Origin of the sequence: Pedobacter sp. MR2016-24 (assembly GCF_026239655.1) — a bacterium.
GTDB lineage: Bacteria > Bacteroidota > Bacteroidia > Sphingobacteriales > Sphingobacteriaceae > Pedobacter.
Genome location: NZ_JAPIVO010000005.1, coordinates 230,685 through 288,355, shown reverse-complemented (window position 1 = coordinate 288,355; position 57,671 = coordinate 230,685). Strand labels below are relative to the sequence as shown.

Genomic DNA, 57,671 nt, shown 5'->3' with positions numbered 1-57,671 from the left:
CTATACGAGGACCAAAAGGTCCATTGATTGTCCTTGATAATTTTCCCTATGAGGGAAGTCTTGACAACCTTAATCCAAATGATGTTGAAAGTGTCACCATATTGAAAGATGCCGCTGCAAGTTCAATATGGGGAGCAAGGGCTGGGAATGGGGTTATTGTAATAACAACTAAAAAAAGCAATTTTAATGAAGCTGTAAAGATAGATTTTAATATAAATGCTACCATTATAGCAAAACCAGACCTTTTTTATATAAAACAAATGTCATCCCCTGATTTTATAGAAGTCGAGGAGTTTTTGTTCAGTAAAGGTAAATATACTGCTGAATTCAATGCCGCAAACAAACCTGGACAAACACCTATCGTTGAATTGCTACTTCAAAAACAAAATAATCAGCTTTCGCAAGCTTCTTATGACGCTGCTAAGTTACAATTCAGCGCAATTGATATCAGAAATGAATATAATAAATATATGTACGCAGCTGGGCTCAATCAGCAATATGCATTAAATATTAAAGGAGGAGAGAAAAAACATAAATGGAATATCTCTACAGGTTATGATCGTAATTATTCTACGCTTAATGATAGATATAACCGATTTACTGCCCATTTAAAGCATAGTTATCAACCGGTGAAAGATCTCGACCTGTCGGTGGGACTACTCTATACCCAAAGCAGAAATACAAGTGGCAGGCCTGGTTATGGATCCATACTCTCCCGTAGTGTACTTTATCCTTATGCAAGATTTGCTGATGATTTCGGCAACCCGCTTTCTATAATGAAACTTTACCGCACAGGATACATCGAAACAGCCGGGAATGGTAAACTACTCGACTGGAAATATTATCCCTTAGAAGATTATAAACACATGAGCAATATTCAATCTCTCAGTGATATTTTGATTAATGCGGGTGCCAGCTACCAAATTTTTAAGGGCATTAGTGCAGATCTGAAATATCAATACGAAAGGCAATACACAGATATTAAAAATTTGCGGGATGAGCAGAGTTTTTTTGCCAGGGATTTAATCAATCAATATACACAGCTTCCGGTTGGACAGCCGATTAAATACATTATACCCAAAGGTGGAATTCTGGACGTGTCTAACGCCTTCATGGAATCAAATAATCTGAGAGGCCAGTTAAATTACAATAATAGCTGGAACGGCCATGAAATAAATTTCATTGCCGGGGCTGAAAGACGTGAAGCAAAAAGTAATGTAGAACAAAACAGGACTTATGGCTATAATGGAGAAATATTGACGTATGGTAATGTAGATTATCTGACTACTTATCCGTCATTTATAACTGGCGCATCTGGTTATATTGAAGATGGGAGGTCATTTCAAAAAAATGCAAACCGTTTTGTATCGGCTTTCGCTAATGGCTCTTACACTTATGATGGTAAGTATACCGTCTCTGCCAGTGCCAGGAGAGATGCTTCTAACCTATTTGGCTTAGATACGAATGATCAATGGAATCCTTTCTGGTCTGCCGGCCTGTCGTGGGATCTAAGCAAGGAGAGTTTTTTAGAAAACAATGTCTTTTCCTATTTAAGGCTGCGTGCTACTTATGGCTTTAGCGGTAACATTGATCAGTCAATGACTGCGGTGACTACAATAAGGTATGCTGGTACGTCAATACATACGCCTGCTCCATACGCAGTATTTAATAACTATTATAATCCTGCGCTTAAATGGGAGCGCCTGGGTATGCTCAATATTGGTGTGGACTTTACTACTAAAAATAGCAGACTTACAGGAAGTATTGAATACTTCCATAAAAAGGGGACTGATCTATTCGGTTACGCTGAAATAGACTATACGGGAGGGATTGGTTCTACTATTTTAAAGAACGCGGCAAGTACAAAAGGAAATGGAATAGACCTTGAACTGAACAGTAGTAATCTGACTATACAAGAATTTAGGTGGTCAACTAATCTTAACTTAAGTTATTTCAGGGATATAGTTGTAAGTTATTTAAATAATTCTCAATCAGTTTCAGCAGTCTTAACTAATAATGCTGCAATTACAGGTGTGGTGGGTAATCCTGCATATGGCATTTATTCATACAAATGGGGTGGACTGGATCATTTAACCGGCAATCCTCAGGGATATCTGAATGGAGAACTAAGTACCAACTATAGTAAGCTGACAGGTAGCAATATAACTTATAACGATTTGAATTATCATGGCTCTGCCGTACCAACATTTTATGGTTCTTTAGGGAACACACTAATTTATAAAGATTTCAGCTTATCTGCACGCTTTATGTTCAAGATGGGCTACTATTTCAGAAAACGAACAATATTATATAATGATCTCTTTTCGTCTGGAAGAGGACACGCAGATTATCGAAATCGTTGGCAGCATCCGGGGGATGAATTGAATACAGACATTCCTTCAATGATCTACCCGGGAACAAATGCAAGGGATAATTTCTATAAAGGTTCTGAGGTGTTGGTAAGGAAAGGCGATCATATCAGACTACAGTATATAAATTTCGCCTATCAAATGAATAAAAATAAGTATAAATTTTTGCCGGTAAAAAGCATCTCGCTATATGCTAACATAGCTAATGTAGGGCTAATATGGACGGCAAATAAAGAAAAAACTGATCCCGATTATTTAGGAGAGAATGCATTGAAGCCATCACGGACTTTCTCATTAGGGATCAGAGCAGATATGAATTGAGTAAAAAATAATAATTATGATCAATCTAAATAAAAAACTGGCAGTGATTTGTTTCATCTGTTGTATCGGCCTGCTTGGCTGTAAAAAATATCTTGAAGAAAAAACAAATGGTAAGCTTGCAGTACCTACTGAATTAGAAGATTTTCAAGCGTTGATGGATAATGTTGGAACTATAAATTCATCAGGCATATCAGCTGCTGAAATTAGTGCAGATGATTATGTACTAACGGATGAAGAATTTGATGCCTTAACAGATGACTATGAAAGAAGAATGAATATTTGGGAAAAGGATTATATTTTTTCCACGGATACTTATAATAGCTGGAGGTACGTTTACAATTCTATCTATACAGCTAATACAGTATTAATTGGACTGGGAAAAATTCCCCGGAGTCACAACAATTCATTGACATGGGATAATGTAAAAGGTCAGGCTTTATTTATCAGAGGCAATAACCTCCTTGATGCAGCTATTATATGGTGCCCTTTATTTGATCAGGCTTCCGCATCAACAGACTTAGGATTGCCGTTGAGGATGAGTACTGATTTTAATGAAATAAGCAAGCGTTCAAGTGTGCAGCAAACGTATGATCAGATTATTTCTGATTTGATAGCAGCAGCTGCGAAATTACCAGTTGTATCTCTTTCTAAACATCGTCCTTCCAAGGCAGCTGCTTACGGTTTATTGGCCAGAGCATATCTGGCAATGCGTAATTATCCGCAAGCATATTTATATGCTGACTCCTGTTCGTTATTAAGCGATGGATTAATGGATTTTAATGACCTGGATCTTAAGCTAAAATATCCAATTACTATCAATCAAAATAAAGAGACCATCTATGTTAGATATTTAAAATCTAGTAGTATTTTAAATCCCACAAAAATCAACATTCCAACCGTACTTTATAATTCATTTGAAACAGGTGATTTACGTAAAGATCTATTCTTTACGCCAAACGCAAATGGATACTATAATTTCAAGGGAAGTTATACAGGTAGTGACGGGCACTTTTCCGGTGTTGCTTTAAATGAAATTTATCTGATTAAGGCCGAATGTCTTGCACGTGCAAATCAGATTTCGCAGAGTATGAATGTATTAAATGAACTCTTGTTAAAGCGTTGGGATAAGACTAAGACTTACGTGTCACAAAATGCTGATAGTGAACAAGCAGCTTTGTCTTTGATATTAAAACAAAGACGAATGGAGCTAATTATGAGGGGACTGCGATGGTTGGATATCAGACGACTGAATAAAGAGGGTGCTGGTATCAGCTTGAAAAGAATCTATCATCACAAAGAATATATTCTTCCTGCAAATGATCTGCGATTTGTTCTTCCAATACCGGAGGATGTTATTGCAATATCAGGTATGGAGCAGAATAAAAGATAAATTATCCCTCGGCCCTGCGAAGGGCTGGGGGATAATCAACGATTAGTCTCTTCTTGAAGATGCATCATCTAATACGTCCTTAGCTGACCTTGGACTGAGGTAATCTTCTAAAGTCTGACCTGACGGAACGGTAATTGTACATGGGATCGAACCTGTTGTGCCGCATGAAGGAAGTCCGGGATCCACCAGCTTCCAATGCTCAGGATCATTAGCTTGGTTGGCATTATTACTATCAAAGTAATATACCTGATCAATCCTTTTCACTTCCTTCGCTTTAAAAGCGCTAAAAGCAATTATTAATCCGCCAACCATCAGGATAGTCAGCAACCCGTAGGTTTTTAAGTTTCTAATTAGATTTTTCATGGTATTTATATTTAATTAGTACTAATTTCCAGCTAATTCAGCCAAAAAAATCAGGATTAATCCTTATAACAATGTAGAATTATCCTGATTTTCTCCTCAGCTTATATATGGTATCAGCTGCCATTCCCAGGAAACTGGCAACGTCTTTTATTTTTACATGGTTGAAGATATCTGGGTGTCCCTGCAAAAAATCGTCATAAAGCTGTTGTTTGGTTTTCCGTTTAATATGTTCGTAATGTCTGGTAGATAACTTTTCATAATGCATTCTGATTTTGGCGAGTAGTTGAATTATCGCAGGATCATCTATTGCCTGAAGGGAGGTGATGTCGATGTATGCCAGATGACTATCCTCCAATAATTCAATAAAATAAGAGGAAGGTAAATTATCATAGAACTTAGGATTGATAATTATCTCATTTTTAAACCAAAACCAGAGGGTTTGCTCATTTGATCTGGAATGATCATATTTTTTAAAAGCCCGTGCTGATCCGTTAATCAGAAACCAAATCTTTAGCTGGTGTTCTTTTTGATTCAGCAAGTACCATCCTTGTTGTTTGAATTCAAAATGTAGCATTTCACCGAATAATCTTTTGAAACTGGTAGATAACGGTAAAAAGTGTTCTATAATGTTGATGATTTGAGTGATATCTGCACTACTATTAGGCATATACTACAATATTTAGTTTTGATTTACTTTAAACTGGTCAGGATGAAGCGCTGAATCTTTTATATGTATGGTGCGATAAGTATTATTCAAGTTTGCTAAAACTCGAAAATGAATCTTATATTAAAGATATAGCGTTTGTCGTAATTTTATTATAGAGGTTGGTTCCTATTTTATTATAAAGCTATGTTTGAGTGGTTAATAATTTATAAATTACGTCAAACAGAATAAATTTTTCAACTACCTACATTGAATTATACAATACTAACCGATAAGGAAATCTATTTAGATCTTAGAGCTGATAGTCATAAACTTGAGCATCTTACACATCATTTCGTTAAAATTATCAGCTCGGGCGAATTGCCATATGGCTATAAATTAAAATCTGTAAAAGAGATGGCCCAGCTTACGGGACTTTCCATACCTTCAATTTATTTGGTGCTTGAAGCACTTGTTGCAAGAAAAATGGTGACCACTGCTAAAGGGGCAGTTGCAAAGGTAAGTTATATTGGGCCGATAGTAGGGCCGGATACAACGATCTATGTGCAAGCAGACTCGCAATTCAAAACCGTGAGGCGTTATACCTACAGTTTAAATAAATACTTTCATAAAGTACAAGAGAAACATCGTTCTGAACACCCGCCATCGTTACAAAATACGAGTTATGGACCGCTATCCCTGACCTGCTGTAATATATTGAATGAACAACAGGGAACTAATTTTCACTACAACAATTCATGCTATTACCATGATGCACGCCTGTTGCATTTTGCTGTCGTATCCATTCTTTCCAAAAAAAGTGGCGTGGTAATCATACCCAGCCAGTCACTTCATTTAAAGGCCATCTTATCTCTTAAAGGTATAAACTTTTTTGAAGTGGGATTTGATGATAAAGGGCTGCTGGTGGATGAAGTGAAACTCCTCTGTGAACAACATAAAATTAGTGCAATTTATTTGATGTCCAGAGCAAATTTTCCAAATATGCTTGATACGGTAGAGGAGCGAATAGCTTTATTGTTTCAACTTAAAGACAGATATGGATTTACAATTATTGAAAATTGCGGATTTGAACCCTGGCTCAAAGATAAAGAAAACTACATACTGAAATTGGCTGACAACATGATGGAAGATGTTATATTTATTTCACCAATTATTCATATCATTGAAGAAATAGGGAAACAGATATTTGTTATCGCGCATGCTGAAATGATTTGTGAAATCAATAAATACATTGCGCTGATAAGTTCATACAAATCTTATTCTATGGCTTACGCAATTAACGAGGTGCTTTTAAGCAAGGTGTATGCTGCAACTATTAAAGAACTTGAATATGCTGTTGGACAAGTTGCGGCACTTATAAGAAAAATCTTTCGTACTCCTGGCTTCTGGGAGCCTGCCGGAATAAGAAACGAAGATGGAACAGCTGTGTATCTCGTACCAAGGGAAGGCTATTTTAGAACAGATGTATATAAAAGGATATTGGAGTTAGACATTTTAGTTACTGATCCTTCCTCGTATTATGAGGAGGGCACGCCCGTTCTGGGAATTCGAATTGATGTGTCCTTCTTAATAGGCATGACACATGCAGAGGAAACGCTAAGTATATTGGATAATAATTTTAGGAAGCTGGTTTGCGTAAACTAAAAAAATGTTCAATACTATTTGTTTTACTAAATATATTAGTATAATTTTGTTGTACTATGGAAAAGGAATTCAACAGACAACTCGATGATCACCTGAATCAATGGGTTCAAAATAGCCAATCAAAAAACTGGTCCCGCACAAATTCTAAGTTCTTCACTGTAAATGACGACACAACGGTAAACGTTGATTTAAATAAATTATCTGACGGCTACAGGAAGAAGTTGGTAGTCAGCCAGCCTTCGAGTTATTGTGAAGCTTTTCTAGGTTTAATTGAGCCCTATCTCACACAGTTTTTAATACAGTTCGGAATAAAGGACTACAGGTTTACTTTTGTGTTCAATATTGCCGGTAATATGGAGAAAAATTTATATGTAAACACTTTGGGTAGAAATTAATGCAGGTTTATCATTTCAAACTGCCATCGTCAAAGCAGGAATTAATTATTGTCGCACCAATTCAGGAGGAAGAGGAATATCTGGTTACCTGGCAAGGACAGGAATTGGGGTATATTTATCCGACTTTCATTCTTGAATCCTGCAGATTACTGTGGGAAGGAAATAACGATATGCTGAAGTTGATTGCTCCCAAACTGGGTGAGTTTATAGAAACCGCTCAGCATTCCGGGTAATGAATAAAAATGTTATGCTATAAAGTTTTTTCCTGCAGCAGTAAGTGTAACTTCGGAGGTAACGCAGGAGAGGTATATCTTGATCAATCCTTCCTTATACAACTGGTAAAAGATAGTCTCCTTTTTTAAGAATCTGGTAGGAATTTCCAAATTAAATTCACTATCATCAATTATTTCGAGCGTATATTTCATCATATTTATATTCATGCCTAGCTCACTGTCAATTGTCTATCCAGTTATTATAAGGCCTTTCTTTGATTAAAATAGTGATATCCCGATACAGCGACTGAGGTTATAATACGCAAAATGTAGCGATGATCATCACAAATAAGGTGAGTCATAGCATGTTTATTTTTTTAAGGTGGTTTTGGTAATCCGGGTCGTAGATATGTCTTCGTAGACTTCAGACCCCTTATATACGATTAACTTAATCTGTCGAGTTGAGAAAAGTAATTTCTACTGGTCCCTTTGCAGCGTCATCTCCTTCATAAGAAAGCGTAAGAATATTACCTCCGGTTACCTCGTAAGTGAAGTTATCTGTCGCCGACTTCGGAATAAGTGCCTTTACCATCTTTTAAATTCAAGGTAATCTTCATTTTCAAAGTTAGTGTTTGTCGTTTCAGTCTTTTGACCAATGCGGGTGACTACTTCATAATTTTTCTTGAAAAACCATTTTCCTACAATAAGTTTTGTAGCATCCTGAGTATTGTCTTCTTTCTTGCGGGAAGAAAGAGTCAATACAATAAGGAAGAGCGCAATAATAGTAAAGTTTTTCATAAGCCAATTTCTTTTACAAAACAGCACCATTAAAAACGGTATGGCAGTACTTACAAATGGAAATTTTTTTATTATTATGGTATGGGATATTTACAGAGTTTATAATAATAGATGTATGATTGCGATATTAAAGGTTTTTAGCCTCTCTGATGAACGATCGGGTGGTAATGGATGCATTGGTATGGTGTTAGGCATGTTGATGGCTGTGTACATTCCAAGTCATCTCTGTAAATTCAATGCAGTGCATAGTAGGATTTGGTGATTGGACCTGCTATTGAATCCTTGATTTTAGACACCTGTATCAGGAAGACGAGAATTAAAATAAATTGTTTTTATGCCAGTATTTCTGTCGTTTTCATTTTTGAATTTTTCGAGTTTCCGATATCTCTACATAGTAATAATTCTATTTCGTGTTATTATTTCCCCGCTATTTCACTTTCATCAAATTGTGTGCAATCGTTTTAGAATTTCAGCTAATGCATTAAAATTTTTTGAGAAAGTATGCTTAACTCAAATGTAGAAGAACTATTAACGAAAATATTCTTGCACCTTGTTTTGTTTCTAAAGGAACGCTTATGACCTCAAAAATCGCGAACGATAACTAGAAAATCATGGTAGCTCTATGACAGATAAAAAATATTTATTTGCTGATGGGAGTTAGCGTCAAATTTCCAAAAGCGAATTAAATGAATGAATTGCTAATCTGGTTGGAATTTTTTCGCAGATCGCAGATTTGACTAGAAGGAGCTAAAAGATGCATACTAAATTTCTCCATTTTCTATCAGCTGTTTTTATACGGGGGAGGAGCAGTGGAGATATAATTTGTCTCACTATATACGGTGTTTTTAAAATAAAGATGGCTATCACTTTTTATAAAAATAGGTTAATGAAAATATAAGATTGAGAGTGCAATCAATTATGTTCTGCATCGAATCTTGGCAGGTAAAAATAGGATAGTTAATTTTAATTAACGGCATAAGCTGAGTAAGCAATATTCTGTTTAGGAAGTTGTGAAAATTCTGATCCTGATATATGGGATTCTTATCTTTCTTATAAAGAAAAGATATCTGTATATCAATGTACTTGTATACTTTATATAAAGTTCACATATAGATTTTATTTTGATCAATTCTGTGGTTGAAAGTCACCGAATACATGGGCAAAATGAGGCTGTGAAAATCGCTTTTTATTCGCTCTTTTAGCCATTTACGACTAAAAATATGCGTTTTAGCATGCTTAAACGAGTTGAAAGCAGATAGATATAGATGAAGTAGTGATTTCGTTGCGGATGAGGGAAAAATAAAACGGATAAGTCTTGATATTTATATGTCTATTATCACTTTCGGTAGATTATTAAAAATATTGATTATCAATTAGTAATGTTTTATGTTTAATGCTTTTGTAGGTTTTATCCACGTTCTATTCTAAATTTTATACCATCTGCATTTGTGCCTTCGATATAGTAGATATCGTGTTTCGTCTCCGGATCTACATAATTGCAATGGGGGCATATGTACCCTGCAAATACAAAATCGTAGACTGTGATATGGTGCATGGCATATTGTTCCAGCAACCATTTTCTATACTCAAGTACGGGTTTGCTATTAAAAGATAACTCAGGTTTGAGGATGTCTGTAAGCCGGTGGCCTTTTGCGAAAAAGACCAAATTGTCATGATAATATTTTGCTGCCAGATGCTCTTCGAAAATGCCCGGGTGCTGATAACTTTGGTCACAACTTAAACATCTGATTACCCTTATTTGATTTTTATCATCAGTTTTTGTAAGCTGATCAACCTGATCCGGCATGGCATTATTGTCGAAAAGTATCCTGATGATATCGTATAATTGCCCATACCAGGCATCTGTTTTTGTCTCACTATAGGAGGGACCCCAATCGTTTAAAGAACCTGCTCCACCCCCGGGAAGTGAGCCACCGGTTCTTAGATTTATAAAGTATTGCAGCCATTCATGATCTGAATTTAACTCAACAAGTTTGATGAGTGTTTCTATATATCCGCGTCTAATTTCAGGGTTCAGCATCATGTTTAATTTATTTGTTCGATTCAATTATCTTGATATGGGTATCAAAATCATGCCATAGATTAAATTCTATTAAATACTAACTAAACCCTGGTGTGCTAGTTTTACTGGCTTTTATTTTCGTAGAACATTAACTTATCATTCAAATCAACGACTGCTCGTTTTTAAAACGCAAATGTTCGATATTGAACAGTATGGAATATATGTTGTCTGTAAATGTCATGATATCAGTATGTTACTTCATTTTGTTGCCTTGGCACAAGCTTAGCTATCTGAGGGTAGTTTAGTTAATTAGCCAACCATATGAATCTTCCTGGATGGGAAGATTCAGGAAGGCATTTATGCCTGCAGAGCTGAGAATCTCAAAGAAAAAAACCTTTTATTTCCCTGGAAGGTTAAGAATAGTACTTTGGTAAGTTAAATTCCGTTTAAGGGATGCACAGTTTCTGGAAGAAATATAGCTTGAACGGGAATGAAACTGAACACTGTGCCTGGAAAGCTGACGATACCTATCTAACTGCTGCCTGAATGATTTAGGTGAATTGATAGAATCAAATTAAGGCAGAGAGATGATTAATGGAGGTGTCCCGCATAGGCGCTTAATATTCGTCATAAACAAATTCTTCAACAGCATGCCTGTGCATATCGTAATCCGGGCACTTGAATAAAATCTTTTTTGCACTATAATCATAGATGCCGATAAGCTTATGGTCGTCTAATCTCAATCCGTTTTTTAATTTTTCAATAGGTTCAGTGATCTCAACCTCCAAAGTTTCATAACTTTCAGAAGGGTTTTGATAAAGTATTTTATACATGTCAATTGTGTTTGACGCAAAGGAAGTGATTTGTATTAAACTCAGTATTGTGGAAAATACGGGTTTTTAATATAATTAACTTTTATCGTAATCACTGTGAATGCCGTAGTGAATGCGATAAATGGAGTTACTTATTTTTTGAAGAAACAGCTGTAACACATCTCAGAATGTATAAGTCAATCAGGAGAATCATTCGATCTACCTTTTTTTTCGAGGCGATCTGATAAAGGTTGACGAATGTATTCGCATTTTCCATTCTAAAATCATCAATCAGCGCCCTGATCACATCTTTATCATTGTCTTTTGCTAAGAATAATCTTGTTTTAATATCTTCCGGGTAGCAGATCCATGTTAACCTATAACCTTTACCCGTATAACCAGTTGATTTGCCATCCTGAAAAATTTTATCATGCAGCCATACGTTTAATAAACTAAAGTTAGTATCTGTAATTTCCTGTGTTTTAATCTCTAACGTGTCCATTATCAGTGTAATAAGTATTCTTACCTTGACAATTTATGAAAAATATAGTTTTTTTTCAAAGTGATTTTACCACATATTTTTAACAGATATTGGATTCACATTCTTTTTATTTTAAGTCACAATCAGCTGTCCCATAATTTAAATAATTCATTTTATGAGGATAAATCCATTTTTTTGAGAATTGTCTTTATTTTTGCTGCTTAGGGAAATTTATGCAATATGCATTGGTAAATGGGATAAAGTCGGAGCCCAAAAAGGGATTAACAGGAGTATGTATTGGCTGTGGAAATCAGATGATTGCCAAATGCGGCCCGGTAAAACTCCATCACTGGGCGCATTGTGTTAATGTACAATGTGATTCCTGGTGGGAGACGGAGACGGAATGGCACCGCCAATGGAAAAGCCATTTTCAAGAAGAGGAGAGAGAACAGACTTTCTATGATGAGCAGTTGCAGGAATATCACCGTGCGGATGTATATACCACTGGGGGTATCACGATAGAGTTCCAGAATTCGCCCATTGCTTTAGAAGAATTGTTATCCAGGGAACGATTTTATACTCAACTGGTTTGGGTGGTAAACGGACTAAAATTTAAGGGATTTAACGTTACTGAAGCTATTCCAAACCCAAGGGAAACAGCATTGAAAGATTATGAATTTACTGGCACTTCACATCTTGCTTTCAGAAAGACAGACGGTAGGTCAGCGGACGCTGCTGCTCAAACAATAAGTATCAGGCATCCTTCGCTGCGACATATTAAAATTTCTTCCAAACACTTTACCTTTTCATGGCGACATCCGCACATGGGTGGTACAGCGCCGAAGCACCTGTTTTTATTGACACAGGTGGGCATTTCCTCTATTGGCTTAGGGTATTTAAGCAGCATTCGGAGGATTTTTATTATTTACAAATAGTAAGCAAAAAGGATTTTCTGGACAAATATTGTTAATCTACAGAAGTCAATTTTCCGGGTATAAATTTTCTGTAAAATGCTAAGAACTGTTCGATGGATGACAATTGCCGGCATGAGTGCAATTGTTACAAAACACTAATCGTTATGCTTTGTTAATTGAATATTAACAAACCTATAACATAATTATGAATGATCAGCACCAGTTTTTAATCGCGGAACTTGAAAAATTACTAAATGGGGGCAGTGCACATGTTGGACTGGAAGATGCCTTAGACGGACTTCCAGAAAACCTGCGCGGTGTTAGGCCAAATGATTTACCTTATAGTATCTGGCAACTGGTAGAGCATATCAGGATAGCTCAATGGGATATGTTGCGATTTTCGAAGGATATAGCGCATCAATCGCCAAAATGGCCAGAAGGTTATTGGCCTGAAGAGATTCAGCCAGCCGATGAAGATAGCTGGAACAAATCACTAAGCCAGATAAGAAACGATTTGAAGGAGTTCATCAGCCTGATTAAAAGTGATGATTTATTTCAGGCAATACCGGGGGCAGATGGACAAACGATTTTACGCGAAGCACTGCAAATAGCAGATCACAATGCTTACCATGTAGCAGAAATTATTGTTCTGAGACGGTTAATGGGGGCATGGAAATAAATAAATGATATGATGATAATACTAAATAATACAAAAAAAATACAGGCAAAACTCCTGTACGACCTACTGAAAAAGTCCTTTGATGAGTTTTATGGAAATGGTATAACTAAAACAGAGATCTTCAACTACGGGATTGGAATAAATACTATCTCTGTTGAAAATACAGAGGGGACAGAGATTTATAATCTCACCATCACGGATGAGGAAATCACTATCAATGAATCTGCTGCGAGCGACAAAAAAACGAGAGAAAAGTTAAGGCAATTTGTTGAGGCATGTCTGAAATAATTTAATCATTTCTTATAAACATAAAAATCCCTCTTATGAAGAGGGATTTTTATGTTTATAACCGGATATGGCAACTAATTTTTTATGCCATATTGTTCACTGTACATTTTAAGACTTGATTTTAATAATTGCCTGGCAACGTGAATTCTTGTTTTTACAGTGCCTAACGGAATATTAAGTTCTTCTGCAATTTCATGGTATTTGAATCCTTCAAAAAACTTTATAAATGGAATATAGTATTCAGGGCTTAATTGATTTAATGCTTTATCTAGGTCCTCACTTACCATTTGATTCTCTCCAAGGTTTCCGGAAGCCCCTTTTAACATATGGAAAGAATTTAAATCTTCATGAGTTTCTATCACATTTTGTCTAACAGAATTTCTCCTGTAACTGTTTATAAATGTATTCTTCATTATCGTATACAGCCAGCCTTTCAGATTAGTACCTTCCTTATACAAATAAGAGTAACGGATAGCTTTGATAATTGTATCCTGAACCAGGTCAGCCGCATCATCATAATTTTGTGTGAAACGTTGTGCGAACATTTCAAGCGATGATTTGTGATCGCAAATCTGATTGTTTAAGATAATGTTATTCATAGGTAGATGTTTTAATATTGATACATTTTCATTAGGTACTGTAGGTTTTACAATCAGCGTACCATAATGGAAAACTGTACATGAATATTTTTGTTACATTGAGCTATTACACTATGTTATATATATCAGTAAAGCTGGTAAGCTGCTGACTGAAGAGGAGTTAATCGATTTATTGGAAGAATCAAGGGCCTGGAACCTGAGCCATGGAATTACTGGGATGCTAATGTATCTGGAAGGGAATTTTTTACATTTATTTGAGGGCCGGTTTATTCAGGTACTGAAAGGGAGCAGTGATGAAGTAACTGCTATATTTTAACAGATTAAAAAAGATAAAAGACATCATGATATTCTGCTACTCAAAGAAGCAGAGAGCGAGAGCCGGGCTTTTGAGAAGTGGTTAAGGGACATTAAAGCCATGCATTTGGCCGAATATGAAGCTATGTCCGGATTTTTTTCATTGGAGGATCTGACATCAAAAAACACAGAATCAGCAGATTCTAATAGCCCTTATCATTTTCTATAATCTTTTTATCAGATGAGTCAGACTAAAATATAATCTAGTGTACATGATTTAAAACAGGGGACGAGGAATTCTGCAATAACTGCAATAGCCATCCATAAGTATTTTTATTGTCTTTGATAATTTGGTCAAGCAGGGTGGCAGACTGTTCTGATTTTAGTTCAATAGTGGTAACATACAGAAATTCATAGATAGCGATCTTATACTGCTGAATTAACATCGCGTTGAGGATGATGTCAAGATCTCGCTGATCTCCTTTGCTGAATTTAACTAATGACGGATTGCTGACGAAATCCGGGAACTGATCTTTTATCAAATCTTTAAATTGTGCAGGTTTGACAGATTCAATTTCCATAATGAGCTTTAATCTTTGCTGATGTGCTTCAATCTCGGTAGAAAATGGAGAAACTGCTTTTTGCAGCGGGGCCGCTGATGCAGCCTTACCCATTTTTTTATAAATTTTGCTGATTTCTTTTTCCAGCACATAAAGGGCTACCAGCTTCAAACTGAATAATTGTTTCAGTGGATTAATTTCTTTGTTATTCATCGTTAATTTGGATTGGTTGATTTAACAGTAAATCATCGTTTATGTTTTAATATTAGTAAGTTATAATCTCAATTCTTTTCATTCAAAGTACTTTTAAAGTGCATATTTATACCGGGAAAAGGCCGGTATAAAACATTATTTGTTAATTCACGTTTATAAAGTGCACCTAATCAGGAAGGAGAGACGATTATTTGAATCCATCTTCTATCCTGAAATAATAAGTAGTGATAAGTATGCAATGATTTATGGAAGCAATAGCTGAACAACTTTTCTTTACACTCTTTAATACGAAGGTTCCCCGTGTATTACTCAAGGCAGACAATCCTGATTTTACGATAGTTATCTACAATGAAGCTTATGAAAAGGTAACCTATCTGGACGGACGGGATATTACAGGCATTTCACTGTGGGAAGCATTTGACCCTGCAAATGCTGGTGGTGACGGAGCAAAGCTATTAATGGATGCATTAGTAACGGCTTCAAAAAACAATAAACCGGTGCACATGCCTTCCTTTAAATATGATATTCCTTCGGGCCACCCGGGTATAAATGTGCAAAGCTGGTGGCAGTTAGAGATTATACCGGTTTCAGGACCGGGAAGGGCAGCAAGCTACCTGCTTACAACGATCAATAATGTAACGGATCAGATTGAAAACTCTACGGCTATATTAGATAGTAAGTTAAGGGAAGAAACTCTGAATGAGCAATTGGAAGCAATAAATAAAGAGCTGGGAAATAAGAATGAAGTATTGCAGGCAACAAATGACGAATTGAATACATTAAACGAGAAGTTAACCCGCTCGGAAAATGATTTCAGAATGTTGAATGCCGAACTGGAAGAAAGGGTGATTGCACGTACCCAATCACTGAAAGAAAGTTATGCGCAGCAACAGGCACTTACGGAAGAACTGGTTACTTCCACAGAAGAGATAACAGCTTCTAATGAAGAACTGTTAAGAATAAATGAAGAATTGAGAATTTCTAAACAGCAAAAGGAAGAGTTTCTTTTTATTGCCAGCCATGAGCTCAGAACACCCTTGACCACGATAAAGGCTTATAATCAGTTGATGCAGTTAACGAAAGACGAAATTAAAAGGGATAGACTGGTCATCAAGACTGCCGAAAGTGTAGAACGGCTGGAAAAACTGATCAATAATCTGCTTGATCTAAGTAAGATCAGCGAGAGCAAAATGCTTTATGAGAAAGAACCTTTTGATTTTAAAAACTTAGTTACAGAATGCGTGGAGAATGCAAATGACAGATACCCGACACATGAAATTGTCTTAGAGCAGGTTGCTGAAATGACTTATACAGGAGACCGGTTCCGCTTAGAACAGGTAATACAAAATCTGCTTTCCAATGCCGTAAAATATTCGCCCGAGGCTAATAAAGTTTTGGTTAACAGCTGGGTGGAGCAATATAGTCTAATCGTTTCTGTACGGGACTTTGGTATAGGTATTGCTGCATCTGACAAAGATAAGCTGTTTGAAAGATACTTTCGGGTAGATCATCCAACTTTGCGGATTGAAGGCCTTGGTTTAGGTTTATTTATCTCATCTGAAATCCTAAAGGAACACAATGGCATTTGCTGGATTGAAAGTGAAATCGGGAAGGGCTCAGTTTTCTATTTTCGGCTGCCAGTTGGTAATTAGTCAGGGATTTATTTGCGCTTTAATACTAAAAATGCTTAGTTATTCACTAAGCATTTTTTATGGAAAAGTTAATTTTATTATTTGATGTAGACGAATGATACGCTGTCTTTAACGATCAGGCCACTCATGTTCTGACTGTTATAAGTAACAGTATATTTAGCAGGCTTGCTGATGGCATAACCTTTTAATAAATCAGCTTCGGCAGAAAGACTGTCTTTTGCGTTCAGTTTCGTATAACTTGATGCTGGTGGTGGCATTACTCTTTTAGCCATAGCACCTTTATAATCAACTTCTATACCGTTTTCGTCTTTAATATCAAGGTATTTGCTGATCAAAGGCTCAAATGGCGTATGCCATTTGCAAAACTGCTGGGTACTATCTGCATTGTTGTATACACTAAACTTAAGCAGAATTGGATCTCCGACTTTAATCGTGTCTTTAATAGTCATTTTTGCAAATAACCCTTTTTCAACTGTCTGATCTGCTGCTGCGGTCACTGTTGAATCGGTATTAACGCCGGCATTTTCTGAGGGACGCGTGTTCTGACTGCATGATGCTAATGCTAAAAGTGCGGCAGGTAAAATAAATTTTAAGTTTTTCATGTGACAAAAATACTATTTTCCTCCGAGTCTTTTTTGCTCATCATCCAATCCTGTAGATCTATTTCTTTCAGATTTTACGGTCATCTTTCCAAAGCGGTAAGTGAATGTTAGTCTTACAGTGGTGGATGTGCCCCATTGTTCCAGATTAAAACCGTTTCCAGGCAGGGTGCTGAATATTCTGGCGCGTTGTGTATGAAAAATATCACTGACGCCTAACTTTAAGTTCCCCAATTGATTAGGAAAGTTATAACGCATACCTGCATCTGCATTAAACATACTTTTAACCTTATATACACCATCAATTTGAGCAGTGCTGAAATTCAATCCTGCATCGGCAGTAAGCAGTTTGCTGATGATAAAATTATTTTGAGCATAAAAATTACCACTGAATTGTTTGGCATTCAGATTAGCTCCATTTACGTCTGGTGCCTTTACTTGCTTTAAGTAACCTAATATATTGTTATTCATGTTCCACCATTTTGCAATGGTTAGGGGGAAGTTTAGGTTTAACGCAAGAACCTCGTCAGAAGCCAGGTTCAATACAGTCTGATACATTGATTTACGGACTTCATTTTGCAGCAAAACCTGGGTAATTACATCGGAGGTATGGGTATAGCCCAGTGACAGGCTATATTTCTGTTTAAAAAGATAGCTGATCTCCAATTTGTTGGCATATTCCGGATTGAGGTTTGGATTACCTTCATTATAAGTATATTGATCGAGATAATACACAAATGGATTTAAGTTCTGGTAATTTGGTCTGTTGATCTTTCTTGAGTAAGATAGGTTCAGGATATTGTCGGCATCAATATTCCTGGTAATCATCAATGCCGGAAACAGATCAGTATAGTTACGCTTGGTCAGTTGGTTAGTGGTAATGGAATTACCAGCAGATCTGGTGTTTTCCGCACGCAGACCTGCCTGTATGATTGACTTGCCCAGACTAAGGTTAAGTGTAGCATAAACAGCATTTACGTGCTCTTCATATTTAAAATGATTACTTTTTGTATCATCAAATAACCAGACACCATTGATGTTATTCTCGTAAACATAATTATTATCACTTTTTACATTTGCAATTTTAAATCCTGCATCGAGTTTAACTTTTTTATTGAATGGCAATATATAATCGGCCTTAACTGCTTTTATGTCAATATTTGAAGGAGAAAAATTCCTGTAGATTTGTCCATTTTTGAAGAAACTGCCATCTGGTAAAAAAAAACGATTGAGCGACGCTGCATCGGTAGATCCATCAAATGTTGAATAATCTGCATCTATCGTCAATTCCTGTCCAAGGGTATCTAATATCCCTTTATAGTTAATATTGTAGGTGTAGTTTTTTCGGTTTGACTGATCAGTACTGGGTGTCCTGAGTATGGAATCAACTGTTCCGGGCAGATCGCCTATATCAATCTTACTAAAGCCTTTTTGATTATAGTCGTTAATGTTTCCTTTAAACAATACACCCAGCGTATGGTTCTTACTAAGAAAGAAATCCGTTCCTGCCTTGAAATTATGTGCCATATTATTTGATGTATCTTTATTTCTCTGGCTAAAATATAATTGGTTAGATGCACCTGGAGTTATTCTGTTTATTTTCAGTCTTTCCTCATATTTTCTGGTATTGTAACCGTAAGCACCAAAAATATTAAATGCCTTTTTTCGGAAATTCAGGTTTACAGAATTGTTAGTGGACACATACTTATTAAAACCGCCTCCAAGGGCTATATTCCCATTGAAACCTTCCGATTTACTTTTCTTTGTTTTGATATTGATAATACCTCCCGTACTGTTCGCTTCATATCGTGAGCCGGGATTATTAATGATTTCAACGCTTTCAATGTCGCTGCTCTGCATCGATTTTAGTAAATTCACCACTTCAGTGCCGCTCAGATAGGTTTGTTTGCCGTCGAGAGTAACCAAAACATTCGGTTTGCCGGCAAGTGAGATATTCTCATTATAATCTACTGTCACTCCGGGTGCCTTTTTTAATACTTCCAGGGCGTTAAGGCCTGAAGCTGAAGGGGTAGCATCGACATTGAAAATCAGCTTGTCGTTTACACGTTCCAGTACGGGTTTAACTGCGGTAATGCTCACTTCCTTTAAGTTCCCGGTACTTTCTTTTAAAGTGATTGCAGGCACCACGAATATCGGAAAATCCTTCATATTGAAAGTCGCTGTTCTCACTTTGTTATAACCTACAGAAGTAGATAAAATATAATAGGTTCCGGGATTTGCTGTTACATTGAATTTTCCATCCAGATCAGTCATTGCCGAGGCAACAAGAGAGGAGTCTGTTGCTGAATACAATAGAATAGTTGCTGAAGGCAGGCTCTGTTTATCATCTTTGACCAGGCCACTGATTTTTACTGACTGTTGTGCAGATGATTGAAGGGGACTAAGGTGAAATATGATAGTTAATAAAACCGGTATAAATATTTTCATGGTTGTCGTGCTTATATAAAGAAGACGGTGCAACTGATAAATAGTTACATATAAATTGAAATTTTGCTATATAAGTGTTTTGAGTTTGTTTTATAGTAAGTTTCAATGGAAAGGTATAAATACTGAATACGGTGATATAAATACGGTATTTAGTGACTGTCAACCATTTTGTAAAACCAAAATTTCATAACTGCGTTACCGCATGATAAAACATGTTAGTCGGTATCGGACTGATAAATTAGCATAAAAGAAGACTTCTGTTTTTTTTATAAATGTTTTGACTGATCAAATGCTGCTAAGGTATTATTGGCCATCAGACATCTGTGTTGGATTATCCGTACAACCATGTTTACTTGCTGATAAATTTACAGCTTTAGCTACCTGCGGCAAACAATCTGTTACCAAACGAACAAGTTTCTAATATTAAAACAACATAAAAATATGATCCAACCCGAAGAGTTTTCATTTAAAAGTATTGTGTGTTTCTCTCATTTAAGATGGGATTTCGTTTATCAGCGACCTCAACATTTATTGAGTCGTTTTGCTGCGCAAGCTCCTGTGTATTTTATTGAAGAGCCAATTTTTCATGACATGAATCATGACTTTTTAAAATTTGATAAGAAGGTAACTAATTTGCATGTCATACAGCCTCATTTAAGAGCAGGTTTGCCAGAGGTTGAGCTGCAACAATCGCTCACCTTGCTAATAGATAATTTTTTAATAAATATCGAGCTAGATAGCTGTCTTTTTTGGTATTATACACCAATGGCTTTAACTTTTACAGCGAAACATAAGCCTAAAAGTATAGTTTACGATTGTATGGATGAACTTTCTGCGTTCAAATTTGCACCAACTGAGCTGGTTGATTTGGAACGGAAACTCATGGCTAAAACAGATCTCGTGTTCACAGGAGGACATTCATTATATGATGCAAAAAAGGATCAGCATGATAATATTTTTGCCTTCCCAAGTAGCATTGAAAAGGAACATTTTTTTAAAGCAAGAAATAAAAACATAGAGGCAGCAGACCAGCAAACTATCAGCGGACTAAAAATTGGTTTTTTTGGAGTAATTGATGAACGTTTTAACCTGGGGTTGATCCGTGATATTGCCGCGCAACGTCCCGAATGGCAAATTATTCTGATAGGTCCTGTAGTAAAAATTGATCCTGCTTCATTGCCTCAGGATGCAAATATTCATTATTTAGGCCAGCGTGCCTATGCAGAATTGCCATCCTATCTGGCCGGATGGTCTGTCGCGTTAATTCCTTTCTTGCTAAATGAGTCAACAAAATTCATCAGTCCTACTAAAACTCCAGAATATCTGGCGGCCGGTGTTCCCGTAGTTTCTACACCGATCAAGGATGTAGTGAGACCATATGGAATTGAAAAATTGGTTCAGATCGCTGCAAGTAGTGAAGATTTCATCAGAGCGATCGATCTTGAACTGAAATCTAAATCCAATGCACAATGGCTGAATAAGGTAGATCTGTTTTTAAAGGAAATGTCCTGGGATCAAACCTGTGCCATGATGAACGCCAGACTGAAGGATACAATTGATGAAACTAAAATCTCTAGAGCCAGTTAATATGTATGATTATCTGATTGTTGGCGCTGGATTCGCAGGAAGCGTATTAGCCGAAAGATTAGCCCGTATTGCAAATAAAAAAGTATTAATAATTGATAAGCGGAATCATATAGGTGGTAATGCCTATGATCATTATGATGAAGCAGGAATTTTGGTTCATAAATATGGTCCGCATATATTTCATACAAACAGTAAGGATGTCTATGAGTACCTCTCCAGTTATACGGAATGGAGAAACTATCAGCATAAAGTACTGGCAAGCGTAGATGGACAGTTATTACCTATACCTATTAATTTAAATACGATTAATAAAATGTACGGGTTAACGCTGAGCAGTGACGACGTTGCTTCTTTTTTGGAATCACGCGCGGAAAAAATTAATGATATCCGAACTTCTGAGGATGTAGTAGTAAATAGTGTAGGACGGGAGCTGTATGAAAAATTCTTCCGGTCTTATACTAAAAAGCAATGGGATCTTGACCCGTCACAATTGAGTGCTGCCGTAACGGCCAGAATACCAACCCGAACAAACCGGGATGACCGGTATTTCACTGATACCTATCAGGTAATGCCTTTACATGGTTATACGCGCATGTTTGAAAAAATGCTTGACCATAAAAATATTCATATCATGTTGAATACGGATTACAGGGATGTATTAGGAGAGGTGAATTATAAAAAGATGATTTTTACTGGTCCTGTAGACGAATATTTTGATTATCGTTTTGGTAAGTTGCCTTATCGCTCCATAGAATTTAAATTCGAAACACTCGATCAGGAACAATTCCAGGAGACAGGTACCGTCAATTATCCAAATGATTATGCTTTTACCAGAATCACGGAATTCAAATATCTAAGCGGGCAAAAGAATACAAAAACTTCAGTTGTATATGAATTTCCAAAGGCTGAGGGAGATCCTTATTATCCAATACCAAAACCAGATAATGCAGCGCTATATCAGCGTTACCGTGAGCTTACACTCCAGATGGAAAATACTTATTTTGTAGGCAGACTGGCTACCTATAAGTATTATAATATGGATCAGGTAGTTGCACAGGCGTTATCGACATTTAAAAAGATTCTTGGAGAAATGGAACAGCCGGATCAATTGACCTCAGTAGCTGATGGCTATGGAGTTTAAGTCTTTTTGGATGGCAGGCTTTGAATGTGCTGATCAGCTCAACTGCCATGGTAACAGGGTTGATTTGGTTACCGCTACAAAGCATTTAGAAAATATAGATGAAGATTATCGTGCATTGAGGCAATTTGATATCAAAAGCGTACGAGAAGGAATCCGGTGGAGTAAAGTCGAACTACAGCCTAACTGCTATGACTTTAGTGAGGTCAAATTGATGATAGATGCCGCCGATGCCTATGGGATACAGCAAATCTGGGATATCTGTCACTTCGGTTTTCCTGACGACCTAAGTCCATTACACCCGCATTTTGAACGGAGATTTGTTGCTGTGTGCTGTGCATTTGTAGAATTTTACCGTTTATACAAACCAAACGATATGCTGATCATCACCCCAATTAATGAAGTAGGATTCATTTCCTGGCTGGGAGGGGAGGTTGGAAGTACAGTTCCTTATGCAAAAAATATGGGCTGGGATGTTAAATATTGTTTAACACGCGCTTATATCAGTGCAATAAAGGAAGTGAAAAAGATAGATCCGACAATTAAAATACTGACTACCGAACCGCTGGTTAATATCGTACCTCCCTCTGAAGCGACGGTTGATGAAATTTTATCTGCCTATGAACAACATGAAATACAATACCAGGTAATTGACATGTTAACCGGTAAAATGTGCCCGGAACTTGGTGGGAAGCCAGATAATATTGACATTATGGGGTTTAATTTCTATTATAACAATCAATGGATCATGAATACAGGGCAATTTTTACCCTGGTTAAATGAAGAGCCTGACCCTCGTTGGCGGGGACTTTCTTCTCTTTTGATTGAAGCATATGATAGATACAATATACCTATTATTCTCGCAGAGACAAGTCACCCGGGCGAAGACCGGCCATTATGGATCAAATACATTACCTTAGAATGCAAGAAAGCACTCAATGCATCCGTAGATTTTAAAGGAATATGTATCTATCCAATAATTGACAGGCCAGACTGGGATAATCTGCAGGATTGGCATCATGCGGGATTATGGGATGCCTACCCCGATGAGCCCGGCGCAAGATATTTATATCAGCCATACGCTGTAGCACTATTAGACTGTCAGCTGACTTTAAATACTCCAAAAGTAATATTGCCTTTTGTATTTTAATAAAGTAGCACACTGCTGTTTAAAACCCGGGTAGGAGTCGGGCGTATAAATTTCCCTGCATTACACCGTTTAGTGTAGCGAAATTGATCGTTCGCGTAGGAAAACGATGCGTTCGCGTAATCTTTTTTGGAATTGTAGTATCTGTGCTTAGTTTAGAGCAATTGATAACCAATTTCTTTCAGCAACAGCGGGGCAAAGAAGCAATGGATGTTGGTATTTGATCTGCTGTTATGTTTTATTTATAGGTGTATTCTGTAATGAGATATAATATATGTGGTGTGTGTAGCTGAAAAGCAGAAGCCGAATCAGAAAGATTCGGCTTCTTGTTATCTAAGAAATTCTTTTCCCTGCCCTTCACTATTCGCTAGTTTAGCAATGAAATCATACATCGCAAATACTTCCGCAAACAGGTCATAATTTTCAGGATCGTCATAATTTCTGTGCTCAAAATCATATTCCTGTTCTAAGGTTAGCCGGAATTTCAATAGATCGTAATAAGGTATTTTCCAGAAATTGGCAATGCGTTTGTACGTGGTCCAGCTTAACCTGAGGCAATTAACCTCAAGATCAATATATGCCTGAAGGCTGATATCTATACCTTTTGCAACGTCCGTTGGAGTTAAGCCTGCTATCTTTCTTATTTCTTTAAAAATCGCACTCAATTCATTCATAATCCAGCAATACGGATATTTGTTTTTATAAAACAAGTTGTACAGTCTTCATAAATGTCCTAACAGCCGCCATTATTTTTTAGGAAAAATCTCTCTGTTTATTTCGCTTAAGCGCTTTAATTTAAGCTCTGCTGCTGTGATATTTAAGATGAGTGCTTTAGCTATAGCCAATTGTGTTACAAGAGAATTTGATGAGAAGGATTTTAATTGATCTTTCGAATTTTTCATATCGAATGAGGATTTAAGACCATCCTCAGGTCTAAAATAATTATTATAAAATAAATATACAATACTATTTATAATTATGCTGTACATCAGGGAACGATATATTTACCACTTTATGAATTATGTAAAACACTAATGCGTTTACGATGTTAAGGTGATTAATTGATGCTTTTGCTATATATTAGTGTCACCAAATGTAATATTTCAAACTGTAATGATTTTAAGTAAAGAAAAAAGCCGCCTGGAAAAATTACTCGCAGCAGTAAACGCTGTTAATATAGATGATGAGGCAAATGTTGAGATGCTCAATGAGCTTGTTTCCTCCTTCTCTGAAGGTCTGATGACATTATATAGAAGTCACGCGAACACATTCGCCAATATCGTAAATTATGACCTGGCTGAAATAAGAAATAATAAAAGGACCATTAAAAAAAATGCAATTGACCGGAGCAGGCAGTTGGATCTGGCTGTGTATAAAGAATCAGTTGTACATGCCATAGAGCGGACACTGGAGTATATTGACGCCTATCTTTAGCAGAAGATGTTTTTGATGATCGGGCCAGATAAAAAGCTGAGAACATACTGTTCAAATGAATAGTGAACAATCAGAATTGAAAGATTAATCTTTATAAACCGGCAAAGTGAAAAAGAAGGTACATCCATGGCCAAAAATACTTTCAACCCAGATTTTTCCTCCATGGTTGTTGATGATTTTTGAAGAGATAAATAATCCTATTCCTAAACCATTATATTGTTTAATAATACTTTCAACCCTATAAAACTTCTTAAATATTTTGATCAATTCCTCCTCAGACATACCTATCCCCTGATCTTTTACAGAAAATAATACTTCTCCATTAGCCTGCAGCGTTGTAGTAAATACGATTTGGGTTCCTGCAGGGGAATATTTAGCAGCATTACCAATAATATTCATGATCACCTGTTCTACACGTAACCTGTCTATGTAAAGTGTAGAATCATCGTTTAGATGAATGAGAAGCTGATGAGCGGGCACCAACTGCATGATCAGATCCCTCATGTCCAGCAGATATTGCTTGGATGAGGTGGCTTCCAGGTTATATTCTGTTTCCGTGTCTTCAATCTTTGAAATATCGAGCAATTGCGTAATCATAGTTTGCAATTTTGAAGCCTGATCATCAACTTTTTTCAAATGAGAGAGCGTGATCGGACTGCAATCCGTCTTCAAAGCCATTTGGGTATATGCCCTTAGAATAGTAAGCGGAGTTTTTAATTCGTGACTGGCAACGGACAGAAATTCATTTTTCTGCTGATTAAGATATTCTGCTTGCTGCAGCGCCTGTTCGGATTGTTCATTGATTAAGTAAAGCTGCTGGTTCCTCTGCCTTACTTCCTCATATGGAGTACTTGGCTCCAGATGTTCAAAATAACTGGACACCATCAATATCTTGGTTTTGCTTATACCGACTGCTTTTGGGATGCCCATTTTTAACTGGATCGTTCCTTTTCTCTCTGAAACAGCATAAAGAAATATCGGCACCAGTTTTCTGGCGTATTGAAATCCTTCTTCCAGGTTATTTATACTTTCACTTTGTCTGTAAGTGATTACTGCCGCAAGGTGATGTCGTTCGCCTTCATTGTGTATTTCCAGCGTAACGAGGCCGTCATGGGTTTTATCGATTACTTCGCGACAAACTTCCGAAACAGCAGTGGCAAAAGCAGTTTGGGTCGATCTGGACAGACCAATCAGTTCTGCTGCCTTAATAGATTTTTTATAAGCTAAGGTTAGGTCGAGTTCGTTTTCTAGGGCGACTTTTAATAGTTGCATATTATCTTATTTTAGCCATTACTACAGACATGTCATCAGTATGCCGGGCAAAATCTTTGTAAATCGCTGCCATCTGAATAGTTAGATCACATCGTAAAATCCCTGGATATTTAGCATTTTCCCACCGTGATTTGATACCGTCAGAACATAAAGTGATCTGGTTGAAATCTTCCAATAATGCTTCATGATCATTAATGGTGTTAGGGATATTGTGTCCGACAATACCGTTATAAGACATCTGGTTTTTAATCTCCATGTAATTTGACAACCTCGAGCTGATATTACCCACGCCAGCAATGGCCCATTTCTTCGTTTTCAGATCATATACTACAACTGCAGCCACAATTCCGCGTGTTTTACGAATAGAATGATGAATGTATTTTAAAATTTCGCCTGGAGAGTGATAAGGACAGCTTTTAAATGCATGAACAGCTTCATTAACTGCCAGATTTGCTTCTGGTCCGTGGCCAAGTCCGTCAGCGACCAATAATTTAAAATGACTGTCTGTTCGTTTGTAATAAGAACCATCACCACTCGTATGCTGACCTGGCATAGCGACAATCAACCGGCGTATCTCAATAGCACTTGCATGCTGATTGAGATCAGTAATAGGTCTGGCATATACACGGCTCAATACAGTGGTACCCCATCCTTTTTGAGAATACAAATCAAATTTATCTGATAATCTCTTGATACTGCCAAGGCCTATTCCCATCGTTCCTGAAGTAGAATAACCGTCGGTCATAACCTTTTGTACATCGGTAAGACCTGGTCCATGATCAATACTAATCACTTCTAAATATTGATTTCCTCCAGATTCCTGAAAAATACCGGCCAGTATTTCCCCGGCTGTAGCAAATTTGTGGAGGTTAGAAGTAAGCTCGGAGATAATCAGGTCAATATCGCCCAGCTTTTTATTGTCAAAACCTGCATCTGCTGCCAGTTGATGAATATCTCTTTTTATGATAGAGAAATAACTTCTGTCTGCCGCTTTGAAGCGGATATGCGTAGCATCAACCATTTGCCCATTTTATGATGGTAACTGTGGTTCCCTCGCCAAGTTTGCTCTTAATATTAAATTCACTTACCAGTCTTTTAGTTCCTGGTAAACCCAATCCAAGGCTTTTTCCCGTTGAATAGCCATCTGTCATGGCATTATCGATATCGGCAATACCAGGCCCCTGGTCTTCAAATGTTAAGCGGATTCCATTGATTCTGCCACTGCTGACTACCTCTATAATCGCCTTTCCTCCATTTCCGTATCTTAACATATTTCTTACCAATTCACTTGCAGCCGTCAGGAGTTTGGTCTGGTTGACCAGACCCATTTTTATTTTTACGGCATGTTCTTTCACGCGGTTACGTAACAATACCACATCCTGCTCCCTTGAGACCACCAGGATATCCTTAGTTAGCGGCAGTGTCATCCTCTTCTTGTTCTTCTTCTTCGTCGAAAATCATTTTCGATTGTAAGAGTGCCATGCCTTTTTCTACATCTAATGCTGTCGATACACCGTTAAGCGGTAATCCCAACTCTACCAGTGTAATGGCAACAGCCGGTTGCATACCCACAACAACGGTTTGTGCATCCAGCAGTCTTGACATGCTGGCAATATTACCCAGTATCCGACCCATAAAGGAATCGACAATTGTTACTGCCGAGATATCAATTAATACACCTTTTGCAGACGTTTTTTCAACCATTCTCACCAGATCTTCTTCCAGATCCAGAGCTAACCGGTCGTACAAATCAATTTGTATTGTCACCAGCAGGAACGGTCCCATTTTTAAAATAGGAATTCTATCCATTGATATTAATATTGTGTTTTGTTAAATAACTTGTTATCTGTAGCAGATCTTTTTACTTCCAGGCGAAGCGATTTGAAAGCATATTGTAATGCACTCGCTAAAGTTGCCTTAGTGATGATTTGTGAGAGGTCTATACCCAAGTGCACTATAGTTTGTGCAATTTCTGGTCTGATACCACTAATAATACATTCTGCACCCATTAAACGGGTTGCGCTTACAGCTTTCAACAAATGCTGCGCTACCAATGAATCCACTGTCGGAACTCCTGATATATCTAATATAGCGATGCTGCTACCCGTAATCACAATTTCCTGCAGAAGGTTTTCCATTACTACCTGTGTACGCGCACTATCCAGGGTGCCAATAATAGGCAATGCTAAGATGCCATCCCATACTTTAATTACAGGTGTAGAGATATCCGTGATTTCGTCAGTCTGACGCATAATTACTTCTTCGCGACCTTTGATAAATGTCTCAAAAGTAAGAATGGTAAAATTGTCCATCAATCGGCTTAGTCTAAGGCTCTGTGTAAATAAATCCTTAACATCTGATATTTCCTGATTTAAAATTTCAAGAAAGCTTTCTTTTAAACTTAAAATGAAGAAACCTGTTTCACGTGGGCTAAATCCCTGTCTTGCCCTCGATATTGAAATGCCGCCTAGAATTTCAATAACATGATCGAAGTCGCTGGAATTAGGATTATCGATGTTATTTTCGTTTAGGTTGTTCACGAGTGCATTAACAAAGTCTGCTGATTGTGATCTCAAGTCCTGATTACTGATCAGATCATCAGCTAATCCCGGATTTGATAACTGATTTTTCATCCATAATTCAAGGATTTCAGTTCTCTTATTCTTTAAAATAGAAGTAATATTTACAAGCATTGTATTTTATTTATCGGGTAAAAATACACATATAAATATCAATTTGCTATTGTTTGAATATTTATATGCTGAATTTATTGTCCGAAAAATATTGATTTAGCAAGGCGCTAAAAAGATATAATATCCCTATGTCGTTTGCCGATATTTAATTGTATCAATTCTTCCTGAATAGACGAACTGAAGTTGATGACTACGGTTGCAGGTGTTGTTTTAGTGAAATATTACTTTTTACTAAATATTTTTTGCTGATAAAAATAGATATTAAGATATTCAGATCTTTTCGTTCATCAGTATTTGATTTCTTAATAAATTTTGTCTGGGATGCGCTGTTTCCTAACTAATAGGGAAAATCCGGGCAATTCATAAATAGCATTTGATAACCTATATTTGATGACCAGATATAAAAAATGAAAAAATCCTTTTTGCTCATCGGCGCTCTGCTTTTTTGCTCATTACTTGTTGATGCGCAGCAGCAGCATATGAACAGCAGTTATGATTACAACCGTGCACCTCTTACTGCGGGGAGCTATATCCAACTTCCATTAGGCAGTATCAAGGCAAAGGGATGGTTATTAACCCAACTTGAATTACAAAGAGATGGGGCAACCGGGCATGCTGAAGAATTATATCATGAAGCTGAAAATTTAGGTCCGGGTTCCGATTGGTTAGGCGGTAGCGGAAGTGGATGGGAGCGGGTACCCTATTATGTAAAAGGACTGATAGCATTAGCTTATACGCTCGACGATGCAGTTTTAAAAGCCAAAGCAGCTAAATGGATTAAGTATACACTGAATAATCAGCGTCCAAACGGTCTTTTTGGTCCGGAAACGATGAATGACTGGTGGCCGCGTATGCCAATGATGTATGCGATGCAAAGTTACTATGAAGCTACAGGGGATGAAAAAGTGATTGGTTTTTTTACCAGCTATTTTAAATACGAGTTTGAGCATCTGGATCAAACGCCGTTATCTGAATGGAGTAAGTCCAGAACAGGAGATAATATAGAACTTGTATTATGGCTGTATAATAAGACTGCTGATCCGTTTCTGATTAGCCTGGCGGAGAAATTGAAATTGCAGGCCTATCCATGGGCAGAAATCTATACCAATAATCAGTTTTATCATTTCGGAGATGATTTCCATACTAAACATAGTGTAAGTGTTGGACAGGCTTTAAAATTTCCAGCTCTTTATTCTCAGTTAGAACAAACCGCCCTGAACAGAAATGCTTTACACAAGGGGATCATTCATTTGATGGCAGATCACGGACAAGCTTCCGGAATTGCTTCAGGTACGGAGTTCCTGGCGGGAAAAAGTTCATTTCAGGGGACTGAAACCTGTACGGTGGTAGAGTGGATGCAGAGTCTGGAAACGGCGGCCAGAATCATTCATGACGTAAATATTGGCGACAGGTTGGAAAAAATAGCTTTTAACACCCTGCCTGCACAATTTAGCAGGGATATTAAAGAACATCTTTATTATAGCCAGCCTAATCAGGTAGTAAATAAATATGGGCAATCCGGCTTCGATGAGGATTATGATGGCGGGATTTTACTTAGTCCTTATTCTGGTATGGGTTGCTGCAGGTATAACATGCATATGGGTTGGCCTTATTTGGTGAAAAACAGCTGGGTTTCTACACCAGATAAGGGATTGGCAGTTATTGTTTATGCGCCTGTACAAGTGAAAGCCTTGGTAGCAGGTAACGTGCCTGTCAATCTTGATGTCATCACAGATTATCCTTTTAAAGAGAAGGTATTGATGAAGATGACGCTCGGTCAATCCGTCCATTTTCCTCTACGGTTAAGGATGCCGGAATGGTGTCGTATGCCAAAAGTGATGCTTAATGGAAAGTCTTTAAAAGGAATGAAAGCAGGTCATGTCTTTAACATCGACAGGGTTTGGAATGATCAGGATCAGATCACTCTGGAATTTCCCATGGAAGTGAAAATCACAGATCAGGTAAATAATTCTGTAAGCGTTGAACGTGGGCCGCTGGTTTACAGTCTGAAGATCGATGCAAAATACAGTATACGCAAGAAACATCCCGTACCTGGCTTTTACGATTATGAGGTAACACCGGCATCCCCCTGGAATTATGCACTTGTATTGGATCGCAAAAATGCAGGAAATACAATCAGGGTTGAGGAATCTCCGATGCCGGAGAACCCATTTATAACTTCAGCCACACCGGTTAAACTTTACGTACAGGGAAGGCGACTACCGTTATGGACCATGGCTGATAACCAGATGCATGCTTTTGAAGTGCCGGCAAGTCCACTGCAATCTGTGGAACCTTTGGAAGAGATCACACTGGTTCCATTTGGCGCGGAAAACATCAGAGTAACCAACTTTCCGGTGATTGGGGAAGCCCGCAAAATAATGAAACACTTTCATGAAAATTTCTCACATGCAACACTTAAAGACTGGATCATATATGGCGGAGGATGGTTTATCAAAGATGGCGCAATAAATGCAGCGTCGAACAAAGGATCGTGGGGGAGTGGTATTCATGGAAGTAAGGCCATAAGAACCGGGACTAACTTTGAAGATTTTATTTATGAGGCGGAGATAAAGATTTCATCGAAAGGGAATGCTGGATTGTTATTTAGGATAACTGATCCTGCATTGGGTGCCGATGCCTATAAAGGATACTATATAGGAATTGATGCTGATGCCGGAAAGCTTGAACTTGGTAAGTCATCCGGACAAAAATGGACTGCATTACAAACAGCTAATGAAAAAATAGTGATAGGATCTACCTGCCACCTAAAGATTGAAGCGATTGGAAGCCAGATCAAAATATATTTTAATCATCAGAAGGAACCGGCTATATCCTGCAGCGATACTACATACAAAACCGGCGCCATAGGCATCAGATCATATGATTGTTTTACTACGATTGATAACCTGAATTTAAAAACGTTTTAGTTAAACGGGCATATTCAATTGTCTCAATTCGATGACGGACATCACGATTACCGCAAGGCTTTCTAATACCGACTTATTTTTTTCTGAAAAGTCTCTGATTGCTGTATCAACTATACAGATAGTGCCGATTCGAAATCCATCATGGGTAGTTAACGGCGCTCCTGCGTAAAATTTAAATCCTGTCTCACCAGCGAATAAGCCGCTCGTAAGTACACAGGGATCCGTTTGTATTAAACTATTATTGAAAATACTGATGTTTTTATCCTGTATTGCCAAGGCACAGAGGCTATTCGATTTGGGCGTTTTTGTAATATCACCCATAATTTCGCCTAGACCGATATTAGCTTTTATAAATACATTTTCCGTATCAACAAATGTGATCAGGCAAATTGGTACTTCAAACAGCTGCAAACCTAATTTTGCGATGTTGTCAAATGCTTGTTCTGGTGGGGTATCGAATATGTGATAACGGCTTAGCGCTTCTACACGGAGTTGTTCTTCTCCTGATTTATTGGTATTAATACTTTCTCTCATGTCTTGAATTGTTGAATAATATACGTGGTTTTTAAAGGTAAGGTTTAATGTTGTTAAGTGCCAGAAATCAGAATAATGAACAAGCTTTTGAATAATAACTGGCTGGGCTGATAATTATAGGTTGATATACAGATTCCACTAAACAGTAAAGGCCGCAAATATTGCGGCCTTTACTGTTTAGTGGAATCTGTATGTTTTAAATATTAAGGTTTTTTATCCGGTGCTTTTTCGATCAGATCCATAAACTGATCCAGCTTAGGGGTAATAATAATCTGTGTTCTTCTGTTTTTAGATTTCCCTGCATCGGTATCATTACTGGCAATAGGATTGTACTCTCCTCTTCCTCCGGCAGTAAGCCTTTTTGGATCTACATTATACGTTTTCTGCAAGGCCTGCACCACTGAAGATGCTCTCAAAGCACTTAAGTCCCAGTTATTTCTGATATTTGGCATTGTAATAGGTACAGCATCTGTATTTCCTTCAATCAATACATCGTATTCTTTATAGTCAGTAATGATTTTAGCGATTTTGCTCAGTGTTTGTCCGGCGATATCAGAAATCTCGTAACTTCCTGATTTATATAACATGTTATCTGACAGCGAGATGTAAACTACACCTTTAAGAACCTGTACATCCACATCTTTAATTTCCTCACGACTTAAGGAACGGGTTAAATTGTTCGTTAACACGACATTAAGCGAGTCGCTTTTATTTTTAGTATTTACTAAATGCTGGATGTATTTATTTGAGGTATTGATTTCGTCTACAAGTTTAGAAATGTTGACGTTACCCTGACTAGTTGAATTAAGACATTTATCAAGTGCTGCCTGAAGTGCAGCAAGGTTGGAACGTTCGGCAGCCAGTTGTTCTTCTAAACTTTTAACCCGGGTGGTAGATGCAGAAAGGCTTTGCTGGCCGTCCTGATATTTTTTATCAAGATCGCTATTCTTAGTTTGCAGTGCATTATAATTGGTTTGCAGTTCATTGAACTTCTTATTACTTACACAGCCCTGTGATAACACGGCGAGCGTAAATAGTGCTACGGGCAGAATGGAAAATTTCATAACTCTGATTTTTTGTTTAAATAATAACATGATATCCGGCTATTTATTGCACAGATCGTGCCATTACCTAGTTATGGTGGCGGACGATTGCTCCATATTACGAAAAAAACCGCCTTATAGCTGGCGGTTTTTCAGGATCTTACTAAACTTTTTTCGGAGGAAGGTCAAATGCGATTGCTTCATGCTCGAAGTGACCATTATGTGCACCATCGCAAAATGGTTTGTTTTTTGAAAGACCGCAACGGCAAATAGTTAATACTGTTCTTCCCTGAAGACCATATGCATTACCATTTCTATCTACGATTTCAAAATCGCCTTCTATCTTTACAGATCCGTTATTGTTAATTGTTAGTTTTGTTGCTGACATTTATTGTGTTTGTTTGCTGCAAAACTATAACAATGCAATCAGATCAGACAATCTGTTTTTAATTTAGAAACATTCCTTTATGAAGCATTATTGTAGATTTTATTTAAGAAAACAGGGCTTTGAGCTGATCGAATCTTAAATTGTCATAATCATTAATGTAAAAACTGCAAGGAGGCAGTTCTTCCTTTGTATGAGACGTAAGCACACCAACTACCTTCATTCCGGCGCTTAAACCAGCAGATACACCTGAAAATGAATCCTCAAAAACTACACACTGAGCCGGAGATAATCCAAGGTTCTTAGCAGAAGCCAAATATACTTCCGGATCTGGCTTGTGTTTTTTCACATCTTCACTAGCTAGTATAGATCCTAATTTATTACGAATATTGACTTTACTCAATATCAGTTCCAGATTTGCATAAGGTGCGGAGGTCGCAACGCCTAATTTGACACCATTTGCTTTCAGGTTATCCATGAACGCAATAATACCTTTGATCGGATCAATATGCGGTTCATATATTTTTCTGAAAAGTCCTTCTTTTTCCTGCTCCAGCTCGAGGAGTTCTTCACCCTCGACAGTTCTGTTGAAAAAATGACTTAGAATATAGCTGTTACTTTTTCCGAACATGTGCTGTGCAAATTCTTCATCAGTTGGTGACAGATTTCTGAGGGAGAAAAATTCGCGGAAAGCAAGGGAATGATAAGGATTAGTATGGCAAATAACGCCATCCATGTCGAAAATAACTGCAATTTCTGTATTCATGCGGCAAAGGTAATAATTTTTGAAGCCTTCTTCTTTTACCAGTCAAATACCACTGTCTTATTCCTGTAAACAAATACACGGTCGTCGAAAACCAGCCTCAAGGCTTTGGCCAATACCGAAGTTTCGATTTCTTTTCCTGCTTTAACCATATCCGCAGTTACCTGAGAATGGTTTACAGGAATGGTCTGCTGGGTAATAATAGGCCCTTCATCTAAGTCATTGGTTACAAAATGTGCAGTAGCACCGATGAGCTTAACACCACGTTCAAAAGCTTTACGGTAGGGGTTGGCACCAATAAAGGCAGGGAGGAAAGAATGATGGATATTGATAATCCGCATTGGGAGTCCTGCAACGAAATCCGGGGATAGTATCCGCATAAATTTGGCAAGTACAATATAATCAGGTTCATATTGTTGAATAACTTCCGTTATCTCGGATTCGAAAGTAGCATGTTCCTTGTTTTCATGAGAAACGAGAAAAAATGGGATATCAAAACGGCGGCAGATATCCTGTAACGTTGGGTAGTTGCCAATCACTGCAGCTACCGTTGCGCCCAGTGAGTTGAAATAATTTTTCACCAGGATATCTGTCAGGCAGTGGTATTCTTTGGTGACCAGCAATACAATCTTTTTATTTGGCGAGGGATTGATACTGATCAGTGCGCCGGCAGGGAGCACCTGCTGAAATTCTGTTTCCAGTAAAACTGCATCGAATTGTTCAGTTACCTCCAAGCGCATGTAAAACCTATTTTCTGTTTGATCCACATACTCGCGCAGAGAAACAATGTTCAGCTTGTTAGCCGCCAGAACAGCTGTAATAGCTGAAACTAAACCTGTACGGTCAGCACATTGAATAACAATAACCATATGTATTAATTTTTCAACGTAAACTGAACAAATATTTTGAATTGTACAAGAAGGAAGGTGATTAAAATGTGAAACTTTTTACTGGGCGGCGAACCCTTATGTTGTACAGCGGGATATTTTGCAGTTCAAAATATGTATTGTCTGCGTTTGATTGTCAGTGATTTATGAGATTTTTGACTGTGATTAAAATTAACTGGTTTTGTTGAATATAAGGTTAAAATTAAATATATTTGGTTAGCGTGCCTTTAGGGAGCGCAACCAAATATTAAAGCAATTGCATGAAACCTGTATCAGCTTACAGCTTAATGAAAACCAAAATGCTGATACAAGCTTCATAACCGTTAAAAAACAAATATAGACGTATGAAACCTGTATCAACTTACAGCTTAATGAAAACCAAAATGCTGATACAAGCTTCATAACCGTTAAAAAACAAATATAGACGTATGAAACCTGTATCAGCTTACAGCTTAATGAAAACCAAAATGCTGATACAAGCTTCATAACCGTTAAAAAACAAATATAGACGTATGAAACCTGTATCAGCTTACAGCTTAATGAAAATCAAAATGCTGATACAAGCTTCATAACCGTTAAAAAACAAATATAGACGTATGAAAAAGGTGTCAGATAATACTCAGAAAAATCCCCTTGGTTCCTTAGATGAATGGGAAGATGATTTGTTAATACGTTACCCTGATCCTGAAACCATAGCTGCGGGAAGAGATACCGAAGCTTACAGGAACTATGAAACTCCTGAACGTGATACTGTTAAGGAGTTTTACCGGTTACAGCATATCAATCAAACTTATGATTTTGTATTGGAAAAAAAGGCGGACTATCTGAAGTTTGATAAAAAGGAGATGTCAGTTTGGGATGCATTTGATTTTCTCAATCAGCTGGTAGATGATTCTGATCCGGATACTGATCTTGACCAGTTTCAGCATTTGTTACAAACATCTGAAGCTATACGTGCGGACGGCCATCCTGACTGGATGGTGCTGGTCGGTTTGTTCCATGATATGGGAAAAGTATTATGTTTATTTGGCGAACCACAATGGGCCGTAGTAGGGGATAGTTATCCAGTAGGTTGCGCGTTTTCTGACAAAATTGTTTTCTCCGAATTTTTCAGGGATAATAAGGATCAATATGATCCGAGATATAATACTAAATATGGTGTTTATGAACCTAATTGTGGTTTAGATCATGTACATATGACCTGGGGACATGATGAATATGTATACCATATGATGAAACCTTATCTTCCGGAACAGGCCTTGTATATGTTGCGCTACCATTCATTTTACCCACAGCATAGAGAAAATGCTTACAGCCACTTGATGACGCCGCATGATCATGAGTTATTCAAATCTGTAGCTCTTTTTAATCCTTATGACCTGTACTCGAAAAGTCCTGTTATACCAGATTGGAAAAAACTAAGACCATATTATGAAGACCTGGTGGCTAAATATTTACCATCTGCACTGAAATTTTAGTGCAGATTTTATTTGTATAGCACCTGTTTAAATAATTTATTTAAATTCGGACGGTCGTATGATCATGTGCCGCTAAAATTCCTGTAAAGAAAATTTCTGAATGAACCATATTTCCGTTGCCGATCTCCTGGTATTTCTTGCCTACTTTATTATTGTTTCCGTTTACGGCTACCTCATCTACCGCAGGAAAAAGACTGAAACTGATGGAAGTTCAAAGAGCTTTTTCCTTGCCGAAGGCTCGCTGACCTGGTGGGCAATTGGTGCTTCTATAATCGCGTCCAACATATCTGCAGAGCAGTTTATCGGGATGAGCGGTGATGGCTTTTTTGCCGGTATAGCGGTCGCGGTCTATGAGTGGGTCGGTGCAGCGGCGCTGATTATCGTCGCGGTTTTTTTCATGCCTGTATACATTAAAAATAAGATCTACACCATGCCGCAATTCCTGCAGAACAGATACAATAGCGGTGTTGCATTGGTGATGTCTATTTTTTGGCTGTTCTTATATATATTTATCAATCTTACGGCTATCTTATATCTCGGTGCACTGGCCATAAATGGTTTATTAGGTGGTGCATACTTTCATGAAATCATGCTTGGTCTAGCTATTTTTGGCGTAGTGATTGCATTGGGGGGAATGCAGGTTGTAGGTTATACTGACGTGATACAGGTAGGCGTATTGATTGCCGGCGGACTCGCGATAACATATTTATCACTCACCATTGTCAGTGATAAACTAGGATTCGGACAAAATGCACTGATGGGATTAAATCTGATTATTAAAGATGCTCCGGATCATTTTCATCTGATGTTTAAAAAACCGCCTTCCGGTGCATCTGCAGAACAAATCAGTAAATATCTTATTCTCCCCGGTTTCGCAATGTATGCATCTGGTCAATGGATCAGTAACCTGAACTATTGGGGCTGTAATCAATACATTACACAACGCGCATTGGGCGCTAATTTACACACTGCCCGTACTGGAATTCTGTTTGCAAGTCTGCTAAAAATACTAATGCCGGTAATTGTAATGCTGCCCGGGATTGTTGCTTTTGTTCTTTATAAACATGGCCATCTTCCTCAACTGATAGATGGTAATAAGGATTCTGCCTATTCAGCAATGTTATCCTTTCTGCCTTCGGGTTTAAAAGGATTATCGCTGGCAGTTTTAACAGCGGCTATCGTAGCCTCACTGGCAGGTAAATCCAACAGTATCTCTACCATCTTTACGCTGGACGTTTATAAAAAATATATGAATACGGCTGCATCTGAACGTAAAATGGTTTGGGTGGGCAGGTTCACTATTTTCTTTGCGATGGCTGCAGCCGTTTTTTTTACATGGAATGATATGCTGGGGATAGGCAGTGCTGGTGGCTACACCTTTGTTCAAAAGTACTCCAGTTTTGTAAGTCCGGGTGTATTGGCGACGTTCTTATTAGGTATGTTTTGGAAAAGAACAACGGCACATGCTGCTGTAGTTGGTATTATCACCGGATTTGCGTCCTCTGTTTTCTTTAATCAATTTGCCGTACAGGTTTTTGGAACAGATACCATCTTATATTCGGCATTTCCTAATAGTGCAGGTGAGTATGAGATACCCTTTTTTATATCACTGAGCTGGTCATTTTTTATTACTGTTCTGGTAATGGTAATCATTAGTTTGAGAGGGCCGATGGTGAATGCTAAGGCGATTGAAATTGATCAATCGATGTTCAGGCTAAAACCGGGATCCGTTGTAATGATTGCTGTGGTACTGCTTTTACTTTCAGCAATCTACGTCCGTTTTTGGTAGCTGTAAAAAACTTATCATCTTTTCCAGAACCAAATTTCAATAGCGCTGTTATTGATTTTATACCTTAAAACAATCATACTATGGAAACTCAAAATGGAAATTACACGCAAAATGAAGAAGTCCTGAGTCATGACACCGCTGTAGATAAATCTGATATCCTGGGAGGGCCTTCTGCTGAAGATATTGAAGGATCAACAACTGATGACGGAAATATTGGCTATGCCGATGTAGACGAGTTACTCGATCAGACTGCAAACGGGCCGGAAGATGAAGATGATGACCTGGATGACGACAGTGATCTGGATCTGGATGAAGAAGACCCGGATGAAATTATAGATGATGAGGATATTATCGACAATGATCTGAATACTGACGATGATGATTTAGGTCTTGACGATGACGACGAAAACTTACTATAAGATGAATACCCATTTCAAAACAAAGCAGCCTTTAATTTTTTAATTAAAGGCTGCTTTGTTTTAATGCTGGTTTTTGCATCGGTTCATATAGATTTTACTGGTAATATAGACTAATCGATAAACCTGTTGTTCAATCCTGGCGTTCAGAAATCGCATCAAAATACGCATATTAGCAATCAACAATTGAATGTGATATGAATAAATACTTTTCAGGCCTTATAATATGCTTTCCGATGCTGTTTTCTTCACTTTATGCACAAAATCACTGGTCGAAAGTAAAAGATGAATTGCTATTCACTAATCCTCCATTCTTACAATGTCATGCCTCTACGATCATTGAAGTCAGCAAAGGAAAACTACTGATTGCTTGTTTCGGGGGCTCTGCCGAAGCACAAAAAGACGTCAATATCTGGTACTGCACATTGGATGGGAAAACAATATCCCCAGCTCAATCAATTGCGGATGGAGTAGTAAGTGATTCGCTGCGTTTTCCTACCTGGAATCCGGTGCTTTTTAAATCGCAGCAGGGCAAATTGTTCTTGTTTTATAAGGTTGGCCCCAATCCCCGAGAATGGTGGGGGATGGTAAAATACTCAATGGATAAAGGCAAAAGCTGGTCGCCTGCCAGGCGACTGCCTCCCGGAATTATAGGGCCTGTAAAAAATAAACCCGTTCAACTCGCAAATGGTACAATACTCTCTCCCTCAAGTGTGGAAGAAAACACTGAAAGATGGAAGGTACATATGGAGAAGTCCATAGATGGGGGAGAGAACTGGACCAAAATGGCGGTGGACACTAAATCGAGGTTCGATGTGATCCAACCCAGTATCCTGACTTATCCGGGCAATAGACTCCAGATCCTTTGCAGGAGTAAACAAGGCAGTATTATTCAATCCTGGTCCACTGACGGAGGAGATACCTGGGGCGCTTTAACACCAACTACGCTCTTAAATCCAAATTCGGGTACAGATGCGGTGACACTTAATAACGGTACACAGCTCATTGTTTACAATCCGGATTTACCGGGTAAAGATTGGTTCAATGGCCGTGGTAAATTACGGGTTGCAAGTTCTGCAGATGGAAAAGTATGGAATGACATCGCCGTACTTGAGGACGGTGATAAAGAGGAGTTTAGTTATCCGGCAATTATACAAACACTTGATGGTCTGGTACATATTACTTATACTTACAATAGGAAAAATATCAAACATGTTATTTTAAGCCAGCAATAGTATTTTGCTTTAATCGTTTTAATTACGTAAATTATTCTTTAAATAGTCCCGAATTTAAATTAAAATAGTGTTGATCTCAACACTGTTTACTATTTTAATATTTATGATGAACCGTAATACGCCTTTCAAAGATAATTTTTCCAGACAATCCAAAAGTTATGCTAAATTCAGGCCTACCTATCCTGCTGCATTATTTAGTTATCTGCTTCAATTATGTAATAAAACGGATTATATGTGGGATTGTGCAACCGGTAACGGCCAGATTGCAGTTCCATTATCAGATTATTTCAAGCAGATCTACGCTACGGATATCAGCCAGAATCAGCTGGCTCATGCGCCACAAGCCACGAATATAGAATACAGCGTACAATCCGCAGAACATACCAATTTTCCCGACAATATATTCGACCTGATCACTGTTGCTCAGGCGATACACTGGTTTGATTTTTCCGGATTTTATGATCAGGTTAAACGTACAATCAAATCAGGTGGGATACTGGCAATTATCGGATCGGGGAGGTTGAAATTGTTTCCGGAAGGGGACCGGATTATAGACCGTCTGTTCAATGATTTTATAGGTGATTACAGGGATCCCGAATTGAAATATCTCGATCACCAATATCAGACCATTCCTTTCCCTTTTACAGACATCGAACATCCAGATTTTGTAAATACTGTAGAATGGACATTTGATCAGCTGATAGGCTATTTGAATACCTGGTCTGTCGTACAACATTACGAAAAAGCACATCAAAAGAACCCAATTACATTAATTGCAGATCAATTACGTGAGGCCTGGGGAGTTCCCTTAATCAGAACGGTGAGTTTTCCTATCATTCTGCGTGTGGCCAGGATACATAAATAGGGGCTTTGTAAAATAAATAGCTATTTTTAGGCCTGTTATCATTTTTTATGGATCAATACGCGTTAATAACTGGTGCAAGTAAAGGGATAGGGAAATCTATTGCAATAGCATTGGCTAAAAGAAAATTCAATCTTTTACTCGTCGCCCGCTCAGCTGCAGAACTGGAAGAATTAAAAGTTTCTTTAATGGCAACCTGCAATGTTAAGGTGGCCATTCTGGTATTGGATCTGTCTGCCCAGGGGGCTGCGGAGAAAGTACACGATTGGTGCCAGCAAAATTCATATGCAATTTTCGCGCTGATAAACAATGCTGGTTTCGGATTGTGGGGTGATTTTGAACAAATTCCAATCAATGAGCAGTTGAATATGTTGCAGCTGAATGTTATGGCTTTAACGGAACTGACACATCATATGATCCCTTCACTTAAAAAACAGCATCAATCCTATATATTGAATATTGCCAGCACTGCGGCTTACCAGGCAGTACCGACACTTGCGGTATACGCTGCTACCAAATCATATGTGCTGTCTTTTAGCAGGGCAATCAGGGTTGAGTTGAAAAAATCGACTGTGTCTGTTACCTGTATTTGTCCCGGACCTGCAGATACGGGATTTGCAGACCGTGCCGGACTGTCCGCTATCAGCGATCTTGCAGATAAATTCAATATGAATGCAGATGTTGTTGCTGAAATAGGAGTTAAGGCTATGCTGGCTAAAAAAGCGGAGGTGATACCAGGTTTCAGCAATTTGGTTTCCGCTCAGGCTAATCGTTTCCTTCCGAAATCATTGGTAGAGTGGGTGGTATCTAATATCTATAAGACAAAAGAATAGCCAGTTTTGAATTTTAATTTTAAAATGATTCTTGATTTTGAAATAAATTACATATGTTTGTTTTAGTCTACTGAATTGGTAGTCTTTTTAATATGAAGAAAAACAGTAACATATCTTTCAGCAGGGCAGCACATTACTCCATGATGTGTATGCAATGTTGTTGCTGTTAATACAAGGGATCGTACCAGATCTGCATTAAATTATTTCAAATCATTTTCTTTCATTCATTCTAAAAAAAATAAATATGGCAACTTCATATCCAAGATTTTCTATGGGAAAATCTCTCTCAGCCGAGCAGAAAGATTTCTTCAACGTTCACGGCTTTATACATTTCAAAAGTTTTATAAAACCGGAAACCGTAAAGTCCATTATTGATGCCTCCCTGGAGGTTCAGGCCAAATGGATTGAAAAAGGAGTAGACAAAGTCAACGGGGTTCCCATTAAATATGGACGTGACCTGGATGGATCTTCCTTAGTGCAACGTTTCGCATTTATCAATCAACACCATTCTACCTTCAGCGGTTTATTGCTGGATCCGCGATTTAAAAGTTTGTTTGCGCTGGCCGGCACTACAGCCAGGTTGGGGGAAAATGAAAAAGACGGGATGGTCTTTAACCATTATGTGAATGGGCCTGACAGTAAATTCACCAAGATGGGATGGCATACAGATGGCTTGAGAGATATTTTTTATGGGAAGAAGATCAATCCTATGCTCAATGTCGGTATACATCTGAGTAATCTTGCACCAGAAAATGGTGGTTTAAGAATTATTCCCGGAACACATAAACAAAGTTTATACGGCATGTTGTTTAGAAAAAAGTATTTTCTGGATAATGACAGCGATCCAAATGAAGTGGCGATTACCCCTCAGGCAGGAGATCTTACGGTTCATGACGGTCGTTTATGGCACCGCGTTGCTCAATCTTCAGTAGTGGGTGAAGAGAGCAGAAGGAGAGTGATTTACATCCCAATCATTGCAGGAAAGTATGCGCCTAAAAATGAGCACAGTCCCACAGTTTTTTATCAGCGGTTTGCAGGTTTGGTTAAATAATATGCTGATTCTATTGCTGATTAACTACCTGATCAGATCAGGGCGTTTAGATAAACCTTTAGCTGTAATCAGGAATACTTATAAAAGGAAGTATTCCTGATCAGCTGATTGAAAGCCTGAAGACTGGCTTTTGTTATATATTTGGAAATAAGGTCTGTGCTTTTTCACCAATAAAAGGAATTGGTTTTTTCTCTCCGTTAATGGCACCCAGTAATCCGATAATCCAGACTACAAATAAAGCGATATATACGATGTAAGTTAGGTATACGAAGGCAACTACTCCGGTAGTAGCAATCAGGATTCCAAGGACTATCCCGATAACAATGTATAATAAAGTTGATACAATTGCAAAAAGCAGCGTTTGTCTCAATTGATAACTTCCCAGTTCAGTTTTTTTATCTTTATGCATAGCAAAGTAGGCAATAAGCCAGAAAAAGATTCCAAAATAGCTTAGGATAGAAGCTGTTTTTCCATCATCAGTCGTTAGTGGCTTTTGGCCGAAAGAATTGTTTGTTTCCATAATTTAAATATTTGTTGGTTTTTAAGGCAACCAGAGTGTTAATTTTAAGATTAGAAAGTTATTTTTTTAATCCATACCCAATTCCTTATTGTCAAGTCTGCGCAATAATCTTGCCGTTATGTCTTTTCTTTCTACAAAATGTAAAACATTTAAGACTATGGGAAGCCTGGCTTTCTAAAGGAGGTCAAATATTTCAATTTATCTGTTTATAATCTTTCTAAATAAACTATATTTGACCGGACCATAATTTATAGCATTGCTAAACAAAGAACAGAAGCCTTCCAGCCGCAATAGCATACAGATTGATGAGGAGTCATTCGAAAAGGCATATAACCTGTATTGGGAAAAAGTTTACGCGGTATGTTATAATAATATCAGGGAAGCTGAACCCGCAAGAGAAATGGTCCAGGATATTTTTAAGTCTCTTTGGGAACGCAGAGATCAGCTTGAACTTGATAATGTCAAACATTACCTGATCCGGGCGGCGAAATTTAAAACGTTTGAATATATCAGGAATAAAGCCTCCAGACAAAAACATATCTGTTTAAACCTGCAGGGAAAACAGCAATTCACCAATTGTACCGAGGAGCATATTTTATTCAATAGCCTGAAAGAGAAGATCAATCTCCTAATCGATACCCTGCCATGCCAATGTAAAAGAGTATATAAGATGAGCAGGGATCAGGGATTGGCCAATAAAGAAATTGCCATGAACCTGCTGATTACAGAAAGAGCAGTTGAATACCATATTTCAAAGGCAACCAGCATGCTGAAAATTAAGCTCTCCGAATATTCGTACTCATCTTAAACGGAATTTCGGTAACATATGCTCCTTGTATCGTTTAATTGATTATTTTAATCTTACTTTTACTCCTAATAAGGCTTAAACGACCGTATGAAAATCAGCAACACGCTAATTGAAAAATACCATAACCAGCAATGTTCTGCAGAAGAGCGGGGAGTGGTAGAGCAGTGGTTATTTTCAGTTGATGAGGAAAGCGAAGAGCTGCAATTGCCCGCCAGGGAAGATAAACTGCTGCATAAACAAATGATGTGGGACGATATAAAATCTGTAATGATCAGCCCCGCGACACGGCAGCCTCCTGATAAAAAACGATATTCAGCGCTAAATTGGAAAAGTGGTATAGCCGCTTCCCTGCTTGCTGGTTTGATCTTGTTTGGAGGATATAGCTATTATTCAAAGCGCAATAATCCCTTACCTTTAACTTATCTCACCAATTCATCAACTGTAAAAGTTAAGAATGTAACCTATACTACCTATAATGTTTCCCTGGGACCCATGACCAAGGCTACGATTAATAATCTGACCGGCCTGATTGATTTCACTGGCAGTCTGTTAATTTCACCAAAAGAAGATCTTCTGATCACTTTTGAGGGGAGTAATGAGCAAATGATGTTTAAAATGGGACAAACTTATGTAGTACTGAGCGGTAAAACTGTAAACGACAGGATTATCATTGTGAACGAACGGAATATTAATGATCTTCCTCCAGTTATTCAACAGCAATTGCTGCAGCACTTTAATATATAAAGCATTAAAATCAACAACGACTATGATTAAATCAGCAAAAACAGCTGTACTTTTTATTAATTTACTGATTTTAATATTATTCCTTACTTCCTGTAGTGATCAACCCAGGCAGGTTAAAAACAAATACAGTTTGTTTATCCTGGCTAAGAATGGCAAAAACTACATGCTGGAAACCAATTCACTGGCCAGTGGGAAGCTGATTCCTGAAGCCACTGGTGTTTCACTGGAGAAAGTCGAATTAGATCGTGACATTATTGTTAAAGAAGGCTTTTATTATAGCAAGGATTGGAAGAAACCGCTGTTCACCAAATATAAAATTACAAATGGTGTGATAGAAAAAGTAGCTTCTGTAGCAGCGGCCGATTTCTCTCTGGAGAATTTCTATTGGTTAACGGGAGACACATTATTATTAGTAGGTAATAACGATTCCGACTTTAAAAAGATAAAGTATATCTTAGTGAAGACAGAGCAGATGACAATTCTCGATTCCGGAGATTTAAATATCCCTAAACCTCCAGGAAAATATACCTCCATTGCGAATGGTATTGTGGAGATGCGTAAAGACAGGCTTTTTATTGGTTACACTTATCATCAGCAACTGAGTTTATTCAATTATACGACTAGTGATACCACCTATATGGCCGAATTCAGCTATCCTGAGATGCAATTGCTCCATATAGATAAAGACACACGTTCAACCTATCCGGGAGGATTGAACACAGTGCAGAATTATTCTTTTAACGACGAGAAGTATAATTTTTACTTTATGACCTGTCCTGGGATTGCATTGGGCAACAGGCCAGACCGTCCTACAGGAATTTACAGGATCAAAGCAGGGGATAAGGCAATAGATAAGGAATATTTTTTTAACCTATCTGCTCCGATAAAAAACCATTCCTATGGAATGTGGTATCTGGGCGGTGGGAAGGCACTGGTACGAAGTGAGCGAAAGGATCTCTATAAAGGTCTGAATGATCATTACAGTACTGCACATTTTGAATTTTATCTGATAGACCTTAAAGGGAAAGTTGTGCAAAAGCTTAACCTTCCGCTGGATAAAGGAACAAGACGCGCATGTGTTATTGTAGAAGGCAACACTGCATATATCGCCATCAATTCTTCCACGGCAGGTAATTTCATCTGGTTATATAATTATAAGACGGGCTCTTTAAAAAAGGGTCTGGAATTAGGTGGAAGCACTGATTTTATAATGAGGATAGATCAATTGAATCATTTCTGAGAGAAAATGTCCTAATTATGAATCTATTTTTACATAAAAAAAAAGCATTCTAAATTTTTAAATTACCTTTGCGCCATAAAAATATACCATGATTTATTTCTTCTCCAATAAGCTCAATACTGTTTTTGCTGTACAATTAGAAAGAACCCTAACGCCTTCAGATATTTCAAAATTGACATGGCTGTTTGGTGGTGCTGAATTAAAACAAGAAACTGAATTAACAGCATCTTTTGTTGGTCCCCGCGCTACAATGGTAACTCCCTGGAGCACAAACGCTGTAGAGATTACACAGAATATGGCCATTGAGGGCATCATCAGGATTGAGGAGTTTACAGCAGTAGAGGCAGAATTTACAGGCTTTGATCCAATGCTTTCTCAAAAATATAGTGTACTGAATCAGGAATTATATACGATCAGTATCCAGCCGGAAGCGATTCTCGAAATAAATGATATTGCGGCATATAATCAACAGGAAGGTTTGTCCTTAAGCCAGGAAGAGATCGATTATTTAACAGCACTTGCTGTAAAGCTGGGGCGTAAATTAACAGATTCTGAAGTATTCGGCTTTTCGCAGGTAAATTCAGAGCATTGTCGCCATAAAATCTTCAATGGTACATTTATTATTGATGGCGAAGAACAGCCTACATCGTTGTTCAAATTAATCCGTAAAACTTCAGCAGAAAATCCAAATGGTATTGTATCTGCTTATAAAGATAACGTAGCCTTTGTGAAAGGGCCGGTAGTACAGCAATTTGCTCCGAAACGTGCAGATGTGCCTGATTATTACGAGATAAAAGATTTTGAATCTGTTATTTCCCTGAAAGCGGAGACGCATAATTTCCCTACTACTGTTGAACCCTTCAACGGCGCTGCGACAGGCGCAGGGGGAGAAATCAGAGACAGACTGGCAGGCGGACAAGGCTCATTGCCTTTAGCTGGTACAGCTGTATATATGACCGCATTATCCCGTCTGGCACAAGACAGACCCTGGGAGAATGGTGTTCAGGAGAGACAATGGTTATACCAGACTCCGGTAGACATCCTGATCAAAGCATCAAATGGTGCATCTGATTTTGGCAACAAATTCGGTCAGCCCTTGATTACAGGTTCGGTGCTTACTTTCGAGCATGAAGAAAACTCAAGAACCTTGGGTTATGATAAAGTAATTATGCAGGCAGGTGGTATCGGCTATGGTAAAGCTGAACAGGCGCAAAAAGAGAAACCGTCTGTAAACGATAAGATTGTTGTATTAGGTGGCGAAAATTATAGAATAGGAATGGGCGGTGCTGCGGTATCATCTGCAGACACAGGGGCATTGGGTTCTGGTATCGAACTGAATGCGATCCAACGCTCTAATCCTGAAATGCAGAAAAGGGTAGCCAATGCTGTACGTGGTATGGTAGAGAGTGATCACAATACGATTGTTTCTATTCATGATCATGGAGCAGGTGGCCACTTAAACTGTCTTTCGGAACTTGTTGAAGAAACAGGTGGTAAAATTGATCTGGATAAATTGCCTGTAGGTGATCCAACACTCTCAGCGAAAGAAATTATTGGTAACGAATCCCAGGAACGTATGGGATTGGTTATTGGTCAGGAAAACCTGGAAGTTTTACAGAAAATTGCCGACAGGGAAAGGGCACCAATGTATACGGTAGGTGATGTTACGGGTGACCATAGGTTTACATTTGAATCTGCCACCACAGGAGCTAAACCTATGGACCTGAAAATGGAAGACATGTTTGGCAGTTCTCCGAAAGTAGTGATGCAGGACAAAACTGTGGACAGAAAATATGAGCCTGTCACTTATGATGCAGCACAGCTTAATGTCTATCTGGAACAAGTACTGCAGTTAGAGGCCGTTGCTTCAAAAGACTGGTTAACAAATAAAGTAGACCGTTGTGTAGGTGGTCGTGTTGCTAAACAGCAATGTGCCGGTCCGCTTCAGTTACCGTTGAATAACTGCGGTGTAATGGCGCTGGATTATCAGGGTAAAGATGGAATAGCGACCTCTATTGGTCATGCTCCGCTTTCAGCACTTATCGATCCTGCTGCTGGTAGCCGTAATGCAATTGCAGAATCTTTATCCAATATTATATGGGCCCCGCTAGAAGATGGTATTGAGAGTATTTCTCTTTCTGCTAACTGGATGTGGGCATGTAAAAATGAAGGTGAAGATGCCCGTTTGTATGCTGCTGTGAAAGCATGTTCAGCCTTTGCTATTGACCTGGGAATCAATATCCCGACAGGTAAAGATTCCCTGTCTATGAAACAGAAATACAAAGATGGGGAAGTCATTGCTCCGGGTACTGTGATCATCTCGGCTGCTGGTCATTGTGATGATATCACTGCAGTTATTGAGCCTGTTCTCCAAAAAGATGGAGGGGATATTTATTATATCAATTTATCTGGTGACGAGTACAAACTGGGTGGTTCGTCGTTTGCACAGATCCTGAATAAAATAGGTACAGCAACGCCGGATGTTACGAATGCAGCTGAGTTCAAAAATACCTTTAACGCAATTCAGGAATTAATCAAAGCCGGACATATTCAGGCTGGTCATGATATTGGCAGTGGTGGTTTAATCACTACATTATTAGAGCTGTGCTTTGCGGATCGTGATTTGGGCGCAACGATTGACTTATCTTCATTGGGAGATCAGGATATTATAGAAAAGCTCTTTGCAGAAAACATAGGTATCGTATTCCAGGGAGACGCTGCTGTAGACAGTCTGCTTAAAGCCAAAGGTATTGTTTTTCATAAAATAGGATCTGTAGCTGCCGAAGCTAATCTGACTGTTAAGAACCTTACAGGTGAGTGGAAATTTGATATCGATCATTTACGTGACGTATGGTTTAAAACTTCTTACCTGCTTGATGAGAAACAAAGTGGTCCGGTTAAGGCAAAAGAACGCTTTGACAACTATAAAAACCACGTGCTGCAATATAATTTCCCTTTAACTTTTGATGGGAAAAAACCGGTGATCGATCCATCTAAACCAAGGCCAAAAGCAGCGGTTATACGTGAAAAGGGCAGTAACTCTGAAAGGGAGCTGGCCAATGCGATGTACCTTGCAGGTTTTGATGTGAAAGATGTACACATGACAGATTTGATATCAGGCAGGGAAACGCTGGAAGATATCCAGTTTATCGGAGCTGTAGGTGGATTCTCTAATTCGGATGTACTGGGTTCAGCTAAAGGTTGGGCAGGAGCATTCCTTTACAATGAAAAAGCTAAAATAGCGCTGGAGAACTTCTTTAAACGTGAAGACACTTTATCAGTTGGTATCTGTAATGGATGCCAGTTATTTGTAGAATTAGGTTTAATCAATCAGGATCACGCAGAAAAACCTAAAATGCTGCATAATGATAGTCATAAACATGAGAGTGGCTTCAGTTCATTAACTATACAGGAAAACAATTCTGTAATGCTTTCCAGTTTAGCGGGCAGTACTTTAGGCGTTTGGATCTCACATGGTGAAGGTAAATTTCAATTGCCATATGCAGAAGATCAGTATAACCTGGTAGCAAAATATGCTTATGAGAGTTATCCTGCTAATCCTAATGGGTCTGATTATAACACTGCAATGATGTGCGATAAGACAGGAAGACACTTGGTGATGATGCCGCACATTGAGCGCTCGCTATTCCAATGGCATTGGGCTAACTATCCTGCAGGTCGTAAAGACGAAGTATCTCCATGGATGGAAGCGTTTGTAAATGCAAGGAAATGGTTGGAAGCCGATCAGAAATAAAATAATATCTTTTGAAGATCAGCCACTGCAATAAAATGCAGTGGTTTTTTTTCTGACCTGTATTGCTATTCAGGCTTGTCCCTGTCAGTCATTTTCCTGACGAAAACAGCTTTGCTGTTGCCTTTTATACTTTTGATTCTTCCATAAAGACGCTTGTCATCAAATGCGTTAAAATATTTGATTTGTACAGCACCTATAGATTTCACTTTCCCTTTAGGATCATGCATGTCGAATACTCCATAATAGGTGACCGGAATGTTTCCTATTGATTTTAAAGTGCCAAATGTATCATGCATATCAAACTTATTGTAATAAGTGAATGTGATGTTGCCGATTGTTTTGATCTTACCCTGAGGATCATGCATATCCCATTGGTCATAATAAGTCACCTTCAGGTTTTTACCATTTTTTGGTCTGGTCTGAACACCATTTTTGTCAAACTGCCCCTCATACTCTACGTCACCAAAATTATTCTCCCTTTCCTCGCCATCTATATAGGCTATTTCTCCGTTACTGTTTATGCCTACTACCTGGTAATTGTCCAGGTATAACTCAATTGCCCCAATGCCTTTTTTCGTATCAGATATCAGGAATTTAGCGCTGACGATTTTTTGCGCAGTGCATATAAATGTGGGACTCAATAAGAAGAGTATAAACAAGATTCGTTTGCGGTTCATTTTGGTTAATTTACACTTGGACTAATATATTTAATTTAATTTGTTATCTGAATAAATTTTAACAATAATTAACCATGGCTGATAAGGTGATGTGCTGAATAAATTGCTTTTTGTCTGGATTTATTCTAAATAACATATATATTTGTGAGCATCCTTAAGAGAAGGAGAAATGTAACCTAAATTAAACATATGAAATATTTTAAATCATTACTATTTACACTGGCCGGCCTGTTTTTCGCGGCTAATTTATCGGCACATGCTTTATGGATCGAGACAAATTCTTCTGGCAAAGTTGGTCAGGCACAGCAGGTCAAAGTATATTATGGTGAATATGCGGAGAACGAACGTGATGAAACCGGTAAATGGTATTCTGACGTTAAAGAACTTACGCTATGGTTAGTAGGCCCTGATAAACAAAAAATTAAATTAGCGACTACACTTGGTGATAATGTGGCTTCCGCATCGTTTACACCATCAAAAGATGGTCAGTATACTTTATTGGTGAGTCATCCTGCTAAAGATCTTGCGGGCACAACAAAGTACCATTTCCTGAGCAGTGCAACTGTCACCGTTGGAAAAACAGCTGCTGATATTGACGGCGAAGCGATCAGTAATGAACTGAAAATTTATCCTGCCGCAGGTATAAAGTATAAGGCCAATTCGCCGGTGAAATTGAAGGCGTTGCACAATGGCAGTTTAAAGGCGGATGCTACAGTGAATGTATTTTCACCAGCAGGATGGTCTGTGGTATTGAAAACAAACAAAGAGGGAATTGCTGAATTCACGCCGCTTTGGCCAGGAAGGTATGTAATCGAAGTATCAGATTTCCAGAAGAAAAAAGGATCTGCTGACGGACAGGATTATGAATCTTTATGGCAGGGTTCTACGCACAGTTTCGAAGTGAAATAATCAGAGACTCAATTTAAGATTGACAATTGTAGAAAACGGTAGCCAGATGGCTACCGTTTTTTTTGTGCGCCCGGAACGGGCGCATTTAATATTTACCCGTTGTTTTTTTCCTGACGGACAGTTGTGTAATTCACTCTTATCGTGCAACATTAATATTACGTTACAAGATAAAGCAGAAGATTTGTATATTGCTAAATCATTTTATGAATAGCTTAAAGCCACTTTATTTTTTTTTAGCTATTGAGATGCGGGCTAGTAAAAAATTGATTTGCTGAATAATAAACCAAATATGAATATCAATAAATTCTTACAGCTAAAAACAAATGCTGGCGATATTGTAACACATATCCATTACATTGCATAATTAACAGCCTATATGGCGATTGAATAATAATATCAAGCTTAATGAAAAGAAGAATATTTCTTAGAAACACAGGCATTTTAGGAGCAGGATTATTGGCCTCCAAAGTTTCCTTTGCTGCCGCACCGGATCAGTTCCCGATTGTTAGAGTCGCAGCTGCCAAACGTCATTTTCAAAGTAAGTCAGTCAACGCAGCAATTAAGACTTTCCAGTCTAAAGTCAAAAATCCAGAACTCAGCTGGCTATTTGAGAATTGTTTTCCAAATACTTTAGACACCACCGTTTATTACAAAGAGATTAATGGTAAACCTGATACCTATGTAATTACAGGCGATATCGATGCCATGTGGCTGCGCGACAGCTCTGCGCAGGTATGGCCATATCTTCAGTTTGTGAATGAGGACAAAGCATTGAAGAATCTGATCTCCGGCGTAATATCACACCAGGTAAAATGTATACTTAAAGATCCTTATGCCAATGCTTTTTATGGTGATGCCGAAAAAGTAGGAGAGTGGAAAACGGATAAAACGGATATGCAGTCTGGTGTACATGAGCGGAAATGGGAAATTGATTCTTTGTGTTATCCAATTCGCCTGGCTTACCATTACTGGAAAAAAACAGGCGACAAACAGCCTTTTGATACAGAATGGAAAAATTCAATTGTAGCTATCCTAAAGGTTTTTAAAGAACAGCAACGTAAAACCGGTCCTGGACCTTATCATTTCCAGCGTGAAACTACGCAGCCGACTGACACGCAACCTATGCATGGATATGGCTTCCCGGTAAATCCGGTAGGTCTTATTTGCTCAGCATTTCGTCCAAGTGATGATGCAACGATATTCCCTTTCTTAATTCCATCTAACTTTTTTGCTGTAAGTTCATTGAAACAGGCAGCTGAGATGATTAAAGGTATAACTGGTGAGGATGCACTTTCAGCAGAATTACTTACACTGGCTGAAGAAGTAGCAGCAGCAATACAGAAATATGCCATTGTAGCACATCCCAAATATGGTAAGATCTACGCATTTGAAGTCGACGGGTTTGGAAGTAATTACCTGATGGATGATGCGAACGTGCCTAGTTTACTTGCTTTACCTTATTTAGGAGCTTTGGATGCGAGTGATCCGATTTATGTTAACACAAGGAAGTTCGTACTTTCGTCAGATAACCCATACTTCTTTAAAGGCTCTGCTGCAGAAGGAATAGGTGGGCCGCATGTAGGACAGGATATGATCTGGCCAATGAGTTTAACTATCAGAGGACTGACATCAAAAGATAAAGAAGAGATAAAATACTGTATTAAAACTTTGCAGAATACACATGCAGGCACAGGTTTTATGCACGAATCTTTTCATAAAGACAATCCTGCTAAATTCTCAAGAGCATGGTTCGCGTGGTCCAATACCTTATTTGGTGAACTGCTTTGGAAAACATACCATGAAATGCCTGAATTATTAAATTCTTAATTTTACAAATTAATTCAGAACTTTCTGCCAGCCGCCTTGTATTACAGGCGGCTGTTTTATTTAATTCAAATATGAAATCAACTCCACTATTCTCCGGCAAATTTTTAAGTCTTTTTTTCTGCATGGGATATTTCACCATATCTTCATTTGCAGCGGCTCCGGCAAGACAGTTTTATCAATTGATCATTTACCATGTAAAGGATAAACTGCAGGAAGAGCGCGTAGATAAATATTTATCTGCTGCCTATCTGCCTGCTGCTCATCGTGCCGGAATTCCGCAGGTAGGTATTTTTAAGACGGTAAATATTGATACAGCAAGCGACAAGCGAATATATGTCCTGCTGATTCATCGCTCTTTAAAAGATTTCCACCAGTTCTCCCAGGTCACCAGAAAAGACAGGAAGCTTTCGGCGGAAGGAGCAGACTATCTGAATGCTAAATTCGATAATCCTCCATACCTGAGAAAAGAATCTATTTTGATGGAGGCCTTTGCTGGTATGCCTGTATTTAAGAAGCCAGTATTTACGACTACCAAAAACGAACAAATTTTTGAATTGCGCAGTTATGAAAGTGCTACCGAAAGATTGTATGAGAATAAAGTTACCATGTTCAATAAAGATGAAATGGAAATATTTACCCGTATAGGAAGTCAGCCGGTATTCTATGGCGAGGTTCTGGCGGGAAGTCATATGCCGAACCTGATGTACATGACAGCTTATAATAATAAAGCAGCAAGAGATGAGCACTGGAAGGTGTTTGGAAATGATGCCAAATGGAAAACAATTTCTGCTTTGCCTGAGTATCAGCATAATATGTCGAAAGCTGATGTTCAGCTGTTAACTCCCGCTACCTATTCAGATTTATAGAAAATGGTAAATTGAGCTGTTTTCGTATGATGTTAATATGAAGATTTTGTAAAATGTATGATAGGATGAGTAGAATGCATGTTTTGGCTTGTTCTTTGATTGCCTTTTCTGAGTTAAATAAATTATGAAATCAGGAATATACGCGTTATTATTCGCATTCGTCTTCATGGGGTGTGAGCAAAAAGAAAATGTAAAAACTTATACCCCAAGGGTATTGACAGCAAATGAGAGCTTTAATGATTTTGCTGACGAATCAAAAGGCAAACTAACGGTCTTTAAAAGTACGGATCCGGATTCAGTTAATAAGGATAATAAAGAAGCTAAAGTATGGTATGGAATAAAGGTGGGGGATACCACGGTCCGCATACAAACCAATATGACTGACAAAAATTCTGGTTCTTCAGCATTTTCGACGGTAGAGTTTGTCAATACGCAAAAGACAGCAGTAATTGTTGAACTTGCCAATAGTACCGGACTTGGTTCGCCTTTTTATCTGATTGCGCTAAAAAGCGGAAAGGTAGAAGTCGTGAATTTCTACAGACCGTCAACCAGCAACAACCAGGACAATCGTTTGGTGAAAGGCATACATAAAGTAGGACGATCAGGATATCTGATTCGGAATGATTTTTTTGTTACCACAGTAGATGCCAGGGTTTACTTCATGAAAAGACAGGATCCTAAAGAAAGGATTCAGGGAATACATCTGATCAACTCACCTGATAAGAAAACCTTTGTATTTCTGGTGTCTGACGCACTATATGAGGTTCATTATCCTACAGGTGAGGTATTCACGCAACCGTTGTCAGGAAAAGCACCGAAGGTTGCCGAATATATGTTTAAATATATTCAGGACAATTACAGCTGGCAGAAAAATGCAAAAGGTATTTCTTTCCTAAAAGCCAATCCCGATGATAACAGGATTATTGATGGAGGTGACCTCGGCTAAAAACGTCTGTTATCTTATAAAATTAAAGCCTGTTAAAAATAAGTTCAGAACTTATTTTTAACAGGCTTTAATCATTAATTGTATACTTATCTTCTCAGGAGCTGTCTTAAACGCTCTAGTCTTTCTTCATTTTTAATCAGATCATTATTGATATCTGTTCTTAGTCTGATCAATAAATCACTATTTGACATGCCGGTAAGCGTTGTGAATATCTCAATGATTTTCTCTCTGTTGTTCTGCATGAGTGCAAGCACTTTTTTAGCATATAACAATCTGGTATTATTTTTAAGTGTATTACGTAATTCGAAGTCGAACGTGATAGACATGCTTCCAGAGGTCAGGATATAAATGATATCAGATATGCCAACCGGAAGAGAACTAAGCACATAAGATTCATAAGTTACCCTGTTGCTCACTGCGTTCAAAAAGTATTCATCCAAATCATCGTAACCCTTTAGCATTACCGTTGTTCGCTCTACTTCAGCCAAAAGGGCTTCGTAATATTCGTTATAATCCATAATTAATTTAATTGACTATAAATATAGTCAATTAAATTGGTATTATTACTGTTTTGGGACAAATTCTTTCATTACCGCGTCCCTTATGAGGGCTGGTGGCAATAATCCTTGGGATAAGATAAAATCATGGAATTTTAAAGCCTGAAATTTGGTACCTAAAGCTTGTTCTGTATCTTTTCTTAAAGCCAGCATTTTTGTAAATCCATAGAAGTAGCTATTTGCCTGTCCGGGTGCCTTGATCGTATAACGTTCTACCTCCTGTTGTGCGAAGGCCTTTGATTGTACCACTTCCTGAGTCAATACCTCAAGCGCCTGCTGCTGGGTAATTTTTCCTGCCTGTAATTCAGGATCCAGAAAAGCGCGTGCTGCGCGTAGTAGACGGTAGTCGAGCGATACCAACTGACCTTCAAGTGGCATGTATGGTCGGGTTATATATTCTGAATACAGACCCCAGCCTTCTGCATTCGTAGAATTGAAAGCATAAATAGCACGTGCCTTAGATACACCTTCTTCTACCATCTTGTCAAATTGCAGTTCGTGACCTGGTCTGGCCTCGTGTGCAGTAATTGTCCAGGATGCCGCGTCAAAGGTGAAATCGTCATATTTATTTGGATTCTTTTCTCCCGGTGCCGCAGGCATGTTCAACGGGAGTACAAATACACCACGCTGGCCAGTATTGTTTAAAAACGGGGGAGGGACCATGTGAGGGGCGGGCGACTGTGCCGTTTCTGCTGCAGTGGCCAGGCGAATGATCGCTGGTCGGTCGGGGAGCGTAACCAATTGATGCTGGCGGATGATTTCTTCAATATCTTTTAAATGACGCTCATAAAGCGGGATGATGGAATCTCCATGGATTTGTTCCTTTTTAAGTTCGGCAATCACAGCTCTGTAATCAGTCGAACTGAAGTTACGTTTTTTTGCAATTTCTTCAGCTATAGGCTTCATCTCGTTTTGTATGGCTGTAAAAGCAATATGTGCCATTTGAGCAATCTCAGCCGGCGGAATGTTAATTCCGTAACCTTCTAATGCCATCGCATATTCCTCAGGGGGCAGTCTGAAATCTTTTCTGGCCTTAATTAATACATGATCACGTACCCATAGATCATATTCCTCCAGTTGTTTCTTCAATTCGGCATAGGGCTTTTCCCACCCGCTCAATTTATATTTCTGGCACAATTCTGAAATACCATTTACAATACTCGCATTGCGGGAAAGTTCAGTTTCCATTTGCTGTCTCGAAGGATAAATCATGTCCTTTCCTGCAATCTGCTTTATTACCCTGGCTTTGAGCAAATCTGTAATCGGTTGATATCCCTTTTCCATCCCGGCGTATTTTCTGATTCGGGTTACAGCTGCAGCCCGCCTTTCTGCAGGTGTCTGGTCATCCAGCAATATTTGCAATCCGCTGTAAATTAATGAAGATGCATTGTGAAAAGGTACCTGTCTTTTCGTTTCAAAATCCTGCTGACGAAAGTTCAGTTTCATGCTATTCACCAGAATATTTAAATCCTGTATAACTGGTGTTTCTTTTTCTATTTTTACAGCTGCAAGAAAACGAATGACCAGGGCTTCTTTTTCTTTTCTTTCCGCCAGCTGAGTTGCCAGCGTTGGAACCGATATCTGTGTATCATATTTAGCTAATCCCTGGGATGAACCATATTCAGGAG

Annotated in this window: 58 protein-coding genes (2 of these 58 cut by a window edge); 30 read left to right on the top strand and 28 right to left on the bottom strand. The window is 38.2% G+C overall.

All coding sequences use genetic code 11. The features are described 5' to 3' along the window. Both OQX62_RS15290 and OQX62_RS15285 read left to right on the top strand, forming a co-directional pair. Positions 1-2,690, top strand: the 3' portion of a protein-coding gene (locus tag OQX62_RS15290; RefSeq protein ID WP_265832454.1) for a SusC/RagA family TonB-linked outer membrane protein. The gene continues 517 nt to the left of window position 1, outside the view; the window shows 2,690 of its 3,207 coding nt (coding positions 518-3,207); the start codon falls outside the window, past its left edge; its stop codon occupies positions 2,688-2,690. Between the two features lie 16 nt (positions 2,691-2,706). Further along, positions 2,707-4,080 carry a RagB/SusD family nutrient uptake outer membrane protein gene (locus OQX62_RS15285; protein WP_265832453.1) on the top strand — a complete coding sequence of 458 codons (1,374 nt, stop codon included), beginning with the start codon at positions 2,707-2,709 and terminating at the stop codon, positions 4,078-4,080. Between the two features lie 42 nt (positions 4,081-4,122). Here OQX62_RS15285 and OQX62_RS15280 read toward each other — a convergent pair whose 3' ends face one another. Beyond that, positions 4,123-4,443 carry a hypothetical protein gene (locus OQX62_RS15280; RefSeq protein ID WP_265832451.1) on the bottom strand — a complete coding sequence of 107 codons (321 nt, stop codon included), beginning with the start codon at positions 4,441-4,443 and terminating at the stop codon, positions 4,123-4,125. Positions 4,444-4,522: 79 nt separating this feature from the next. Further along, positions 4,523-5,110, bottom strand: a complete 588-nt coding sequence (locus tag OQX62_RS15275) for a Crp/Fnr family transcriptional regulator (RefSeq protein WP_265832450.1) — start codon at positions 5,108-5,110, stop codon at positions 4,523-4,525. Between the two features lie 246 nt (positions 5,111-5,356). Here OQX62_RS15275 and OQX62_RS15270 point away from each other — a divergent pair, with 246 nt between their 5' ends. The 3 genes from OQX62_RS15270 to OQX62_RS15260 are packed head-to-tail and all read left to right on the top strand — an operon-like array spanning position 5,357 to position 7,379. Continuing rightward, the gene (locus OQX62_RS15270; protein WP_265832449.1) at positions 5,357-6,751 is read left to right on the top strand and encodes a hypothetical protein; all 1,395 of its coding nucleotides are present in this window, start codon (positions 5,357-5,359) and stop codon (positions 6,749-6,751) included. Between the two features lie 56 nt (positions 6,752-6,807). After that, entirely contained in the window at positions 6,808-7,146 is a 339-nt protein-coding gene (locus tag OQX62_RS15265; protein ID WP_265832448.1) for a hypothetical protein, read from the top strand. Further along, complete coding sequence (locus OQX62_RS15260; RefSeq protein WP_265832447.1) at positions 7,146-7,379, top strand: hypothetical protein; 234 nt, start codon at positions 7,146-7,148, stop codon at positions 7,377-7,379. Before OQX62_RS15265 ends, OQX62_RS15260 begins: the two co-directional genes overlap by 1 nt. Positions 7,380-7,391: 12 nt before the next feature. Here OQX62_RS15260 and OQX62_RS15255 read toward each other — a convergent pair whose 3' ends face one another. The 6 genes from OQX62_RS15255 to OQX62_RS15230 all read right to left on the bottom strand — a co-directional run bounded on the left by OQX62_RS15255 (position 7,392) and on the right by OQX62_RS15230 (position 11,493). Further along, positions 7,392-7,574: a hypothetical protein gene (locus tag OQX62_RS15255; RefSeq protein ID WP_265832446.1), complete on the bottom strand. Its 183-nt coding sequence runs from the start codon at positions 7,572-7,574 to the stop codon at positions 7,392-7,394. Between the two features lie 232 nt (positions 7,575-7,806). Next, positions 7,807-7,950: a hypothetical protein gene (locus tag OQX62_RS15250; RefSeq protein ID WP_265832445.1), complete on the bottom strand. Its 144-nt coding sequence runs from the start codon at positions 7,948-7,950 to the stop codon at positions 7,807-7,809. Continuing rightward, positions 7,944-8,156, bottom strand: coding sequence for a hypothetical protein (locus tag OQX62_RS15245; protein ID WP_265832443.1), 213 nt, complete (start codon positions 8,154-8,156; stop codon positions 7,944-7,946). Before OQX62_RS15245 ends, OQX62_RS15250 begins: the two co-directional genes overlap by 7 nt. A 1,408-nt stretch (positions 8,157-9,564) precedes the next feature. After that, positions 9,565-10,200, bottom strand: a complete 636-nt coding sequence (locus tag OQX62_RS15240) for a hypothetical protein (RefSeq protein WP_265832442.1) — start codon at positions 10,198-10,200, stop codon at positions 9,565-9,567. 596 nt (positions 10,201-10,796) lie between these two features. Then, positions 10,797-11,012 carry a hypothetical protein gene (locus OQX62_RS15235; protein WP_265832441.1) on the bottom strand — a complete coding sequence of 72 codons (216 nt, stop codon included), beginning with the start codon at positions 11,010-11,012 and terminating at the stop codon, positions 10,797-10,799. Positions 11,013-11,139: 127 nt separating this feature from the next. Then, positions 11,140-11,493: a hypothetical protein gene (locus OQX62_RS15230; RefSeq protein ID WP_265832440.1), complete on the bottom strand. Its 354-nt coding sequence runs from the start codon at positions 11,491-11,493 to the stop codon at positions 11,140-11,142. A 212-nt stretch (positions 11,494-11,705) separates the two neighbouring features. Between OQX62_RS15230 and OQX62_RS15225 the strand changes: the two genes are divergently transcribed. The 3 genes from OQX62_RS15225 (at position 11,706) to OQX62_RS15215 (ending at position 13,353) form a co-directional block, all read left to right on the top strand. Then, positions 11,706-12,407, top strand: a complete 702-nt coding sequence (locus OQX62_RS15225; RefSeq protein WP_265832439.1) for a competence protein CoiA — start codon at positions 11,706-11,708, stop codon at positions 12,405-12,407. Between the two features lie 184 nt (positions 12,408-12,591). Beyond that, positions 12,592-13,065, top strand: a complete 474-nt coding sequence (locus tag OQX62_RS15220) for a DinB family protein (protein WP_265832438.1) — start codon at positions 12,592-12,594, stop codon at positions 13,063-13,065. A 9-nt stretch (positions 13,066-13,074) separates the two neighbouring features. Continuing rightward, positions 13,075-13,353 carry a hypothetical protein gene (locus tag OQX62_RS15215; RefSeq protein ID WP_265832436.1) on the top strand — a complete coding sequence of 93 codons (279 nt, stop codon included), beginning with the start codon at positions 13,075-13,077 and terminating at the stop codon, positions 13,351-13,353. A 74-nt stretch (positions 13,354-13,427) separates the two neighbouring features. Here OQX62_RS15215 and OQX62_RS15210 read toward each other — a convergent pair whose 3' ends face one another. Then, a complete protein-coding gene (locus OQX62_RS15210; RefSeq protein WP_265832434.1) occupies positions 13,428-13,952 on the bottom strand; it encodes an RNA polymerase sigma factor in 525 nt (174 codons plus the stop codon). Between the two features lie 97 nt (positions 13,953-14,049). On the opposite strand from OQX62_RS15210, the gene OQX62_RS25180 reads away from it, so the two are divergent. Continuing rightward, the gene (locus OQX62_RS25180; RefSeq protein WP_416276575.1) at positions 14,050-14,268 is read left to right on the top strand and encodes a BLUF domain-containing protein; all 219 of its coding nucleotides are present in this window, start codon (positions 14,050-14,052) and stop codon (positions 14,266-14,268) included. A gap of 241 nt (positions 14,269-14,509) precedes the next feature. On the opposite strand, the gene OQX62_RS15205 is transcribed toward OQX62_RS25180, so the two are convergent. After that, positions 14,510-15,019, bottom strand: coding sequence for a DUF892 family protein (locus OQX62_RS15205; RefSeq protein WP_265832432.1), 510 nt, complete (start codon positions 15,017-15,019; stop codon positions 14,510-14,512). Between the two features lie 245 nt (positions 15,020-15,264). Here OQX62_RS15205 and OQX62_RS15200 point away from each other — a divergent pair, with 245 nt between their 5' ends. Further along, positions 15,265-16,671 carry a sensor histidine kinase gene (locus OQX62_RS15200; RefSeq protein WP_265832431.1) on the top strand — a complete coding sequence of 469 codons (1,407 nt, stop codon included), beginning with the start codon at positions 15,265-15,267 and terminating at the stop codon, positions 16,669-16,671. 77 nt (positions 16,672-16,748) lie between these two features. Here the strand turns inward: OQX62_RS15200 and OQX62_RS15195 are convergent, their stop codons facing one another. Both OQX62_RS15195 and OQX62_RS15190 read right to left on the bottom strand, forming a co-directional pair. After that, a complete protein-coding gene (locus OQX62_RS15195) occupies positions 16,749-17,273 on the bottom strand; it encodes a protease (protein ID WP_265832430.1) in 525 nt (174 codons plus the stop codon). Positions 17,274-17,285: 12 nt separating this feature from the next. Further along, positions 17,286-19,718, bottom strand: coding sequence for an outer membrane beta-barrel protein (locus OQX62_RS15190; RefSeq protein WP_265832429.1), 2,433 nt, complete (start codon positions 19,716-19,718; stop codon positions 17,286-17,288). Positions 19,719-20,159: 441 nt separating this feature from the next. Here OQX62_RS15190 and OQX62_RS15185 point away from each other — a divergent pair, with 441 nt between their 5' ends. From OQX62_RS15185 to OQX62_RS15175, 3 genes are read left to right on the top strand one after another with little or no spacing between them, the layout of a single operon-like run. Further along, on the top strand, positions 20,160-21,305 hold the full coding sequence (locus OQX62_RS15185) for a glycosyltransferase family 1 protein (protein ID WP_265832428.1): 1,146 nt from the start codon (positions 20,160-20,162) through the stop codon (positions 21,303-21,305). Continuing rightward, entirely contained in the window at positions 21,277-22,446 is a 1,170-nt protein-coding gene (gene glf / locus OQX62_RS15180; RefSeq protein ID WP_265832427.1) for a UDP-galactopyranose mutase, read from the top strand. Before OQX62_RS15185 ends, glf begins: the two co-directional genes overlap by 29 nt. A 10-nt stretch (positions 22,447-22,456) precedes the next feature. Then, complete coding sequence (locus tag OQX62_RS15175) at positions 22,457-23,593, top strand: amine oxidase (protein ID WP_265832426.1); 1,137 nt, start codon at positions 22,457-22,459, stop codon at positions 23,591-23,593. A 326-nt stretch (positions 23,594-23,919) separates the two neighbouring features. Here the strand turns inward: OQX62_RS15175 and OQX62_RS15170 are convergent, their stop codons facing one another. Both OQX62_RS15170 and OQX62_RS15165 read right to left on the bottom strand, forming a co-directional pair. Then, the gene (locus tag OQX62_RS15170; RefSeq protein ID WP_265832425.1) at positions 23,920-24,264 is read right to left on the bottom strand and encodes a helix-turn-helix domain-containing protein; all 345 of its coding nucleotides are present in this window, start codon (positions 24,262-24,264) and stop codon (positions 23,920-23,922) included. Positions 24,265-24,336: 72 nt separating this feature from the next. Beyond that, the gene (locus tag OQX62_RS15165; protein ID WP_265832424.1) at positions 24,337-24,492 is read right to left on the bottom strand and encodes a hypothetical protein; all 156 of its coding nucleotides are present in this window, start codon (positions 24,490-24,492) and stop codon (positions 24,337-24,339) included. A gap of 211 nt (positions 24,493-24,703) precedes the next feature. On the opposite strand from OQX62_RS15165, the gene OQX62_RS15160 reads away from it, so the two are divergent. Next, positions 24,704-25,024: a hypothetical protein gene (locus OQX62_RS15160; RefSeq protein WP_265832423.1), complete on the top strand. Its 321-nt coding sequence runs from the start codon at positions 24,704-24,706 to the stop codon at positions 25,022-25,024. Between the two features lie 84 nt (positions 25,025-25,108). Here the strand turns inward: OQX62_RS15160 and OQX62_RS15155 are convergent, their stop codons facing one another. The 5 genes from OQX62_RS15155 to OQX62_RS15135 are packed head-to-tail and all read right to left on the bottom strand — an operon-like array spanning position 25,109 to position 28,989. Then, entirely contained in the window at positions 25,109-26,296 is a 1,188-nt protein-coding gene (locus OQX62_RS15155; RefSeq protein WP_265832422.1) for a sensor histidine kinase, read from the bottom strand. 1 nt (position 26,297) lies between these two features. Continuing rightward, complete coding sequence (locus OQX62_RS15150) at positions 26,298-27,317, bottom strand: ATP-binding SpoIIE family protein phosphatase (protein WP_265832421.1); 1,020 nt, start codon at positions 27,315-27,317, stop codon at positions 26,298-26,300. Then, positions 27,310-27,723: an anti-sigma regulatory factor gene (locus OQX62_RS15145; protein WP_265832420.1), complete on the bottom strand. Its 414-nt coding sequence runs from the start codon at positions 27,721-27,723 to the stop codon at positions 27,310-27,312. Before OQX62_RS15145 ends, OQX62_RS15150 begins: the two co-directional genes overlap by 8 nt. Continuing rightward, positions 27,704-28,081, bottom strand: coding sequence for an STAS domain-containing protein (locus OQX62_RS15140; RefSeq protein WP_265832419.1), 378 nt, complete (start codon positions 28,079-28,081; stop codon positions 27,704-27,706). The genes OQX62_RS15145 and OQX62_RS15140 overlap by 20 nt, the downstream gene beginning before the upstream one ends. A 29-nt stretch (positions 28,082-28,110) precedes the next feature. Beyond that, positions 28,111-28,989 carry an STAS domain-containing protein gene (locus OQX62_RS15135; protein WP_265832417.1) on the bottom strand — a complete coding sequence of 293 codons (879 nt, stop codon included), beginning with the start codon at positions 28,987-28,989 and terminating at the stop codon, positions 28,111-28,113. Between the two features lie 407 nt (positions 28,990-29,396). Here OQX62_RS15135 and OQX62_RS15130 point away from each other — a divergent pair, with 407 nt between their 5' ends. Next, a complete protein-coding gene (locus OQX62_RS15130; protein ID WP_265832416.1) occupies positions 29,397-31,919 on the top strand; it encodes a family 16 glycoside hydrolase in 2,523 nt (840 codons plus the stop codon). On the opposite strand, the gene OQX62_RS15125 is transcribed toward OQX62_RS15130, so the two are convergent. The 5 genes from OQX62_RS15125 to purU form a co-directional block, all read right to left on the bottom strand. Further along, a complete protein-coding gene (locus OQX62_RS15125; protein ID WP_265832415.1) occupies positions 31,920-32,453 on the bottom strand; it encodes a GAF domain-containing protein in 534 nt (177 codons plus the stop codon). A 203-nt stretch (positions 32,454-32,656) separates the two neighbouring features. Then, positions 32,657-33,517: an OmpA family protein gene (locus tag OQX62_RS15120; RefSeq protein WP_265832414.1), complete on the bottom strand. Its 861-nt coding sequence runs from the start codon at positions 33,515-33,517 to the stop codon at positions 32,657-32,659. A gap of 142 nt (positions 33,518-33,659) precedes the next feature. Continuing rightward, the gene (locus OQX62_RS15115; protein ID WP_265832413.1) at positions 33,660-33,884 is read right to left on the bottom strand and encodes a CDGSH iron-sulfur domain-containing protein; all 225 of its coding nucleotides are present in this window, start codon (positions 33,882-33,884) and stop codon (positions 33,660-33,662) included. A gap of 103 nt (positions 33,885-33,987) precedes the next feature. Next, positions 33,988-34,647, bottom strand: a complete 660-nt coding sequence (locus OQX62_RS15110) for an HAD family hydrolase (RefSeq protein ID WP_265832412.1) — start codon at positions 34,645-34,647, stop codon at positions 33,988-33,990. Positions 34,648-34,682: 35 nt separating this feature from the next. Next, positions 34,683-35,513 (bottom strand): formyltetrahydrofolate deformylase, encoded by an 831-nt coding sequence (purU, locus tag OQX62_RS15105; RefSeq protein ID WP_265832411.1) that lies wholly within the window; start codon positions 35,511-35,513, stop codon positions 34,683-34,685. A gap of 614 nt (positions 35,514-36,127) precedes the next feature. Here purU and OQX62_RS15100 point away from each other — a divergent pair. The 7 genes from OQX62_RS15100 (at position 36,128) to OQX62_RS15070 (ending at position 43,195) form a co-directional block, all read left to right on the top strand. After that, positions 36,128-37,009: an inositol oxygenase family protein gene (locus tag OQX62_RS15100; RefSeq protein WP_265832410.1), complete on the top strand. Its 882-nt coding sequence runs from the start codon at positions 36,128-36,130 to the stop codon at positions 37,007-37,009. A gap of 100 nt (positions 37,010-37,109) precedes the next feature. Beyond that, on the top strand, positions 37,110-38,798 hold the full coding sequence (locus OQX62_RS15095) for a sodium:solute symporter family transporter (protein WP_265832408.1): 1,689 nt from the start codon (positions 37,110-37,112) through the stop codon (positions 38,796-38,798). Between the two features lie 80 nt (positions 38,799-38,878). Further along, a complete protein-coding gene (locus tag OQX62_RS15090; protein WP_265832407.1) occupies positions 38,879-39,217 on the top strand; it encodes a hypothetical protein in 339 nt (112 codons plus the stop codon). A gap of 233 nt (positions 39,218-39,450) precedes the next feature. Further along, the gene (locus tag OQX62_RS15085) at positions 39,451-40,449 is read left to right on the top strand and encodes a sialidase family protein (RefSeq protein ID WP_265832406.1); all 999 of its coding nucleotides are present in this window, start codon (positions 39,451-39,453) and stop codon (positions 40,447-40,449) included. 103 nt (positions 40,450-40,552) lie between these two features. Continuing rightward, positions 40,553-41,314 carry a class I SAM-dependent methyltransferase gene (locus OQX62_RS15080; protein ID WP_265832405.1) on the top strand — a complete coding sequence of 254 codons (762 nt, stop codon included), beginning with the start codon at positions 40,553-40,555 and terminating at the stop codon, positions 41,312-41,314. A 47-nt stretch (positions 41,315-41,361) separates the two neighbouring features. Further along, positions 41,362-42,144 carry an SDR family NAD(P)-dependent oxidoreductase gene (locus OQX62_RS15075; RefSeq protein WP_265832403.1) on the top strand — a complete coding sequence of 261 codons (783 nt, stop codon included), beginning with the start codon at positions 41,362-41,364 and terminating at the stop codon, positions 42,142-42,144. 244 nt (positions 42,145-42,388) lie between these two features. Further along, entirely contained in the window at positions 42,389-43,195 is an 807-nt protein-coding gene (locus tag OQX62_RS15070; protein WP_265832402.1) for a phytanoyl-CoA dioxygenase family protein, read from the top strand. Between the two features lie 133 nt (positions 43,196-43,328). Here the strand turns inward: OQX62_RS15070 and OQX62_RS15065 are convergent, their stop codons facing one another. After that, on the bottom strand, positions 43,329-43,715 hold the full coding sequence (locus tag OQX62_RS15065; RefSeq protein WP_265832400.1) for a DUF4870 domain-containing protein: 387 nt from the start codon (positions 43,713-43,715) through the stop codon (positions 43,329-43,331). Positions 43,716-43,971: 256 nt separating this feature from the next. Here OQX62_RS15065 and OQX62_RS15060 point away from each other — a divergent pair, with 256 nt between their 5' ends. The 4 genes from OQX62_RS15060 to purL all read left to right on the top strand — a co-directional run bounded on the left by OQX62_RS15060 (position 43,972) and on the right by purL (position 50,261). Beyond that, a complete protein-coding gene (locus tag OQX62_RS15060; protein ID WP_265832399.1) occupies positions 43,972-44,523 on the top strand; it encodes a sigma-70 family RNA polymerase sigma factor in 552 nt (183 codons plus the stop codon). An 87-nt stretch (positions 44,524-44,610) separates the two neighbouring features. Next, the gene (locus tag OQX62_RS15055) at positions 44,611-45,267 is read left to right on the top strand and encodes a hypothetical protein (RefSeq protein WP_265832398.1); all 657 of its coding nucleotides are present in this window, start codon (positions 44,611-44,613) and stop codon (positions 45,265-45,267) included. Positions 45,268-45,289: 22 nt separating this feature from the next. Then, a complete protein-coding gene (locus OQX62_RS15050) occupies positions 45,290-46,507 on the top strand; it encodes a hypothetical protein (protein ID WP_265832397.1) in 1,218 nt (405 codons plus the stop codon). A gap of 88 nt (positions 46,508-46,595) precedes the next feature. Beyond that, the gene (purL, locus tag OQX62_RS15045; protein ID WP_265832396.1) at positions 46,596-50,261 is read left to right on the top strand and encodes a phosphoribosylformylglycinamidine synthase; all 3,666 of its coding nucleotides are present in this window, start codon (positions 46,596-46,598) and stop codon (positions 50,259-50,261) included. Between the two features lie 65 nt (positions 50,262-50,326). On the opposite strand, the gene OQX62_RS15040 is transcribed toward purL, so the two are convergent. After that, complete coding sequence (locus tag OQX62_RS15040) at positions 50,327-50,938, bottom strand: hypothetical protein (protein ID WP_265832395.1); 612 nt, start codon at positions 50,936-50,938, stop codon at positions 50,327-50,329. 189 nt (positions 50,939-51,127) lie between these two features. Between OQX62_RS15040 and OQX62_RS15035 the strand changes: the two genes are divergently transcribed. From OQX62_RS15035 to OQX62_RS15020, 4 genes are all read left to right on the top strand, one after another. Further along, positions 51,128-51,847 carry a DUF4198 domain-containing protein gene (locus tag OQX62_RS15035; RefSeq protein WP_265832394.1) on the top strand — a complete coding sequence of 240 codons (720 nt, stop codon included), beginning with the start codon at positions 51,128-51,130 and terminating at the stop codon, positions 51,845-51,847. A 405-nt stretch (positions 51,848-52,252) separates the two neighbouring features. Continuing rightward, on the top strand, positions 52,253-53,674 hold the full coding sequence (locus tag OQX62_RS15030; RefSeq protein ID WP_265832393.1) for a glycoside hydrolase family 125 protein: 1,422 nt from the start codon (positions 52,253-52,255) through the stop codon (positions 53,672-53,674). A gap of 71 nt (positions 53,675-53,745) precedes the next feature. Further along, positions 53,746-54,540 (top strand): NIPSNAP family protein, encoded by a 795-nt coding sequence (locus OQX62_RS15025; RefSeq protein ID WP_265832391.1) that lies wholly within the window; start codon positions 53,746-53,748, stop codon positions 54,538-54,540. 124 nt (positions 54,541-54,664) lie between these two features. Next, positions 54,665-55,486, top strand: a complete 822-nt coding sequence (locus OQX62_RS15020) for a hypothetical protein (RefSeq protein WP_265832389.1) — start codon at positions 54,665-54,667, stop codon at positions 55,484-55,486. An 86-nt stretch (positions 55,487-55,572) separates the two neighbouring features. Here the strand turns inward: OQX62_RS15020 and OQX62_RS15015 are convergent, their stop codons facing one another. Then, positions 55,573-56,004, bottom strand: a complete 432-nt coding sequence (locus OQX62_RS15015; protein ID WP_265832388.1) for a hypothetical protein — start codon at positions 56,002-56,004, stop codon at positions 55,573-55,575. 45 nt (positions 56,005-56,049) lie between these two features. Beyond that, positions 56,050-57,671, bottom strand: partial view of a DUF885 domain-containing protein gene (locus OQX62_RS15010; RefSeq protein ID WP_265832387.1) — the 3' portion only. 166 nt of this gene lie beyond the right edge of the window; 1,622 of the gene's 1,788 nt are visible here — the last part of the coding sequence; its start codon lies off the right edge, out of view; its stop codon occupies positions 56,050-56,052.

Bases quoted from the DNA above. Each gene is read 5' to 3' on its own strand.
- OQX62_RS15285 (WP_265832453.1), top strand. From the start codon at position 2,707: ATGATCAATCTAAATAAAAAACTGGCAGTGATTTGTTTCATCTGTTGT.
- OQX62_RS15280 (WP_265832451.1), bottom strand. From the start codon at position 4,443: ATGAAAAATCTAATTAGAAACTTAAAAACCTACGGGTTGCTGACTATC.
- OQX62_RS15275 (WP_265832450.1), bottom strand. From the start codon at position 5,110: ATGCCTAATAGTAGTGCAGATATCACTCAAATCATCAACATTATAGAA.
- OQX62_RS15265 (WP_265832448.1), top strand. From the start codon at position 6,808: ATGGAAAAGGAATTCAACAGACAACTCGATGATCACCTGAATCAATGG.
- OQX62_RS15260 (WP_265832447.1), top strand. From the start codon at position 7,146: ATGCAGGTTTATCATTTCAAACTGCCATCGTCAAAGCAGGAATTAATT.
- OQX62_RS15255 (WP_265832446.1), bottom strand. From the start codon at position 7,574: ATGATGAAATATACGCTCGAAATAATTGATGATAGTGAATTTAATTTG.
- OQX62_RS15250 (WP_265832445.1), bottom strand. From the start codon at position 7,950: ATGGTAAAGGCACTTATTCCGAAGTCGGCGACAGATAACTTCACTTAC.
- OQX62_RS15245 (WP_265832443.1), bottom strand. From the start codon at position 8,156: ATGAAAAACTTTACTATTATTGCGCTCTTCCTTATTGTATTGACTCTT.
- OQX62_RS15240 (WP_265832442.1), bottom strand. From the start codon at position 10,200: ATGATGCTGAACCCTGAAATTAGACGCGGATATATAGAAACACTCATC.
- OQX62_RS15235 (WP_265832441.1), bottom strand. From the start codon at position 11,012: ATGTATAAAATACTTTATCAAAACCCTTCTGAAAGTTATGAAACTTTG.
- OQX62_RS15230 (WP_265832440.1), bottom strand. From the start codon at position 11,493: ATGGACACGTTAGAGATTAAAACACAGGAAATTACAGATACTAACTTT.
- OQX62_RS15225 (WP_265832439.1), top strand. From the start codon at position 11,706: ATGCAATATGCATTGGTAAATGGGATAAAGTCGGAGCCCAAAAAGGGA.
- OQX62_RS15220 (WP_265832438.1), top strand. From the start codon at position 12,592: ATGAATGATCAGCACCAGTTTTTAATCGCGGAACTTGAAAAATTACTA.
- OQX62_RS15215 (WP_265832436.1), top strand. From the start codon at position 13,075: ATGATGATAATACTAAATAATACAAAAAAAATACAGGCAAAACTCCTG.
- OQX62_RS15210 (WP_265832434.1), bottom strand. From the start codon at position 13,952: ATGAATAACATTATCTTAAACAATCAGATTTGCGATCACAAATCATCG.
- OQX62_RS15205 (WP_265832432.1), bottom strand. From the start codon at position 15,019: ATGAATAACAAAGAAATTAATCCACTGAAACAATTATTCAGTTTGAAG.
- OQX62_RS15200 (WP_265832431.1), top strand. From the start codon at position 15,265: ATGGAAGCAATAGCTGAACAACTTTTCTTTACACTCTTTAATACGAAG.
- OQX62_RS15195 (WP_265832430.1), bottom strand. From the start codon at position 17,273: ATGAAAAACTTAAAATTTATTTTACCTGCCGCACTTTTAGCATTAGCA.
- OQX62_RS15190 (WP_265832429.1), bottom strand. From the start codon at position 19,718: ATGAAAATATTTATACCGGTTTTATTAACTATCATATTTCACCTTAGT.
- OQX62_RS15185 (WP_265832428.1), top strand. From the start codon at position 20,160: ATGATCCAACCCGAAGAGTTTTCATTTAAAAGTATTGTGTGTTTCTCT.
- glf (WP_265832427.1), top strand. From the start codon at position 21,277: ATGAAACTAAAATCTCTAGAGCCAGTTAATATGTATGATTATCTGATT.
- OQX62_RS15175 (WP_265832426.1), top strand. From the start codon at position 22,457: ATGGCAGGCTTTGAATGTGCTGATCAGCTCAACTGCCATGGTAACAGG.
- OQX62_RS15170 (WP_265832425.1), bottom strand. From the start codon at position 24,264: ATGAATGAATTGAGTGCGATTTTTAAAGAAATAAGAAAGATAGCAGGC.
- OQX62_RS15165 (WP_265832424.1), bottom strand. From the start codon at position 24,492: ATGAAAAATTCGAAAGATCAATTAAAATCCTTCTCATCAAATTCTCTT.
- OQX62_RS15160 (WP_265832423.1), top strand. From the start codon at position 24,704: ATGATTTTAAGTAAAGAAAAAAGCCGCCTGGAAAAATTACTCGCAGCA.
- OQX62_RS15155 (WP_265832422.1), bottom strand. From the start codon at position 26,296: ATGCAACTATTAAAAGTCGCCCTAGAAAACGAACTCGACCTAACCTTA.
- OQX62_RS15150 (WP_265832421.1), bottom strand. From the start codon at position 27,317: ATGGTTGATGCTACGCATATCCGCTTCAAAGCGGCAGACAGAAGTTAT.
- OQX62_RS15145 (WP_265832420.1), bottom strand. From the start codon at position 27,723: ATGACACTGCCGCTAACTAAGGATATCCTGGTGGTCTCAAGGGAGCAG.
- OQX62_RS15140 (WP_265832419.1), bottom strand. From the start codon at position 28,081: ATGGGACCGTTCCTGCTGGTGACAATACAAATTGATTTGTACGACCGG.
- OQX62_RS15135 (WP_265832417.1), bottom strand. From the start codon at position 28,989: ATGCTTGTAAATATTACTTCTATTTTAAAGAATAAGAGAACTGAAATC.
- OQX62_RS15130 (WP_265832416.1), top strand. From the start codon at position 29,397: ATGAAAAAATCCTTTTTGCTCATCGGCGCTCTGCTTTTTTGCTCATTA.
- OQX62_RS15125 (WP_265832415.1), bottom strand. From the start codon at position 32,453: ATGAGAGAAAGTATTAATACCAATAAATCAGGAGAAGAACAACTCCGT.
- OQX62_RS15120 (WP_265832414.1), bottom strand. From the start codon at position 33,517: ATGAAATTTTCCATTCTGCCCGTAGCACTATTTACGCTCGCCGTGTTA.
- OQX62_RS15115 (WP_265832413.1), bottom strand. From the start codon at position 33,884: ATGTCAGCAACAAAACTAACAATTAACAATAACGGATCTGTAAAGATA.
- OQX62_RS15110 (WP_265832412.1), bottom strand. From the start codon at position 34,647: ATGAATACAGAAATTGCAGTTATTTTCGACATGGATGGCGTTATTTGC.
- purU (WP_265832411.1), bottom strand. From the start codon at position 35,513: ATGGTTATTGTTATTCAATGTGCTGACCGTACAGGTTTAGTTTCAGCT.
- OQX62_RS15100 (WP_265832410.1), top strand. From the start codon at position 36,128: ATGAAAAAGGTGTCAGATAATACTCAGAAAAATCCCCTTGGTTCCTTA.
- OQX62_RS15095 (WP_265832408.1), top strand. From the start codon at position 37,110: ATGAACCATATTTCCGTTGCCGATCTCCTGGTATTTCTTGCCTACTTT.
- OQX62_RS15090 (WP_265832407.1), top strand. From the start codon at position 38,879: ATGGAAACTCAAAATGGAAATTACACGCAAAATGAAGAAGTCCTGAGT.
- OQX62_RS15085 (WP_265832406.1), top strand. From the start codon at position 39,451: ATGCTGTTTTCTTCACTTTATGCACAAAATCACTGGTCGAAAGTAAAA.
- OQX62_RS15080 (WP_265832405.1), top strand. From the start codon at position 40,553: ATGATGAACCGTAATACGCCTTTCAAAGATAATTTTTCCAGACAATCC.
- OQX62_RS15075 (WP_265832403.1), top strand. From the start codon at position 41,362: ATGGATCAATACGCGTTAATAACTGGTGCAAGTAAAGGGATAGGGAAA.
- OQX62_RS15070 (WP_265832402.1), top strand. From the start codon at position 42,389: ATGGCAACTTCATATCCAAGATTTTCTATGGGAAAATCTCTCTCAGCC.
- OQX62_RS15065 (WP_265832400.1), bottom strand. From the start codon at position 43,715: ATGGAAACAAACAATTCTTTCGGCCAAAAGCCACTAACGACTGATGAT.
- OQX62_RS15055 (WP_265832398.1), top strand. From the start codon at position 44,611: ATGAAAATCAGCAACACGCTAATTGAAAAATACCATAACCAGCAATGT.
- OQX62_RS15050 (WP_265832397.1), top strand. From the start codon at position 45,290: ATGATTAAATCAGCAAAAACAGCTGTACTTTTTATTAATTTACTGATT.
- purL (WP_265832396.1), top strand. From the start codon at position 46,596: ATGATTTATTTCTTCTCCAATAAGCTCAATACTGTTTTTGCTGTACAA.
- OQX62_RS15040 (WP_265832395.1), bottom strand. From the start codon at position 50,938: ATGAACCGCAAACGAATCTTGTTTATACTCTTCTTATTGAGTCCCACA.
- OQX62_RS15035 (WP_265832394.1), top strand. From the start codon at position 51,128: ATGAAATATTTTAAATCATTACTATTTACACTGGCCGGCCTGTTTTTC.
- OQX62_RS15030 (WP_265832393.1), top strand. From the start codon at position 52,253: ATGAAAAGAAGAATATTTCTTAGAAACACAGGCATTTTAGGAGCAGGA.
- OQX62_RS15025 (WP_265832391.1), top strand. From the start codon at position 53,746: ATGAAATCAACTCCACTATTCTCCGGCAAATTTTTAAGTCTTTTTTTC.
- OQX62_RS15020 (WP_265832389.1), top strand. From the start codon at position 54,665: ATGAAATCAGGAATATACGCGTTATTATTCGCATTCGTCTTCATGGGG.
- OQX62_RS15015 (WP_265832388.1), bottom strand. From the start codon at position 56,004: ATGGATTATAACGAATATTACGAAGCCCTTTTGGCTGAAGTAGAGCGA.